This window comes from Verrucomicrobiia bacterium, assembly GCA_035577545.1.
Classification (GTDB): Bacteria; Verrucomicrobiota; Verrucomicrobiia; order Palsa-1439; family Palsa-1439; genus Palsa-1439.
Genome location: DATLVI010000013.1, coordinates 57,672 through 115,342, shown reverse-complemented (window position 1 = coordinate 115,342; position 57,671 = coordinate 57,672). Strand labels below are relative to the sequence as shown.

General features: G+C 58.1%; 44 protein-coding genes and 1 tRNA gene (2 of these 45 cut by a window edge). 22 read left to right on the top strand and 23 right to left on the bottom strand.

Features of this window, described 5'->3' with window-relative positions:
* A protein-coding gene (locus tag VNL17_04710; protein ID HXI83376.1) for a mechanosensitive ion channel family protein crosses the window boundary here: on the top strand, positions 1–891 show its 3' portion. 615 nt of this gene lie to the left of the window's left edge; 891 of the gene's 1,506 nt are visible here — the last part of the coding sequence; the start codon falls outside the window, past its left edge; the stop codon is at positions 889–891.
* A 59-nt stretch (positions 892–950) separates the two neighbouring features.
* The gene (locus tag VNL17_04705; GenBank protein HXI83375.1) at positions 951–1,802 is read left to right on the top strand and encodes a hypothetical protein; all 852 of its coding nucleotides are present in this window, start codon (positions 951–953) and stop codon (positions 1,800–1,802) included.
* A gap of 1,342 nt (positions 1,803–3,144) precedes the next feature.
* Here VNL17_04705 and VNL17_04700 read toward each other — a convergent pair.
* The gene (locus tag VNL17_04700) at positions 3,145–3,588 is read right to left on the bottom strand and encodes a response regulator transcription factor (GenBank protein ID HXI83374.1); all 444 of its coding nucleotides are present in this window, start codon (positions 3,586–3,588) and stop codon (positions 3,145–3,147) included.
* A gap of 111 nt (positions 3,589–3,699) precedes the next feature.
* Entirely contained in the window at positions 3,700–4,554 is an 855-nt protein-coding gene (gene purU, locus VNL17_04695) for a formyltetrahydrofolate deformylase (protein HXI83373.1), read from the bottom strand.
* 98 nt (positions 4,555–4,652) lie between these two features.
* Here purU and VNL17_04690 point away from each other — a divergent pair, with 98 nt between their 5' ends.
* From VNL17_04690 to VNL17_04680, 3 genes are all read left to right on the top strand, one after another.
* On the top strand, positions 4,653–5,630 hold the full coding sequence (locus VNL17_04690; GenBank protein HXI83372.1) for an L-threonylcarbamoyladenylate synthase: 978 nt from the start codon (positions 4,653–4,655) through the stop codon (positions 5,628–5,630).
* Positions 5,627–5,809, top strand: a complete 183-nt coding sequence (locus tag VNL17_04685) for a hypothetical protein (protein HXI83371.1) — start codon at positions 5,627–5,629, stop codon at positions 5,807–5,809. Before VNL17_04690 ends, VNL17_04685 begins: the two co-directional genes overlap by 4 nt.
* 22 nt (positions 5,810–5,831) lie before the next feature.
* Positions 5,832–5,923 (top strand) — tRNA-Ser (locus VNL17_04680).
* Positions 5,924–6,371: 448 nt separating this feature from the next.
* On the opposite strand, the gene VNL17_04675 is transcribed toward VNL17_04680, so the two are convergent.
* From VNL17_04675 to VNL17_04655, 5 genes are all read right to left on the bottom strand, one after another.
* Positions 6,372–7,094: a hypothetical protein gene (locus VNL17_04675; protein ID HXI83370.1), complete on the bottom strand. Its 723-nt coding sequence runs from the start codon at positions 7,092–7,094 to the stop codon at positions 6,372–6,374.
* Positions 7,095–7,099: 5 nt separating this feature from the next.
* Positions 7,100–7,840 (bottom strand): prepilin-type N-terminal cleavage/methylation domain-containing protein, encoded by a 741-nt coding sequence (locus VNL17_04670; GenBank protein ID HXI83369.1) that lies wholly within the window; start codon positions 7,838–7,840, stop codon positions 7,100–7,102.
* 15 nt (positions 7,841–7,855) lie between these two features.
* Positions 7,856–9,571, bottom strand: a complete 1,716-nt coding sequence (locus VNL17_04665; GenBank protein ID HXI83368.1) for a hypothetical protein — start codon at positions 9,569–9,571, stop codon at positions 7,856–7,858.
* 98 nt (positions 9,572–9,669) lie between these two features.
* Positions 9,670–11,493, bottom strand: a complete 1,824-nt coding sequence (locus VNL17_04660; protein HXI83367.1) for an ABC transporter ATP-binding protein — start codon at positions 11,491–11,493, stop codon at positions 9,670–9,672.
* Positions 11,490–13,307, bottom strand: a complete 1,818-nt coding sequence (locus tag VNL17_04655) for an ABC transporter ATP-binding protein (protein ID HXI83366.1) — start codon at positions 13,305–13,307, stop codon at positions 11,490–11,492. The genes VNL17_04660 and VNL17_04655 overlap by 4 nt, the downstream gene beginning before the upstream one ends.
* A gap of 135 nt (positions 13,308–13,442) precedes the next feature.
* On the opposite strand from VNL17_04655, the gene VNL17_04650 reads away from it, so the two are divergent.
* Positions 13,443–14,252 (top strand): BtpA/SgcQ family protein, encoded by an 810-nt coding sequence (locus tag VNL17_04650; protein HXI83365.1) that lies wholly within the window; start codon positions 13,443–13,445, stop codon positions 14,250–14,252.
* A gap of 3 nt (positions 14,253–14,255) precedes the next feature.
* Here the strand turns inward: VNL17_04650 and VNL17_04645 are convergent, their stop codons facing one another.
* Both VNL17_04645 and VNL17_04640 read right to left on the bottom strand, forming a co-directional pair.
* On the bottom strand, positions 14,256–14,558 hold the full coding sequence (locus VNL17_04645) for a hypothetical protein (protein HXI83364.1): 303 nt from the start codon (positions 14,556–14,558) through the stop codon (positions 14,256–14,258).
* Positions 14,559–14,565: 7 nt separating this feature from the next.
* Complete coding sequence (locus VNL17_04640; protein ID HXI83363.1) at positions 14,566–14,793, bottom strand: DUF2934 domain-containing protein; 228 nt, start codon at positions 14,791–14,793, stop codon at positions 14,566–14,568.
* A gap of 192 nt (positions 14,794–14,985) precedes the next feature.
* Between VNL17_04640 and VNL17_04635 the strand changes: the two genes are divergently transcribed.
* Together VNL17_04635 and VNL17_04630 are read left to right on the top strand one after the other, a co-directional pair.
* A complete protein-coding gene (locus VNL17_04635; GenBank protein ID HXI83362.1) occupies positions 14,986–17,094 on the top strand; it encodes a chloride channel protein in 2,109 nt (702 codons plus the stop codon).
* A 17-nt stretch (positions 17,095–17,111) separates the two neighbouring features.
* Positions 17,112–18,674 carry an AAA family ATPase gene (locus VNL17_04630; protein ID HXI83361.1) on the top strand — a complete coding sequence of 521 codons (1,563 nt, stop codon included), beginning with the start codon at positions 17,112–17,114 and terminating at the stop codon, positions 18,672–18,674.
* Positions 18,675–18,678: 4 nt separating this feature from the next.
* Here the strand turns inward: VNL17_04630 and VNL17_04625 are convergent, their stop codons facing one another.
* From VNL17_04625 to VNL17_04610, 4 genes are all read right to left on the bottom strand, one after another.
* Positions 18,679–19,302 (bottom strand): hypothetical protein, encoded by a 624-nt coding sequence (locus VNL17_04625; GenBank protein ID HXI83360.1) that lies wholly within the window; start codon positions 19,300–19,302, stop codon positions 18,679–18,681.
* Between the two features lie 153 nt (positions 19,303–19,455).
* Positions 19,456–19,857, bottom strand: coding sequence for a MarR family transcriptional regulator (locus VNL17_04620; protein ID HXI83359.1), 402 nt, complete (start codon positions 19,855–19,857; stop codon positions 19,456–19,458).
* Between the two features lie 11 nt (positions 19,858–19,868).
* The gene (locus VNL17_04615; protein HXI83358.1) at positions 19,869–21,488 is read right to left on the bottom strand and encodes an SPFH domain-containing protein; all 1,620 of its coding nucleotides are present in this window, start codon (positions 21,486–21,488) and stop codon (positions 19,869–19,871) included.
* The gene (locus tag VNL17_04610) at positions 21,488–23,011 is read right to left on the bottom strand and encodes an SPFH domain-containing protein (protein HXI83357.1); all 1,524 of its coding nucleotides are present in this window, start codon (positions 23,009–23,011) and stop codon (positions 21,488–21,490) included. The genes VNL17_04615 and VNL17_04610 overlap by 1 nt, the downstream gene beginning before the upstream one ends.
* Positions 23,012–23,154: 143 nt before the next feature.
* Between VNL17_04610 and VNL17_04605 the strand changes: the two genes are divergently transcribed.
* The 5 genes from VNL17_04605 to VNL17_04585 all read left to right on the top strand — a co-directional run bounded on the left by VNL17_04605 (position 23,155) and on the right by VNL17_04585 (position 29,680).
* Positions 23,155–24,168: a hypothetical protein gene (locus VNL17_04605; GenBank protein HXI83356.1), complete on the top strand. Its 1,014-nt coding sequence runs from the start codon at positions 23,155–23,157 to the stop codon at positions 24,166–24,168.
* A gap of 74 nt (positions 24,169–24,242) precedes the next feature.
* Positions 24,243–25,016, top strand: a complete 774-nt coding sequence (locus tag VNL17_04600; protein HXI83355.1) for a sigma-70 family RNA polymerase sigma factor — start codon at positions 24,243–24,245, stop codon at positions 25,014–25,016.
* A gap of 62 nt (positions 25,017–25,078) precedes the next feature.
* Positions 25,079–27,463, top strand: coding sequence for a serine/threonine-protein kinase (locus VNL17_04595; protein HXI83354.1), 2,385 nt, complete (start codon positions 25,079–25,081; stop codon positions 27,461–27,463).
* Positions 27,464–27,715: 252 nt separating this feature from the next.
* The gene (locus VNL17_04590) at positions 27,716–28,090 is read left to right on the top strand and encodes a hypothetical protein (GenBank protein HXI83353.1); all 375 of its coding nucleotides are present in this window, start codon (positions 27,716–27,718) and stop codon (positions 28,088–28,090) included.
* Positions 28,091–28,255: 165 nt separating this feature from the next.
* On the top strand, positions 28,256–29,680 hold the full coding sequence (locus tag VNL17_04585; GenBank protein ID HXI83352.1) for a hypothetical protein: 1,425 nt from the start codon (positions 28,256–28,258) through the stop codon (positions 29,678–29,680).
* Between the two features lie 15 nt (positions 29,681–29,695).
* On the opposite strand, the gene VNL17_04580 is transcribed toward VNL17_04585, so the two are convergent.
* On the bottom strand, positions 29,696–30,652 hold the full coding sequence (locus tag VNL17_04580) for a S1/P1 nuclease (protein ID HXI83351.1): 957 nt from the start codon (positions 30,650–30,652) through the stop codon (positions 29,696–29,698).
* 264 nt (positions 30,653–30,916) lie between these two features.
* On the opposite strand from VNL17_04580, the gene VNL17_04575 reads away from it, so the two are divergent.
* Both VNL17_04575 and VNL17_04570 read left to right on the top strand, forming a co-directional pair.
* A complete protein-coding gene (locus VNL17_04575; protein HXI83350.1) occupies positions 30,917–31,462 on the top strand; it encodes a hypothetical protein in 546 nt (181 codons plus the stop codon).
* Positions 31,463–31,550: 88 nt separating this feature from the next.
* Entirely contained in the window at positions 31,551–33,032 is a 1,482-nt protein-coding gene (locus VNL17_04570; GenBank protein ID HXI83349.1) for a radical SAM protein, read from the top strand.
* Here the strand turns inward: VNL17_04570 and VNL17_04565 are convergent, their stop codons facing one another.
* The 4 genes from VNL17_04565 to VNL17_04550 all read right to left on the bottom strand — a co-directional run bounded on the left by VNL17_04565 (position 33,033) and on the right by VNL17_04550 (position 36,201).
* On the bottom strand, positions 33,033–34,382 hold the full coding sequence (locus tag VNL17_04565; GenBank protein ID HXI83348.1) for an NAD-dependent malic enzyme: 1,350 nt from the start codon (positions 34,380–34,382) through the stop codon (positions 33,033–33,035).
* A gap of 99 nt (positions 34,383–34,481) precedes the next feature.
* On the bottom strand, positions 34,482–34,676 hold the full coding sequence (locus tag VNL17_04560; protein HXI83347.1) for a hypothetical protein: 195 nt from the start codon (positions 34,674–34,676) through the stop codon (positions 34,482–34,484).
* An 83-nt stretch (positions 34,677–34,759) separates the two neighbouring features.
* Positions 34,760–35,392, bottom strand: coding sequence for a general secretion pathway protein GspB (locus VNL17_04555; GenBank protein HXI83346.1), 633 nt, complete (start codon positions 35,390–35,392; stop codon positions 34,760–34,762).
* On the bottom strand, positions 35,389–36,201 hold the full coding sequence (locus tag VNL17_04550) for an AAA family ATPase (protein ID HXI83345.1): 813 nt from the start codon (positions 36,199–36,201) through the stop codon (positions 35,389–35,391). Before VNL17_04550 ends, VNL17_04555 begins: the two co-directional genes overlap by 4 nt.
* 160 nt (positions 36,202–36,361) lie before the next feature.
* Between VNL17_04550 and VNL17_04545 the strand changes: the two genes are divergently transcribed.
* Both VNL17_04545 and VNL17_04540 read left to right on the top strand, forming a co-directional pair.
* Positions 36,362–36,973 (top strand): hypothetical protein, encoded by a 612-nt coding sequence (locus VNL17_04545; protein ID HXI83344.1) that lies wholly within the window; start codon positions 36,362–36,364, stop codon positions 36,971–36,973.
* A 17-nt stretch (positions 36,974–36,990) separates the two neighbouring features.
* Positions 36,991–38,112, top strand: coding sequence for an aminopeptidase (locus VNL17_04540; GenBank protein HXI83343.1), 1,122 nt, complete (start codon positions 36,991–36,993; stop codon positions 38,110–38,112).
* 87 nt (positions 38,113–38,199) lie between these two features.
* On the opposite strand, the gene VNL17_04535 is transcribed toward VNL17_04540, so the two are convergent.
* The gene (locus VNL17_04535) at positions 38,200–38,709 is read right to left on the bottom strand and encodes a hypothetical protein (GenBank protein ID HXI83342.1); all 510 of its coding nucleotides are present in this window, start codon (positions 38,707–38,709) and stop codon (positions 38,200–38,202) included.
* 172 nt (positions 38,710–38,881) lie between these two features.
* Between VNL17_04535 and VNL17_04530 the strand changes: the two genes are divergently transcribed.
* A complete protein-coding gene (locus VNL17_04530; GenBank protein HXI83341.1) occupies positions 38,882–40,099 on the top strand; it encodes a glycosyltransferase family 4 protein in 1,218 nt (405 codons plus the stop codon).
* Here VNL17_04530 and VNL17_04525 read toward each other — a convergent pair.
* Positions 40,062–40,736, bottom strand: coding sequence for a hypothetical protein (locus VNL17_04525; protein HXI83340.1), 675 nt, complete (start codon positions 40,734–40,736; stop codon positions 40,062–40,064). The two genes, VNL17_04530 and VNL17_04525, sit on opposite strands and share 38 nt — an antisense overlap.
* A gap of 161 nt (positions 40,737–40,897) precedes the next feature.
* On the opposite strand from VNL17_04525, the gene VNL17_04520 reads away from it, so the two are divergent.
* From VNL17_04520 to VNL17_04505, 4 genes are all read left to right on the top strand, one after another.
* The gene (locus tag VNL17_04520; protein HXI83339.1) at positions 40,898–44,638 is read left to right on the top strand and encodes a hypothetical protein; all 3,741 of its coding nucleotides are present in this window, start codon (positions 40,898–40,900) and stop codon (positions 44,636–44,638) included.
* Positions 44,639–44,645: 7 nt separating this feature from the next.
* Positions 44,646–48,236, top strand: coding sequence for an alpha-amylase family glycosyl hydrolase (locus tag VNL17_04515; GenBank protein HXI83338.1), 3,591 nt, complete (start codon positions 44,646–44,648; stop codon positions 48,234–48,236).
* An 87-nt stretch (positions 48,237–48,323) separates the two neighbouring features.
* Positions 48,324–48,899: a GNAT family N-acetyltransferase gene (locus VNL17_04510; GenBank protein ID HXI83337.1), complete on the top strand. Its 576-nt coding sequence runs from the start codon at positions 48,324–48,326 to the stop codon at positions 48,897–48,899.
* A gap of 107 nt (positions 48,900–49,006) precedes the next feature.
* Entirely contained in the window at positions 49,007–52,789 is a 3,783-nt protein-coding gene (locus VNL17_04505) for a hypothetical protein (protein HXI83336.1), read from the top strand.
* 21 nt (positions 52,790–52,810) lie between these two features.
* Here the strand turns inward: VNL17_04505 and VNL17_04500 are convergent, their stop codons facing one another.
* From VNL17_04500 to VNL17_04490, 3 genes are all read right to left on the bottom strand, one after another.
* Positions 52,811–55,318, bottom strand: coding sequence for an alpha amylase N-terminal ig-like domain-containing protein (locus tag VNL17_04500; protein ID HXI83335.1), 2,508 nt, complete (start codon positions 55,316–55,318; stop codon positions 52,811–52,813).
* Between the two features lie 55 nt (positions 55,319–55,373).
* Positions 55,374–57,119, bottom strand: coding sequence for a glycoside hydrolase family 13 protein (locus tag VNL17_04495; GenBank protein HXI83334.1), 1,746 nt, complete (start codon positions 57,117–57,119; stop codon positions 55,374–55,376).
* A gap of 69 nt (positions 57,120–57,188) precedes the next feature.
* On the bottom strand, positions 57,189–57,671 hold the 3' portion of the coding sequence (locus VNL17_04490) for a glycogen-binding domain-containing protein (protein HXI83333.1). It continues 153 nt past the right edge of the window; only the last 483 of its 636 coding nucleotides appear in the window; the start codon falls outside the window, past its right edge; its stop codon occupies positions 57,189–57,191.

The following is a 57,671-nucleotide window of genomic DNA, read 5'->3' as shown; positions in this document are numbered from 1 at the left end:
GTGCCCAACAGCCAGATTGCCCGTCAGACCATTGCCAATCTCTATTACCCGGTTCGCAAGCACGCCATGCGGTTGGAGTTGGGAATTGACCAGGCAGAGCCTCCCAACCGCGTAAAGGACGTTCTGGCGCATGCAGCCGCTACCGTCGAGCATGTGCTCGCGAATCCTCCTCCGCAGGTCTACCTCAAAAACTTTGGAGATTTTGCCAACGTGTATGAACTCCGGTACTGGATGGACGATCACACCGTGTACAACGAGGTGGAAGATGCCGTGCGCACCAACATCTGGTATGAGTTGCAGCGCCACCACATCAAGATCCCGTATCCCACGCGCACGATCTACATGCAAGCGCCTCCCGCTCTAACGACCGAGCCGCACCTCGAAGCGGTGCGCACCGCGCTCCGACAACATTCGCTGTTCCGCTCCGTGGAAGATCCGCAACTGCAGACGCTACTGGCTGGCGTGCGGATTCACCGATTTGGACGTGGTGAAAAAATGCTCCAACAAGATGCGAACGGAGACTCGATGTTTGTGTTGATGACTGGCACGGCGGATGTGTCGGTCACAAACAACGGCGCCCGCACGCACCTGGCCGCGCTCCATTCCGGCGCCTGTTTTGGCGAGATGTCATTGCTTACCGGCGAGAAACGGTCGGCCACCGTTACGGCCACCGCCGATTGCGAAGTCGCGGAACTCGATCGCGCAATGCTGGCGGAGGTCTTCCGGCAACAACCCCGGGTGTTGCAGGAAATCAGCGAGTTGCTGGCAAAACGCAAATTGGAAACTGAGGGGAAGCTGGCAGCCCGGGGGACCACGCCGCTTGCCATCGAGGAGCAACGGCAATATACGGCTGGTTTCCGCAACCAACTCCAGGCGCTCTTTCGCCTGTGACGATTGCGGGAGATTTTAGAGTTGCATCGGAACACTGGATTGGCGAGCCTGTGATACTCATGTCCGACCAAAAGCCGATTGGCCATTTGCTTGATTTTCGAGGCGCACCGGAGACGTTGCAATTCGTCTGCAGTCTTTTCAGCGAGGATTTCCCTGGTCGCAGCACGGAGTTCCTGGTCGCGGTGTTCAACAAAGTAGGCGAGCTTTTCGCCGGTCGCTTTCCGGGATATCAGGCTTGTGACACGAAATTCCACGACCTGGCACACACTTGCCAGGCGACCGTTACGACGCTGCGAATCCTGGATGGACAAATCAAAAGCGGTCAATTGCCGACGGTCAGCGCCCGGGATTTTGAACTCGCTGTTGCCGCCATCTTATTGCATGACACGGGCTACATTAAGCAGATTGGTGATGTCAAAGGCACTGGGGCCAAGTACACACTGATTCATGTGAAGCGCAGCGCCGAGTTTGCCGCCACGTTTCTGCCGCCACTGGGGGTCACCGCTGACGAAGTGCGCGTCGTGCAGTTGGCCATTAACTGCACTGGCATCGAAGTTGACACTTCAAAGCTTGAGTTTCGGGACCAGCGTGAACGGTTCCTCGGGAGCGCACTCGGCGCCGGCGACATGCTTGGTCAAATGGCTGCTGATGATTACCCCGAACGGTTGCCCGCGTTGTACCGCGAGTTCGCGGAAGCCGGCATCACGACTTACAGCGGCGCCACAGACCTGATGCGCCAGACCCGGGCATTCTATGAAGGTCGTGTAGGGCAGTTGCTCGAGAAACAATGGGGGCAGGTTCACCAGGTTTTACCGCACCACTTCGGCAATGGACGCAATCTTTATCTTGAGGCTGTCGATCGTAATCTGGATCGCATTGATCATTTGGCCGATAAATCTCCGGGGGGATGAAACAAAGATTGGATAATTGTGAGCCCCGATTAGAACCTCGTCGGTCAAGTAGTTCAATAATACACAAGCCGTAAGTCCGACTCAATTGGTAGTCGTTCTGGTGTCTATCGACTGATTACGCAGGGTCTTTGGCCTCGAAATCGCGGTCAATCAACACTTCTGCATTGGCGTTCCAGCACCGATGGTGCCCACGTATGGTACCCAGTGCCTGCTTACGCAATTAGCACCAAGAAGGAACCCCCCCCACAGATCCCTATATTTGCAGGGATTAGAATTGGAGGCAGGTGTGAGAATCGAACTCACGATAGGAGGTTTGCAGGCTCCTATTTGTGTAATGCCCACCGGTCATGCATGTACCTATCGAATTTTTGCATCTTTTCAGGCTCGTAGGTGTCACGGTTAATTCGGAATAGGCAGCCACTTCGCGGCCAACTCGGACATCCCATCATCTGGATGCGCCACAGTTCCAAGGACTAGTGGCTTGGCCCTTCTATGACTTCCCCCATTTTATTCATGCGAGAGAGAAAGCCCAGAAAGAGGAAGGTGGCGTAATCATAAACAACAACGTCTCGCGTCCCCCTGATGATGCCGGAACCGTACCGAACGTGGGGGTTCTTAGGATAACATCACGTCCGAATCCACATCCGTGGACATGCAAACAATGCCAAAGACTTTTCTACCGGTACCTCCGTCCCAAGGATCCCCCACCCCGCTTTTGCACGGTAAAATGCTTCGCAAGCTATCGGCGGGGCCGGCCCTGGGGTAAGCACAAGGGGCACAGCAAAATCTGTCCGAACTGCAATTCCCCTTTTTATGTCTTTCCCAAGGCTCGTCGGAAGTTCTGTCGCCTCCGTTGTTGGCGAAATTACCAGCGCCAGAAGTACGAGAAGCACGAGATCTTCAAGAGGTATCCCATTCACTGGGTGGACAGGGAAAAGCACCTGATTTGCTGCAATGGCTGTGGGAGGACCAGGAAGCGGAAGGCCCATGGGTTGTGCGCCACCTGCCAGAAAATAAGGGAGCATCGGTTGATGCCTAGGAAGAAATCTACCTACATCCACAGCCGAACGATGAAGGCCTGGTACCGGAGGAAAAAATCCAAGGATTACGTCGTGTACTGGGTGGCTGAAGGATAAGCTGGATAGCTCCAACCTTGCTTGGCCATGGTGGGGTTATGCTGTCAACAGTCCCGCCGTGGCTGGGTCTGCTGCGAGCACTTCACGCAGGTTCCAGAGTTCCCGGAGCCAGTCAATTATTGCGTCCAAAGTTCTAACGTTCTCACCCTTGGCGTACCAATTCAGGGATCCGGCTGTTTCCCGAAAGCGCGCAAAGCAGCCAGGCTCTACGCGTTATAGGAGGACGTAAGGAACGGCGTGGGGTAAGCCCGCTCGGAGTTGCGATGCAGTACGGCGTCAATGCGCGCCACCAGTTCCTCGATGCGGAACGGCTTGATCACATAGTCGTCGGCGCCGAGTTCAAACGCCTGCATCTTGTCGCAGTGTTCGGCGCGGCCGGACATCACGATAATCGGCGTCCACTGGACCGCGCGGCTCTTCCGCACCATGCCGCAGATTTCAAAGCCAGTGAGTCGCGGGAGAACAAGATCCAAAACAATGCCATCGGGCCGCGATTCGAGAACGTAATTAAGCGTTTCGATCCCGTCCTTGACCCAATGCGTCTTGAAGCCCGCGCCTTGCAGGGCTTCGCAAACCAGCGCGCCAATCTTCTCGTCGTCTTCGGCCACCAGTAGAAACTTCTTCTTTGAGGACGTAGTTTTAGATCTCATAATCTACGCCAATTCATAGCACTCCACGTGCCACCGCAAAGGGATATAACTCGCGTGATAGCAATGTGCTCGGCCGTCGGTTACGTCCATTAATGTGGCGCGGATGCCCGACTAGTCAAAGACCACCGTCTTTTTCGTGTACACCAGGATGCGGTGCTCAATATGCCACCGCACGGCGCGCGACAGCACGACCTTCTCCAAGTCTCTCCCTCGCTGAATCAAATCCTCGAGTTGATCGCGATGCGAAACACGCACCACATCCTGCTCGATGATGGGCCCCTCATCCAGCACGTCCGTCACGTAATGGCTCGTGGCGCCAATCAGCTTCACGCCCCGCTCGAACGCCCGGTGATAGGGTCGGGCCCCGCTGAACGCGGGCAGAAAGGAATGATGCACATTCACGATTCGTTGCGGATATTGCGCCACGAACCCGGGCGACAGGATCTGCATGTAACGGGCGAGCACCACGAGGTCAACGGAGTGCTCCTTCAACAGCGCGAGTTGCTGCCTCTCCGCCTCTGCCTTGCGTCCATCCTCAATCGGAATAAAATGAAACGGGATTTTATGGAATTCCGCCAACCGTTCGGCTCCGCGATGGTTACTGATGATGATCGGAACCTCGCACGCCAACTCACCGCTCTCATGCCGGTACAATAAATCCGCCAGGCAGTGATCATACTGGGATACAAAGATCGCGACTCGCTGTCGCCGTGATGAAAGCTCCAATCGCCACCGCATCTGGAACCGCTCCGCGATCGAAGCGAACGCCTTTCCGAAATCCGCCGTCGGCAACGTAAAATCGCCCAGGTCCCACTCCACGCGCGTGAGAAAAAGCCCCAGGTCGCCGTCCTGATGTTGATCGGCGTGCAGGATATTGGCGCTGTGATGGTAGAGAAACTCCGAAATGGCCGCCACGATCCCCTTCTGGTCGGGACAATCGACAAGTAAAGTAGCGGTGTTTTTCATCTACCTTGACAGGACTCTTTCACGCCCGGACATTCCTCGCAAGAAAATCCTTCTTCTAACCATTTCAGGCGTATGTCACACTCGCGGTCGGTCGCGAAATGAATAATATTCTTAAAGTCGATCCCAAGTCGCCGGACCGCCGCGCCATCAAGCGCGCCGCAGAGACACTTCGCGCAGGGGGACTCGTCGCCTTTCCGACCGAAACCGTTTATGGACTCGGCGCGCTCGCCCTCGACCCGCAAGCGATCCGCAAGATTTTCACCGCGAAGGATCGCCCCGATTGGGATCCGTTGATCGTCCACGTTCGTGATTTGGCGATGGCGCATACACTCATGAAACGCTTGTTGCCGCAATTCGAACTGCTCGCCAGCCGCTTCTGGCCCGGGCCTTTGACGCTCGTCGTCGAGAAGAACGCGCAAATTCCTAATGAAGTGACCGCGCGCCGCGCCACAGTGGCGCTGCGGATGCCCTGGCATCCCGTGGCCGCCGCGCTGCTGGAAGTCACGGACGCGCCTATCGCCGCCCCGAGTGCCAATCGCTTTGGTCGACCCAGCCCAACCCGCGTCGAGCACGTCGCCGAGGATCTGGGTGATCGCGTGGACCTGATTCTGGATGCCGGCCCAACACCGATGGGCGTGGAATCCACCGTGCTCGACCTGACGCAATCGCCGCCGGCGATCCTGCGGCCTGGTGGCGTGAGCCGTGAGCAACTCGAGAAGGTGCTCGGAGCCGTGCGGCTCGCAACGGGAGTCGCCGACGAAGCGGCGCGAGCGGGCCTCGCCGCCCCCGGCATGACGCTTAAACATTACGCGCCTCGCGCGCTGGTTGAATTATTTGAGAATATGGAAGAACTTCAGACACGAGCGGCCAAATTGCGCGACGAAGGGAAGCGGGTTGGTGTGCTGGACAGCGCCACCACCATCGAACGACTGGCGCAAACTGTCTTCGCCCAGTTGCGTGATTTGGACGCACAGGGTGTGGAGACGATATTGTGTCAGTTGCCGGCACCGCAGGGGCTCGGACTCGCCGTCCGCGACCGATTGCTGCGCGCCGCAGGCAAAGGAAGTCAAACATGAACAAAGGCCAGGCCGAAAAACGCGTCCACGCGCTGGAGTGGTTGAGCAACCTGCTCAAGGAAAACCCCGGCATCACCAAGCTCGACGCCATCGAACAAACCGCACTCCATTTCGACCTCAACCCGCTCGAGGAAGAGTGGTTGTTGCAGCAGTTGACGCTAACGCCACCCTCGGAGTAAAGTTCATCTGCTTTCCACATCGGGAGGGGTGGCAGAGTGGTCTAATGCGCACGCCTGGAAAGCGTGTGGGGTCTGCAAAGGCCCTCGCGAGTTCGAATCTCGCCCCCTCCGCCATTTTTCGCCGAAGCCGAAAAATGCCGCATCGTCTCGTCCGCCGTAGCGGTTTCGCGTAGGCGGAAGCCCAAGCGACGACGGACTGCCGTACAATTCTCCTACATTTGTGTTCATCCAAGACAGAAAGGGCTCAAAAGACACCTATAAAATGGGTTCGTTTTCGAGAACGAACCCATTTGCAAATCGCTCTGCAAACAACACAAGTTCCTGCAAATAGTGCTGATCCATCGAAAACTACGATAAAATGAAATGGGTTCGTTTCGCAGAAACGCATATGGGACTCTTCCCTCCATCGTCGCGCCGTCACAAACAAGGAGACGACCCATGGAAAGTAGTTTGCCGAATAACATGCCGGGAACTATACAATTATCGGTAATCGATGTCCAGAGAAAAGCAGGCTCACTCTTGGAATACTTGTACCGGGGATCGGCAGCCTGTCACGGACACGCTAATCCAAATTAAACCACACGTTCCCGGTCGCGGTGCCACAGCCCACGTCATGGTTTGTAATTGTCGTAGCGGAGACAAACTCCACGTGGAAATCCCCGAACAGGCAATTCACCGCTCCACCACCATGACGAGCAATCGGCGGTACCGGATCGACGGGTCCAGCGGATACGCCTGGGTTTGACATCTTACTTACCAACTGCCCGCAATGCAGCGTGTTATAGCATTCAAACATCAGCAGATATTGAGCTGGCTGCGGCACCGACTTCAGATTGGGCCAATAGGGGGCGTTTGCGTTTCCGTAAAAAGGGCTACCGAACACATCTGCATCCTTATAGACAAGACCCTTATGGTACTGGCCGACCGGCATCTGGTAGCCCGGCAGCAGAGGGTATTGCGCTATGCGTGCTGGACAGGCTCTTATCGTGCGTATTGTTGTCGCGGGGTTGGAAGAATTCCCAAGATACCGTTGCAGCGGAGTACCGACGTCATTAAAAAACGCCCCGTTCACGCTATAGTAAAATGTCCCGTTGTAATCATCCGCGTACATGCTGAAGGCCATTCCCCAGTGCTTCATGTTGGCCGCGCACGCTTGCTGCAAGAGTTTTGTACGGGTCTGGTTCAGATCAGCCACGACCACGCTCGCCAATAGCGCCCCCACCGTCATCAGTACCGACAGTTCTGCCAGCGTGAAACCGTCTCGATGTTTCCGATCGTTATCCACGTCGGCTAATCCAAGTTAAACCATGGGTTCCCGGTCGTGCCGCAGCCGATGTCTTGCTGAGCAATCTTGTTCGACGAAACCAGTTCCACATGAAAATCGCCGAACAGGCAATTCACCGCGTTATTATGCCGGGCAAGTGGCGGTAATGGATCTGAATTAAATCCGGAGGCCGGCGACGAGACACGTACCAATAACGAATTGCATAGCACTGTATTATAGCATTCGGTCATCAGGAGATACTGCGCGGGAACGGGCACGGATTTCAGGTCGGGCCAGTAGTTGCCGCCGCGAAAATATGGACTGCCCGCTATATCCGCATCTTTGTATACAAGGCCGTGGCGAAATTGGCCGACCGGTATCTCGTAGCCTTTCTGCGGACCGAAAGGGGCTATGCCTACGCGCGCTGGACAGGCACGGACCATCTGCAGTGTCGCAAAAGAGTTAGAGCCATTCCCAAAATAGCGCTGAAGAGGAGAATTATTATCACTAAAATGCAGCCCGCCTACATCGTAGAAAATCACGCCGTTGTAGTCGTCCATATACATCCCGATCGCCATCCCCCAGTGTTTCATGTTGGCCGCGCACGCTTGCTGAAGAAGCTTCATCCGGGTCTGGCTCAAATCGGCCACGAGCACGCTCGCCAAAATCGCCCCCACCATCATCAGCACTGACAGTTCCGTCAGGGTGAAACCTTTTCCTGAGTTCAGACTGTGTCGCGGTACTCGCTTTTCAATAGTGTTGCGCATTGTGTTTCTCGCTCCTCAGGGTACCAGGCGCGCGCGGTAATAGCGCGCCGGCGAATTCGTGGCTGCCCCGACGTCGAGGTAGTTCGTCAACGAGCCAATAGTACTGTTATTCGTCACAACGAAGATGTCGGTGAAACCATTGGTGACGTAACCGCCGTTGCTGTCCCCAGTGGAAGCCTGCAAGGTGTTGGTCTGTCCCGGGGCCATCAACCATGTGATGAGGATGTCGTTTCCTTGCGGCGTGACCGAGACAATACGAAAAGCATTGGGGTCGAGGACCACGTTCCCAACGACAAGCGTGCCCCCGGTGTGAAGGAAGCTGCTGCAACTATTCGTCAACACCAGCTTGTCGACCTGCGATGCTCCTCCCGTGAGTATCAATTGGCCATTGCGTACGTCGATAACGGCGTTGTGGGCCGCATTGGTCACATACAAACTCCCGCCCGCAACATCCACCACGCCGACACCGCCGGTACCGCAATTGCCAATCACCAGTTTCGAGTACAACGTCATCGAACCACCATCCAGATTGACGGCGCCATAGCTCGTCTGGCCTGTTGTAGTAATAAAACCATAGTAATTCGTAATGTTTGCGAAGCCATGCACGCCTACCAACATCGTGCTTCCGACCCAGCTACCGTTGGACACCGTGGCGACTCCGTAACCCCACGATGCAATGGAAGTCGTTAAGTTCGTCGCCACAAGTTGCCCGCCGGTCAGCCACACCACACCCGTCGCGCCCTGACTGGAGCCAACGCAAAGCCCGCTCTGCAACGTGTTAACGCCCCCCGCCACGGTCAACGTGCCCTGTGAGCCGGAATCACCGCCGACTTCCATCGCTCCGAAGATATTCGTGCCGGCCAATAAATTAAGCTGCCCGGAGCCATCTCCGCCCACCAGCGTCATCAAGGAATTGGTTATGACTATGCTTCCACCGGTCACCGTCACCACGCCCACCGCCCCGGTTTCCATGCCGATCACCAACCGCGCGTTTGGCGAGCCAATGAAATTCCCTCCCGCCACCGACAGTGTCCCTTGCGAACCTATACCGGAACCCACGAACAGGAAATTCGCCGCGGTTTGCACCTGACCGTTGGAGATAATCATCTGGCCGGTGCCGTTGACCCCGATGGCTGACGGCGGCGTGTTTGTCAAAAGCAACTGTCCGCCCGCGCAGACAACCTGCCCGTTCGCATTAGTGTCCAGCCCCACGTAAATTCCGGTGTTGGCTGCTATGACACCGCTACTGCTAATCAGCAGTGTCCCATCCACGGTCAACACTCCGTTACTCAGGACGGCGGAGGCAGAATTCGTCGCGGCAGCGGCTGCATTGGTTTCCATCAACAAGCCCGAGCCAGCCAGCCGCAACAGCCCACCACTGGAAACGATAAAGTCGTTTAGCACCGACAACGGCGCGCTTGTGCCGGCATTCGACAAATCCAAAGTGTTTGTGGCCCCATTAGGAGCGGAAAGAATCACATCCGTAACGGTCAATGTATTGGAGAAACTGCCAGAAGTGGTGGAATCAATCGTGATGATCTTGGTTAGGTCGTTACTGATGATCAGTGACTGCGTGTTGGTGGGTGCCTGGGCCAGGGACCAATTCGCTGGAGCCTGCCACGCGCCGCTGGACTGAATCCAACTATTGGTCTGCGCCTGACTCGCCGACGAAATTGCAAAGGTGATGAACGAACAAATACCACAAACCAAGGTTATTACACGTGTCCTCATCGGTTCGCAGACTACCGGGCTTCCCAGCGGCCATATTAGCCCACAAAATGCAGGGTTTGTCGAGGAACAACACCTCCTTCCCCCGGATGAATAGTAGCTTAAACCGCCGCCTGTCGCGGGGCCACTCCCGTCGCGCGGATGAACTGCCGGTACAACTCCGCATACGTGCCGTTGGCTTCCAGCAATTGCGTGTGTGTCCCCCGCTCCACGATCTTGCCCTGCCTTAACACGAGAACCAGGTCGGCGTGGCGTATCGTGCTGAGGCGGTGGGCGACGACGAAACTGGTGCGGCCTTGCAACAGCGTCACGAGCGCCTTCTGGATGCGCGCTTCGGTCATGGCGTCCACGGAACTGGTCGCCTCGTCGAGAATCAGGATGCGCGGGTCGGCCAGCATCGCGCGGGCAAAACAAATCAGCTGGCGCTGGCCGAGCGACAGATTCGCGCCGCGTTCACCCACCGCCGTCGCGAACCCTGCCGAGAGCGAACCGATCACGTCGAGGAAATCCAGCTTGCGGACGGCATCCACGACTTCTTCGTCGGTCGCCGCGGGCCGGCCAAAGCGGATGTTATCCATCACCGTGCCGCTAAAGAGGAAGTTCTGCTGGCTGACGATGCCCATCTGGCGATGCAGCGAGTCGCCCTGGATATCCCGCGTGTCGAACCCATCGATCAGCACCGCCCCATGCCCCGGCAGGTAGAACTTTGTAATGAGATTAACGATGGAACTCTTGCCACTACCCGTGTGGCCGACAAGCGCAACGGTCTGGCCGGGTTCGGCCACGAAATTCATATCATTGAGCGCCAGCCGATCGGGCACGTAACCGAAACTGACATCGCGGAACTCGACCCGTCCCCGGATGCGCGGCAGCTCGCGCACCGTTGGCGGTTCCTCCCAATCAGGCTTCGCGTCGAGCAGACGAAAAACGCGTTCCGCCCCCGCCATCGCCGCCAGCGCCTGGTTGTACATATTGCCGAGCGGCTGAATGGAACTGAAAAACAGGTTCGCGAGGAAGAAAAACTGAATCAGGTTGCCGACGTCCATGTGAATGGCCGGGCTCAACACGCGATACCCGCCCACCATCAGCAACACCGCGGTAAACGTCTGGCTGTTCAATTCCAGCATCGGCAGAAACACGCCCGTGGCCCGTGCAACACCGAGATTGTACACCGAGTGGTCCATCAGCAGGTCGGTAAACAGCCCCGCATTCACGTCCTGCCGCACGAACCCCTGCGTCACGCGAATTCCCGTGACTGATTCCGCGATGGTCGCCGTGACGCGGCTCCAACTCTCCTGCACCTTGCGGTTCGCGTTGCTGAGCGTGCGGCGAAATCGGTAATTCATCGCCCCCAAAATCGGCGCCATCGCCAGCACGACCAGAAACAAGACCCGGTCATACCACAACATCAGCAGCGCGGCGCAAATCATCTGCCCGCCCTGCACCGCCGTCACAAAAAACACGTCCTGCCAGCCGACACGCATCGCCTCGGCATCGGACGTGTACCGGCTAATGATGCGCCCGATCTTCGTCCGGTTGTAAAAACTCATCGGCATCTTCAGCAGGTGTTGGAAAATATCGCGGCGCAAATCCTGCAGGACCGATTCGCCCATCTCCAGCGCCAACCGTTGACGAAAGTGGAAGCAGAACTGCGTCACCGCCGCGAACGCCAAGAATCCCACCGCACCCCACACCACGCCGCGCGCGTCATGTCGAGCAATCGGGCCGTTGATGATCACGCCAATCAGCCACGCCAACACGGGCAATTGGATGGACCGGAGAATCACCAGCGCGAACAGCCAATCGCGTTTGCGCTTATGCTTCTGCGTATACCGCAACATCCGCCAGATCAACCGCATCTCCAGCGGACGCAGGTTCAGCTCGTCCAGGTCTTCCTGCCGTACTTGTGTCAGGGCCGCTTTCATGTGGTGGCAAACTGCAATTCCGCCGTGCGTCGGTACGGCCCGTCGGTGCGAACCAGTTCCTCATGCGTGCCGACCTGTACGATCCGCCCATCTTCCAAAACAATGATGCGGTCGGCGCGCCGCAACGAGCTGATCCGGTTGGCCACCATGAACGTCGTGCGCCCGCGCATGGCATTCTCAATCGCCTCCAAAATCTCCTTCTCCGTCTCGGGATCGACTGCCGCCGTCGGGTCGTCGAGCAACAGGATCGCGGGATCAAGCAACAGCGCGCGCGCGATGGCCAGCCGCTGGCGCTGGCCGCCCGACAAATCCTTGCCGCCTTCACCGAGCAGCGTGTCGTACCCTTTGGGCAGGTTCACAATAAACTCGTGCGCCGCGGCGATTTTCGCCGCCTTCTCGACCTCCTCGCGCGTCGCATCCGGATGCCCGAACGCGATGTTGGCCGCGACGGTGTTGCTAAAAAGAAAACTCTCCTGGAACACCAGCCCCACGTTGCGACGGAGATCGTCGAGGTCGAGCTTCCGCACGTCCGTGCCGTCAACCAGCACGCGCCCACGCTGGGGGTCGTAGAAACGCGTGATCAAGCTCAATAACGTCGTCTTGCCTGACCCGGTCGGGCCGAGAATGGCGATGCTCTCCCCGGGTCGCGCCTCGAAGGTGACCTCCTGCAACTCGGGATCGTCCCCGGCGTTGTACCCAAAACTCACTCCTTCGAATCGCACCTCACCCTTGGCACGAGCCAGCCGGGTCGCGTTCGGCGGATTAACAATTTCGATGGGCGCGTCAAGCACCTCGAACACGCGCCGCGCCCCCGTGAGGCTCTGCTGGATGGTGTTGGCAACCTGTGCGACATTTGCGATCTGCGCCGCGAACTGCTGCAAGAGTCCCGCAAACACGACCATGCCGGTGCCCAGCGGCAATTCGCCCGCGATGACCAGGTGCCCGCCGTAGATCAGCAACACAAACAAACTTATCTGCGTCAGCATCCCGATCGATGGTACAAACAGGCTCACGCGCCAGAAGATGGTCTGCTGTTGCGCTCGCACGGCTTCGTTGCTGGCTTCGAAGATGGCGAACCGCTCCCGCTCGCGGGCGAAGCCCTTGATCGTCTGGATTCCCTGCGCGGTTTCGGCAATGTGAAGGACCATCCGATCCACCAACTCGCGATTGCGGACATATTCGGGTTGCACGACGCGCGAGAACACCGCCGCAATCACCCACAACAGTGGGATCACCGCCAGGCACGCCAGCGTCAGCTTCGCATGGATCGTCAGCATGTACGCCAGATACACGAACAGCGATAGCAACATGATGATGCTTTGAATCAATACGTTGTTGACGAAGTTCGCTACCGCACGCGAGTCGCCAGTGACGCGGTTGATGATCGAGCCGGTCTCATTGGCGTCGTAGAACCGAAAGCTGAGCCGTTGGAGTTTCTCGTAAACTTGCGCCCGCATCTCGACGACGATGTACCGCTCCACCAATACCGCGACCGCAATGCTGTAAACGTAATTCAGCGCTGCCCGCAGGATCGCGAAAGTAAACATGATGGCCGCAATGACCATCATAACCTTCATGGGCGCCCAGGACGTCGGCGGCGCCAGCCCGAACGGCCAGTGCGGTGGTGTCGCCGTTGATTGGATGTGCCATCGAACAAAATCAATCCCCAGGCCCGTCAGCCCCAGCCCCGCCAAACCCATCGCGAGCAGGATCAATTGGTAGATGAACACCTTGATGCAACCCGCTCGATAGCGCCAACTCAACCCCAGGAGACGGCGGATCACTGTCCAGTCAGATTGCGTATTCGCTTGCATGGTCGCGGGAGCTGGCATCCCGAAAAGCAAACCACGTTGCAGCGGCGCGAACAAGAGAGAACTCGCTTACAAGTGTTTTGCCTCGTTCATCAACACGCTTGGTTTGGCGGAGCGGGTCGCTATAATCAATGCACTATGCCCGCAAAGAATCAGTTCTTTTCGTCATCCAAACCGGTCATCGGCATGATTCACCTGGAAGCTCTGCCCGGCACGCCTGCCAGTCGGCGAAGCGTCCGCGAAATCGAGTCATTGGCGTTACGCGAGGCCAAACTTTACCGCGAGGAAGGCGTGCACGGCATCATGATCGAGAATATGCACGATACGCCGTATCTGCGCAGCCATGTCGGCCCGGAGATCGTAGCCACCATGGCCATCGTGGCGTCGGCCGTAAAGGGAGCGGTCAAATTGCCCTGCGGCGTCCAGGTCCTGGCCGGCGCAAACACGGAAGCGATGGCCGTTGCGCACGCGGCGGGGCTGGATTTCATCCGCGTCGAAGGATTCGCCTTCGCCCACGTGGCGGACGAAGGCCTCATCCAGGCATCGGCGGCTCCCCTGCTCCGTTACCGCAAGCAGATCGGCGCCGACCACGTGCAGGTCTGGGCGGATGTGAAAAAGAAGCACAGTTCGCACGCCATCACCGCTGACATCGGCATCGGCGAGACGGCGGAAGCGGTGGAGTTCATGCGCGGCGACGCGGTAATCATCACCGGTTCAGTCACCGGCGATCCGCCCCAGCTCACAGATATCCGGGCGGCGAAGAAACACAGCCACTTGCCCATTTATCTCGGCTCCGGCGTGACGGCGCAGAACCTGGCGAAGTACTATGCTCTCGCGGACGGCTTCATTGTCGGGTCACACTTCAAAATCGACGGCCGCTGGTCGAACGCGGTGGATGCGAAGCGTATTGCCCATTTTATGAAAGGGCATGGCCAACTCGAAAGGTAGCGATTACTTCTGATCGCCCGGCGGAACCACGGTGTGGTCAGGGTCACCTGTTCGTCGGTTCTGCTGGATGGCCCGGTGTGCGCTCAAGGTCATGACGACGCAAAACAGAAGTATCGGGAAACTGACGTAGGCCATGAACCGTGAGAACCCGATGTATTCGTAGTGGGGATCGGGATGGAACCAGCCGTCCCGGATACACCAGATTTCCCAGGCCAGCAACAGAAGGGCGCCACTCCCGTATTTGCTCCGGACTTCCTCGGCGGTCAAACGGCGTCGGTGCAGTTCCGTCGGCTGTTTTTCTTCCATCGCGGCGCTAGTACATCGCGGTGCGAACGAGGTCGATAATCGACTTTGACCGGGCCTTGCCCTTCGGAACCACCGGGGGCTCCAATTCGGCGAGTTTGCGGACCGGCAGTTGCATCAACTCGTACTCCGCCTGGAGCCAATCGTCGACATCATGTCCACCGGTGCGTCCCCGTTCGAGATAAAGTTGGTAGGCGCGAGCGGCAATTTGCTCACGCGTCAAGTGTTGTTGCGTCATCTTGCCTGCTGTCCCCCTTTCTTGTTGCTGAACGTCGTGGCCAGCCATCTTTCGGCCATGCGGCGCTTCAGACCTCCTCTTTCATGTCAGACACGCCGCGTTGCATAATCGCTCATTTTTTCCCAATTGCAAGGTTTTCGTGCAGCGCATGGTTTGACCCGCCCCGCCCGATTTGTTAGTACAGTGTCTCAGATGCATTCATGGCTGCCACGGGTTCGGTCAATCGGCAACAAACTCCGGAGACTCATCTGGCCGCAACTGGCCAAACGGTCTCCGGGCGAAAATGCGTTCCTGCTGCTTCTGCCGTTGGTCGGGTTGGCCGTCGGGTTCACCTCCGTGGTGACCGCGCATATCATCTCCTTTCTCCAGAACCAGTTTTGGGGCAGCGGCCAAAATCTGCTTTCCACCGCCGCCGATAATCCCTGGCCGTTCCATATCATCATTCCTCTTGTCGGCGGCCTGCTGGTGGGCGTGATTGGCTGGTTCTTTCGCGTCCAGACCCGCGGCGGGGGCATTACCACCATCATGCAGGCCGTCTCCCTCAAGGGCGGCGTCATCTCATTGCGGCAGACCGTACCGCGCGACTGGGCGGCGATCGTGACGATCTCCACGGGCGGTTCCCTGGGTCGCGAAGGCGCGATGGCGTTGCTGGCCAGCGCCATCGGCTCCTACACGGGACGTCGCTTCAAGCTTTCGTCACAGCAACTTCGCGTTCTGGTCTGCGCCTCGGCGGCAGCGGCATTGGCCGCCGTCTACAACGCGCCGATTGGCGGTTCCCTGTTCGCGCTGGAAATCCTTATGGGCAACTTCGCTCTCGAAGTGCTCGGGCCCGTCGTCGTGGTGTCGGTGATTTCCACGCTGGTCTTTCGCAGTTGCATGGGTAACCTGCCGCGCTTCGTGGTCCCGCATTACGAACTGGTGTCCGCGTGGGAACTGCTGCCCTATCTCATCCTGGGATTGCTCTCGGGTATGATTTCCTTGTTGTTCATGCGCACGCTGTTTGGTTCGCAGGACGCATTTGAGAAGCTGCCCCTGCCGACCTGGTTGAAACCGGCGCTCGGGATGACGCTGGTGGGAGTCATCGGCGTCTGGTTTCCCCACGTGTACGGCAACGGCTTCGAGACAGTCAACTTGACACTCCAGGGGGCGAAAGAGCTGACGCTCGCTCTGCTGCTCATATTGATCCCAATGAAAATCCTGGCCTCATCGCTGACGTTTGGATCAGGCGGCGCGGGCGGGCTGTTCACCCCGTCATTGATGCTGGGGTCGCTGCTTGGCGGCGCGTTCGGCTTCGAAGTCCATCGATTATTTCCCCATGCGACAGCCGAGCAGGGCGCGTACGCGCTGGTGGGCATGGGTGGTGTTCTCGCGGGCATAACGCACGCGCCGCTCACCGCCATCATGATGATTTTTGAACAGACCAACAACTACCAGATTGTGCTGCCCCTGATGTTCGTGTGCATCGTCAGCCATTTTACGACGCGTCTGTTCAAGGGACGCTCCTTGGACGAGGAATCGTTGCGCCGTCGCGGCGTGGTGCTGCCCACGGGACTCGAGGCCGGCGTCATGCAGTCGCTGCGCGTGGAAGACATCATGCACGATGACGTCCCCGCGGTCAGCCAGTCGGTCCCTTTCTCCATGGTCGTCGAGCAATTCTTGAAGGAACCGTATAGCAATCTGTACGTGGTGAACAATGAAGGCAAATTCCTCGGCGCGATTCGGCTCCATTCATTGAAAGAAATGCTTCATCAGGGTGAGTCTCTGTCGTCCGTCATCGCCGATGATCTTGTGGATGACTCGTTCCAGTTTGTGACCCCGCGCCAGAACCTCGCCGATGTCATGGACATTTTCTGGCGCGAAAACGCGGAGCGCCTGCCCGTCATCGACAGCCCCGCGGACCGCAAGCTGATCGGTTGGATTTCCAAGCGCGACCTGCTGGGCGTGTACAGCCAGGAGATCATGCACAAGCGACAACTCCTCGGCCACTTCATTGTCCGGGAAGATGGTGAGAAACGCGACGTATTCGTGGAGCTGCCTGAAGGCTTCGAACTGCGCACCTTCGAGCTGCCTGCGCACTTGAACGGCCGCACGCTGGCCGAGTTGGCGCCGCGCGCCAGTTACGGCATCCACATCCTCGCCATCAAGCGACGCGATCCCACCACGGGTCGCAGTCTCACGGAAATGCCCGAACCCGCTACACGCCTGGCAACGGGCGACGACCTGGTGGTCATCGGCAAGGCCGAAAGCCTCGCGCAATTCATGGCTGCGCTCGTGCCGGCCGTTGAAAACGCCGCAGAGTGAGCTACAGTGTTTCAACCATGAGCTCTGATCAACCATTGCCATCGCCGGAAGAGATCCAGAAGAAACTCTCTGAATTCATGAAACAGGAGTTTGGCGACCGGGTCGTCTTCTCCTCACCCCACACCGAGACGGTGGAGACCACGCCGCCGGTGGAGGAACCGAAGCGCAAGGAGATCGAGTTCAATTTCCATCTCAAGCCGAAGGAAGTCAAAGCGCACCTCGACCGTTTCGTCATCCAGCAGGAGGACGCCAAGAAGGCCCTCGCGATCGCGGTGTGTGACCATTACAACCACGTTAAAGCCGCCGAGCGCGGCGAGGAGCTTCGCGATTACGTGAAGCAAAACGTACTGCTCATCGGCCCCACGGGCGTGGGCAAGACATATCTCATCAAGACGATCGCCGACCTCATCGGCGTGCCGTTCGTGAAGGCCGACGCCACCAAATTCAGCGAAACCGGTTACGTGGGAGGCGACGTGGAGGACCTCGTGCGCGAGTTGATCCACCGCGCGGACGGTGACGTAAGCCTCGCGAGTTACGGCATCGTTTATCTCGACGAGATCGACAAGATTGCCACGCCTGCCCACGTCCTGGGACGCGACGTCAGCGGTCGCGGCGTGCAGACCAATCTCTTGAAGCTCATGGAGGAAACGGAAGTCCCCCTCCGCTCGCCCACGGATATTCAGGCGCAATTACAGGCCGCTTTCGAATACCAGCGGCGCGGCAAGGTCAAGCGCGAGACAATCAACACCAGGCACATCCTTTTCATCGTCAGTGGCGCCTTTGACCAAATGTTGGAAATCATCCGCAAGCGCGTGCGCCAGGCAGACATTGGGTTCGGCGGTCACCTGGCGGAATCCGTGAGCGAAGCGGAACTCCAGCGCCGCGCGCAGACGGAGGACTTCGTGAAGTACGGTTTTGAACCCGAGTTCATCGGTCGCCTGCCCGTCCGCGTCGTCCTCGACAAGCTGACTGTCGCCGACCTGTACCATATCCTCAAACAGAGCGAAGGTTCGGTCATCAAGCAATACGAATCGAGCTTCCACGCGTTCGGCATCGACGTGATGTTTTCGGACGACGGCTTGCACGCCGTCGCGGAGAAAGCAGCGCTCGAAAATACCGGGGCGCGCGGATTGCTCACCGTATGCGAACGGGGACTGCGCGAGTTCAAGTTTGAACTGCCCTCATCGACGGTGCGGCAGTTCGTTGTCACGCGATCGCTCGTGGAGAACCCCGAGGCGGAATTGCAACGCATCCTCAAGGAACCGGCCTACGAGCAGCGCGAACTGATGCGCCAACTTGTCCACGATTTCGAGCGGAGGTTCGAGGAGAAACACAAGCTGCGAATGCGCCTGGAACCCGACGCGGTCGAAGAGATTATCGAGCGCGCCCAGCACGCCAACAAATCCGTCACCGATCTCTGCTGTGAACTCTTCAAGGACTACCAGTTCGGGCTGAATCTCGTGAAGAACAACGCCGGCCAGTCCGAATTCGTCATCCCCAAATCCGCCCTGGCCGACCCCGACAAATTCCTCAGTAACTGGGTCGTCTCCAGTTACCGCAAAGACGAACCGGCGGTCTAGCTTGCTACTGCGGAACGTTGACGCGGTAATAGCAGAACGGAAAGTTGGTGGCCGCACCGACGTCGAGAAAATTGGTGGTATTGCCCGTAGCGCCGACCACGGTGAAAATGTCCGTGAAATTGTTGGTGTAGCTGCCGTCAGCGGCACCCGTTGCCCGCTGCAGGATATTGGTCTGGCAAATCCCGCCGGTTACCCAGGTGACAAGAATGTCACTGCCTTGCATCATAATCCCTGTCACCTGGTACGGTGGCGAGCCGGTGAGCACCACGGTGACAATTCCTGACATCGCACCAACACCCCGACAGCCCGCACTGAAACCGTGAACCGTGCAGTAATAATTGAAAGTACCCAGTTGGCCAAATGTATGGCTGAAGGAAAACGGCGGACTGTGGACGCCGGAATCCCAACTATCGAGCTGGCCCGGCGCCGCCGTGGTGCTGTGAAACCCATTCGTCCAGACCCAGGTAACCGTGTCGCCGAGCGTGATGATTGGATTGATGTGGGTTGACGGAAGTGCACCGAAATCGAAGTTGAAAATCTGGATCGTGTTCGTCGCGGCCAGAGCGGCCGCCAAATGGCTGGACAGTAAACATGCCAAAACAAGTAGTGATTTCGCCGCGGTCTTCATTCTCTTGATCCCCCATGGCAACAGATTTATTGGTGAACACACGCCTACTATAACCCGGAGATAAGATACGCGAACTGGGGTTTTGTTCCAGAAGGGTCATACTTTTCTACCGGACGGTGACAGTCACGGCCCGGCGGCAGCCACCGAGGCTGCCTATCTCACGGGCTCGAAGACTTCCTCGGTATGGCTGGGTTGCTCGGTGGCGCGGCGGAGGAAACCCTTGGCAATCAAGGCACGGAGGATGCGACCGGCGGTGGGCTGGTCCACGCGCATGGCGTGGACGATTTCGGACTCGGTGACGCCGCGGCCGCGTTCGTGGATGAGTTCCAGGGCTTCTTCGAGCGGGAGCTTGTAGCCCTGATACAGGAAAAGAATCCCGAACAGGATCAACACGGTCCCCCCGAAGATCGCACCGGTGCCTTTGAGCGGTTCCTCGGGCAATTCGCCCATCATATTCAGGAGCACGAACGCTCCCGCCAGCACCAGCGCGAGGCCGATCACCTTGAACAATTTGCGGCGCCGGTGGAAGATGCGGTGGTCGAAGTTCGCGGACATAAGCGCTGGCCTCATTTGTTCGCGGGCGCCGGACCTTGTTGCAGCTCCTGCAGCACGCCGAGCGGCGCGATCTTCATGGCCTTATCCAGGTCCGTCCACAGTGTGCCGGCACCGGCATAGATCAACATGAGCTTCATCTGGTCGGGCAATTGTTGCGCGAATTGATAGAATGCGTAGTCCGCTGGTGTGCCGACCGCTTTCACCTGTAACGCGTAACCGTCGCCTTCCGCCCTGCCCTTCAACTCCACCACTTTCGCCTCCGCGCCGCCGAGTTTGCGTTTGATGTCCGCGCGAATCGCTGCGGTTTGCCGCGCCAACTCGGCGACGAGCAACCGCGTCTGCGCGGCGGTCTCGTTCACCTGTTTCTCCTGTTCCGCGTGAATGTTCCCTTCCAACCGCTGGGTCTCGTACTCGACAACCTGTTCGATCTGGCGAATCTTGCCGACGTTCTCGTCGAGCTGAGCCTTGTTGGCTTCCGTCTTCGTCTTCTCCACGTTCGTGATGTTCCATTCGGCGGCGATCCGCGCATCCTGGATCGGCCCCGAAATGTTGTCGGGCACCAGCGTGTCTTGCACAAGCGCAAGGTCCACCTGCAGCTTCTTCTCCTGGAGCGTGGTCTCGATGGTTTCCTGGAACGCCCGCTGGAACTCCTCGCGTTTGTCGCCGACGATGAAGTCCACCGCACCGAATGTGGATCCCTTGATGCGGGCCGTGGAGTTGATCTGGGGGATCAGGATGTTCTCCTCGATCTTCTTGATGTTGCCGTACCGTGCTACGACCGACGGGGCGTCCTCCGGCAGCAATTGCCAGAGCAATGTCACGTCGATAGTGATCTCAAACCCATCGCTCGACGGAAACGTGACCGCGGGCAGGACAGGAATACCGTATTGACCTGAGGGGACCCGGGCCCGTTCCGCCGCCTCACCAATCGCTTGCGCCTGTTTCTCCTTACCGGCAAACTGGCCCGAAGTATTTGACAGCGGGAGCTTGCCCGCGTGGGCCATCGTGATCTGGTTGTAGCCGATCTCAATGCGCTCGACCGAAAACGCCTCGGGGTTGAGCGGGTACAGGCCGGGCTGCAGGACAACTTTTTGCACGCCGCGTTCACCCGGACCGGCGAGTTGCGTCTGCGCGGGTTTGCCCGAACGCGCCGTGACGACGCCCACGTAACCGGGATCGATCTCGATCATTTTTACCACGCGAATCTCGTAGGCGTACGGATTGAGGCGATAGGTGCCGGGCAAGAGGACCTCGCGCTGGATGCCACGCTCGCCGGGGCCGGCCAGGAATTCGCCCGCGGGAAGTTCCTTGCCAAACTTGGTGATCACCACGCCGACTTCGCCGCCGGACACGATCACCTGATCTTTCAGTTGTCGCTCGTACAGGAACGGATTGACGAAGTGACGGCCCGGGCCGAGCGGTTCGAGGAGCACGCCTTTTTGTCCGGGCTCGGCGATGATCTGGCCAGCCGGCATTTCCTTGCCCGTCTTGGCAATCAACACCAGCATCCTGTTGGATGGCACGACCGTATTCTCCACCACCCAAACCCAGAAACCTTCATAGACGAACACGAACGCAAGCAGCAGCACCAGCGCCGCGCCAAGTGCCATGGTGAGAGTGCGGTTCTTCATCACTTGGCACCCCCTTTCGACGATCTGGAAAGGTCTCGAAACGGTTCCGCAAGCGGCCCGTCCGAATTGGCGAGAATCGAATCAATGTTCGGCGCGATCTTCTTCAAATACAGATACCGCGCGTACGCCTCCCCACTGCCGAATGGCAGAATGATCGATCGCAGCGCGTTCGCCTCGGCCGTCCGCGTGTAGGTAATCACGTCCGCATCGCCCTGTCCCGTGGAAATGATCGCCTGCGATTGGTTCTCCGCTGTTTCCAGGTCCTTCCGGGTGACATCGAGGTCGCGCTGCGCGGCGATGACCTGCACCTGTTGTTCCTTGGTGGCTTTTTGAATTTCGTTGGTGCGCGTGGTCTCCGCCGTCACGAACCGGACCCGTTGGTCTTGCATCTTCCGTTGAGCGGCAACATTCGCATCCGACTTGGCGCGCTCGATTTCGCTTTGGTACTTCGCGCGGGTCTGGATGGCAATCTCCCGCTCGCGAATCGGCTCGGCGATTTTTTGCGACGGCTCAATTTCACTAATCAACGCTGCCTTCACCAAAATGTTCTTCTTCGCTGACTCGGTGGTGATGTGCTTGTTAAATTCGTCCTGAAACGCCTTGCGCACCGTGCCACTGATGACATCGGCGGAACTGTATTTCGATCCCTGGATACGGCTCATCGAGAGCGCCGAGCGCAGGATCACTTTATTGACGATGTCCTCTTCATCGCCGATCTTCACGAACACCTCGGGCGCTTTCGCCTCCTCCACCGCCCACTCGACCGCGCCCTTGACCGGGAAGCGGAACCCGTCCTTCGAGAGGAAATTGATCTCGAATTCCGTCTTATGGCTCTGCACGCCGACCACGTCCACGCGACAGATGTACGGGTTGAGGTAGTACGTGCCCGGCCGCAACGGCGTCTCCTGCACACCACGCTCGCCTTCTTTCACAAGAATTGTGTTCGCCTCGGCCGGGTCGCGTCCGTAACGGAGCGTGACCACACCGACCTCGCCGGGCTCGATCTTCACCGCGGGCCGTTTCTCGACGTGATAGGCGTTGGGATTGATCCGGTATGTGCCCGGCCGCAACGGTTCGTCAATCACGCCCCGGTACTGCGTGCCGTCCGCCTCCTTGTTCTTCACAATGAACTGGCTCGGCGGCGCGGCCTTGCCAAACTGTCGTACCAGCACGCCGACTTCGCTCTGCTGGATCTGCACCAACGGCATAATTTCCCAGTGCCAATAAACCGGGTTGCGAAAATAGCGGCCCTCGCTCAGTGGATCCAACTGGATGCCCTTTTGCTCCGGTGAGGTGGCGATAATTTCGTTGGCGGGAATGTCCTTGCCATCCAGCCGGGTCAGGATCGCGCAGGTTCCGGTGGGTGGTTCGATGCGGCAGAAAAACCAGGCAAACACGAACCCGCAGACAATCGCGACGGCGAGAATCACCGCGCCAATAAGACCAAACCGCATCGGGTCAAACCCATAGCGCGCCCCGCCGGTGTCCTCATGCCGGGGCGGAACTGCATTGAAAGTAGCCACGTACCATCACCTCCCAGACTGGGCCTCTCCATCTCCAAGCTTGGCCCGCTAAATACTCCCGCGCATCTCAAAGTGCAAGGTTGAAATCATCCTGTCATCACCTCCCGGTAACGTTGCTTCTGGTAGAATCCAGGTAAATTGAAATGGGCCATTTAACTTTCAAGGAGGAATTCATGAAGCAGCACCCGAAGCTTGTGAAGACATCGTCACAAAGAGCATCTGGCAGAATCGGCTCGAGAAGTTTGTCCATCGCGGCTGTCCTGGCGGCGGGGACTGTTCTCAGTCTCGGTATCGGCAGCACCACCGCGACTGCCGGCGGTGATCCCTGTAAGACGACCTCGCTGGCGGCGGCGAAGGCCTGCGTGGAGGGGGCCAAGAGCGATTACAACCTGGCCTTGGGCAAGTGCGCCAATATCGCCGATCCCGTCGCCCAGAAGGCGTGTCAGGCCCAAGCCAAATCCGATCTGAAAGATGCCCTGGACACGTGTAAGGCCCAGACGGCTGCCCGGCTTGCGGGCTGCGCCCGCCTGGGCAAAGCTACTTACGAACCGTCGATTGTTGCGTCGAACTTTGTCGGCACGATCACCAATTCATTCATGCCTCTCATCCCCGGCACGACGTTCACGTACGTCAGCCCGATCGAAAGTAACGTCGTTTCCGTGACCCATAACACGAAAGTGATCTTCGGTGTCACCTGCGTCGAAGTTCACGACGTCGTGTATGCGGATGGTGTGTTGACAGAGGACACGCTCGATTGGTTCGCGCAGGACAAGGACGGTAACGTCTGGTACTTCGGCGAAAACACCCATGAACTGGACGGTAACGAAATCACCAGCATCGACGGCTCGTTCAAGGGCGGCACCAACGGCGCCCAACCCGGCATCATCATGAAAGCCAATCCCACAGTCGGCGATTTCTACCGGCAGGAGTTCGATCTCGGCAACGCCGAGGACTTCGCGGAAGTCATCAGCTTGACCAACACTGTCATCGTCGCCTCCGGCACGTTCACGAACTGCTTGAAGACCCTGGAGACCTCGCCCCTCGAACCCGATGCCATGGAGAATAAGTACTACGCCTCGGGTGTCGGCAACGTGTTGGTCATCGATCTGGCCACCGCTGAAAGGCTGGAGTTGATATCCGTCACGGTCGGACCGTGAGTGTGCAGCGATCCGCTGGAAACCGGGTGGCAAGGGCTTGCTTTGACGTTCGTCCCTCTTTACTCTGAAACACCGTGAGCACGTCGACCAACGGCGCACCCGGGTTGAACAAATCTGCGGCGGGTGCATATCAAGATCCTGTTTTCACCACGACGCATTGGTCGGTGGTCTTGAAAGCCGGACAGAGTGACACAACCCAGGCGCGGGATGCCCTGGCGAAGCTTTGCCAGACTTACTGGTATCCCTTGTACGCTTACGTGCGCCGGCGAGGTCATTCGGTGCACGATGCCCAGGATCTTACCCAGGCTTTCTTTGCGCGATTGCTCGAACGTCACTGGGTAGGTGACGCAAAACAAGAGCGCGGACGCTTCCGGACATTTCTCCTCACGGCCATGAGCCGATTTTTGTCTGACGAATGGGACAAGCTGCGCGCCCAAAAACGTGGAGGCGGGATTCCGCCGCTGCCGTTGCAACTCGATACCGGAGAAACCCGGTATGGGAATGAGCCAGCGGACAACAGCACCCCGGAGCAATACTTCGAGCGACGCTGGGCCTTGACCTTGCTCGACACGGTACTGCACCGCCTGCGAAATGAATACGAACGCGAGGGAAAGCGTGTCTTATTTGCCGCGTTGCACCCAACCTTGGTCGGCGATCGCGAACTACAGCCCTATGCGAAACTGGCCGCCGGCTTGGACATGCAGGAAGGTGCCGTCAAGGTGGCGGTGCATCGTCTGCGTAAACGCTACCGGCAATTACTCCGCGAGGAGATTGGCGGGACGATGGCCGAGTCGGAGGACATTGATGAGGAATTGCGCCACCTCTTTGCTGTGCTGGCCGGAAATTAATTTGCATCGGCCTGTAACCTTTCTCCCGCAATTCCTAAGAACTGGGTAGAAGCGACGATCATATGGATACCGAACGCATTTGCCCAAGTTGCCAGAAACCGCTCGCCCCGGATGTGCCATTGGGCTTGTGCCCGGAATGTCTCATCAAATCCGGTTTTCCCACCGGCGTGGAATCGGCCGGAGCCAAGCAACCCCCCTTCATTCCGCCCCCGGTGGAGGAGTTGGCCAAACTCTTTCCGCAACTGGAAATCCTCGAACTCATCGGCAAGGGTGGCATGGGCGCCGTTTATAAAGCCCGGCAACCACGACTGAATCGCTTCGTGGCGCTCAAGATCCTTCCGCCCAGCATCGGCAGCGACCCAGCCTTTGCCGAACGTTTTGCTCGCGAAGCCCAGGCGCTCGCGCGACTCAACCACCCCGGCATCGTCATCCTCTACGAGTTCGGCCAGGCGGGCGGCCTGCACTTCTTCATGATGGAATATGTGGACGGCGTAAATCTGCGGCAGTTGCTCGTCAATGGCCGCATCGCCCCACGCGAAGCGTTGGCCATTGTGCCGCAGATCTGCGATGCGCTCCAGTTTGCCCACGACCAGGGCATCGTTCATCGCGACATCAAGCCGGAAAATATCCTCCTCGATCGTCGCGGGCGCGTGAAGGTTGCGGACTTCGGGCTGGCCAAAATCATCGGTGGTGCAAATGAACCGGTTCCCCATGCCTACGGAACTGGCGCGCCTTTGCTGACCGAGACGGGCAAAATCATCGGCACGCCGCAATACATGTCCCCCGAGCAGATCGCGCATCCCGCCGAAGTAGATCATCGCGCGGACATTTACGCGCTGGGCGTCGTGTTCTACCAGATGCTCACCGGCGAACTTCCCGAGAAGAAAATTGAAGCACCGTCCAAGAAAGTTCACATCGATGTACGTCTCGACGAAGTGGTGCTGCGTGCTTTGGAAAAGAAACCAGAACTGCGGTACCAGCAAGCCAGTGCAATGAAGACGCAGCTAGAGACAATTGCCGGTACGGAACCGGTCCAACCTGACTCCCAACCGACCGCTCTTAATGAAAGGCGGGCTCCATCCGCGTGTTGGAATTGGGCAACGTGGTCGCCCTTCGCTTCGCCCGAGGTGCGGGAAATTGTCGCGCACATGACCAAGACAGAAAAGCGAGACGTGGCGACTCGCGGCGCATTGTTCGGTATCTGGAACGCCGCAACGTGTTTTGCCCCGGTCTTCATCCTGTTCTTTGCCCCGGCACCATTTAATAACTGGAAGCTGGCGTTGGCGGTGTGCGGTGTAGGCTTCGCGTTCTATCCGGTCTGGTACAAGATGCTGTGGGAACTGCACTGTTCCACCGAATGGGCCAGGGCGCGTGGAATCAAACCTGAATCCTTGCGGAAATTCTCATTCACCAGGCAGAATATCGGGAAGGCGCTCGTATTTTACGCTACCATCATGCTCATGGCTCTCGGCCCGCGGTTGCTGAGCCGCCGTGAGCCTGTCGGCGTCTGGTTTCCAGACCGCATTAACAACTCGATTAGAGAGCCATATGGCGAAGCCGCGATTCGCGTGACCGACGTTACCAATCGCGGACAAGTCGTCCTAGTGAAACTCGCTTGTGAAACCGGGCGCTCCGCCGACAACCACGAACTGCTTGTGCGATTCACCGGCCCGGTTTTCGATTACCGCGCTGACATTGCCGCAGAAGTGACGAATCTTGACTGCCTGATATCACCCGCGCTTATGACCGTCGGCGGCAAGGTATTGGCGGGCTCAAGTCACTTGCAAGACGCATCGGCCCACCTGATTGGCTTCGTGTTGCCGGATGAGGCGACCGCAGCCAAGGTCGTCGAACAAGTGCGCCAGACGCATCTCGGCAAGCCCAGAGGACTGACCGAACAATGGAGCCAGTTCCTCTTATTCTTGCTGCACCGTCGCGTAGGCGAAGATGCCAAGGGGAAACCAGTCGACGAAGGATTGACGGGCGAACTAAGCTGGATGTTGAAAGACGCTACCACGACACAGACGAAAACCAATCCATTCAGGGACACGGCGAAATACCTTTCTCCATTTACCATGGTGCATTTCGATACAAACGACATCAATAAAGTTGTTGTTGCTTACAACGACTCCGAATACGAATTGGCGGCAATAGATGATTTGTCGGTCACCGAGATACTTGATTTTTGTCGCCATCAATACGGACAACCGCCGTTTGGAGAAGGCTGGGCCCAAAAACGATTTGCCGAAGATTTGGTGATTGTCTTGTCCGAGATGAAGCATCCGGTCGGTTCAGACAATACCGTGAGCTTGACCCTTGTTGACCCGCAGACCGGCCAGCAAAAGATTATCGCCCATGCGCCGATGACTGGAAAAAATCGTGCGGCAATCTTCCAGGATCGCACTTTGGATAATTCCAATCTCTTGCAATCGCTTCCACAGAAATGAAGCCATCGAAGTCCCTAACCATTCCGGTTCTGTGTTTTACAATTGTTGCATTAGTTTTCGTGCTCTGGCCGGTTTGGTATGAGATACCAGTTAAAATCTTTTGGAATCCCAATGGCCAGAGTTCTGTGGGGCATCTTGCTTGGGGCACTAGTCCATGCCATCTGCTGGCTCCTCAGGCGAACACCAAATTAGGACACTACCAACGCCCTTGCCATATTGACAATTTGGATTACGTTTTGGTGGAGGTAAGCCATGAGAATTGTACGGCTCGGTTATTTGCTGTTCGTGATGGTGCTGGCTTGCGCGCACCTGTTCGTGACGTTATCGCCCTGGACCGCTCCGGCTTTCGCAGCGGCGGGCAGTGGAGGAATCGCGGCGTCCTGGTTCGTGGCGATGTTCGCCGCGTGGATTGTGGCGGTGATGATCGACCTGGTGCTGAGCGTGCTGGGAATCCTACCGCTATCGTTCGCGGGTGAAGCTGTCTTCTGTAATGTGTCGCTGGCAGTGCTCTCGGCGCTCGATGGCGGAATCATGTACATCCTGTGCGCCCTTGCTCCAGCGGTCATCGTCCTTGTCAAGGCGCTGGAGGAGATCACCGGGCACGGTCAGCGGTTGAAGACAGTGTGACGCAGCCGGGTTGCGCTTCGCCGATCAGCCCATTTTCAGGAACAAAGACGCGCCTCGGACAAACGGGGCGCGTCTTCGTCATTCCATCTTGAGAAGCGTGGAAACCACGTTGACACGCTGCCAACTGTCAATTTAATGTCACGAGCGCTTAATCAAGGAGGACTTATGAAGAGATTATCGGGGCGGCTCAGGTATTTCGTTTTAGGAATTGCATGGGGATGGACCTCGTTGGTCATTGCCCAGAATCAAACCGCTTCCGTCAGTCCAATCCTTTCCAGCAATGCCGTGCCGTTTCGCATCCAGATCGATCAGGCCGGTTTCTCTTTGCCAAGCGCCTTGCAATCCTATGTCCTGGGAACGCACGGCGGTAAGTGGCTCCTGCTGGCGGGACGAATCAATGGCTTGCACGATTTCAGTAATAATTCGAGCAACTTTCCGGCAAACACCCAGAACACGACCATCTTTGTCGTCGATCCCAATCTCCAAACGGTTTCGACTCGTTCACTCACCAACTCTGGTTCCGGGCTGACGCAGGCGCAAATCGATCTCTTGTCCGTGACCGCCGCACAGTCGTACCAGTCGGGAAACACCCTTTATATGTCGGGCGGTTTTGGCATTGAAAGTTCCACGAGCAACTTCACCACCAAGGCGGCCCTGACAGCCATTGACGTTCCCGGGCTGATGCACTGGGTAACGGGTCCTTCCACCAACGAAACGGCCGCGCAACATATCCGGCAAATCTTCGACCCGATCTTTCAGGTCACCGGCGGGGTCATGATCGAGGCCCGCCCGCACCATGCGCTTCTCGTGTTTGGGCAGGACTTCGAAGGGGCCAACATCACCTCCGACGGCACCTACACCATGCAGGTCCGCCGTTTCCGCATCCTCGACAATGGGACGAGCCTTTCCTTTGTCGCCCAGAAGCCAGTGCCCCGACCCCCGGATTCGAACTATCGCCGCGCAAACCTCAATGTCGTCCCGATCATTGAACGTGGTCGCAAGGGTTTTGTGGCCTTTTCCGGCGCGTTTACCGAGAGCTTTGGGATTTGGACGGTTCCGGTTGAAATCAAGCGGAATGGTACTGCAACGATGGCCAATCCATCGGCTGCCGACACGTTCAAGCAAGGAATGAACAATTGGACCTGTCCCACACTGGAACTCTATTCGCGCAAAGAGCACAACTCGTACACGGTGTTGATGGGCGGTATCAGCTTCGGCTTTTTCGTTGGCAGCGCATTTCAGACGGACCCCGAATTGCCATTCATCAACCAGGTAACGGCCATCAAAGGCGATCGAGACGGGGTGTTCTCGCAGTGCTTGATAAACTCCGAGTATCCCGTAATTCCGTCCACCGGGTCCAATCCGGGCAACCCGCTTCTCTTTGGGGCCGAGGCCACACTGATTCCCGCGGATGGGTTGCCCACATACAGTAACGGCGTATTGCGATACGATACGCTGGGAAGCGACCCCATCGTGGTCGGCTACATCGTCGGGGGAATCCAAAGCACGGTGCCCAATACCAACACCAGTGCGGACAGCGCCGCGTCACCGTACATCTTCACGGTGACTCTGATCCCCACGCATCCCTAGACGTTCTCGTTCGGCCTATTTCCCGTAGAGATCGTTGAGCAGGGCAGCCAGACGGTAGCCCGCGACAACGATCCGTTGGCGGGCGGTCTTCGTGGCTTGCTTGACGTATTCTTCCTTCAAGTTGATATTCTTGGCGCCGTACGGTTCGCCAAGCGTGCCATAGACCTGTGTGCAGGCGATTTCGTGCGATTCCATGATCCACTTCTTCACGTCATAGCTCGTATCCGGCTTCTCGGGCATGTCGAGGGGGAGCTTCTTGAGCCATTCCTTCATTGGCGGACTGTCCGGGGCCAGCGCATGGTCCAGCGGATCCTGGGTCTTGACCTCGCCGTTCTCGTAGTAACGCCGATAGGCTTCGTCCCAGAACGAGTGCAGATTCTTCCCATAAGCCTCGTCGCCGAGGTTGGCCACCGTTACGCCGTTGCCGCCGGCATCATCCTTGAATCTATCGCCGGGTTTCGCGTCCGGATTGTAGCGCGCGGTCGTGTGCAGTGGCTGGTGAATGTCGCCCACGAAGTGGATGACCATCGCGAGTGCGACGGACTCGTTCGTCACCAGCACATCGGCCTGCTTGTTGCGGATGAGATCGACGCAATGCGTTAGCGCCACGAGGACGTCACCGTTGGTCGGGGTCAAGGCGGGAGGATGCGAGAGCACATCGGGATCATTTGTCGAACAGCCGATGTCGATGTAGTGCCATGGCTTGTACAGGCCGCGGAACTGCGGGTCGCCCGCCGGCCCTTTGATGTCGTCCGCCCAGCAGGCAATGTTGACGGCGTTGTACGGCGCGTCCCCTTTGTGAAGCTTGGCGGCCAATTCGTCCACGCGGGCGCGGGCCTTGTCATTGAGACGGTCGTAGGCGACCTGGGCGACGAGCATATGCCCCATGCCGTCCCAGGCGCTGGCGTTGAACGCCGTGGCGATCGCCATCAGTGAAGCGACCGCAATACATTTCAAATTCTTGACTTTCATGAGCCTATCCTCCGATTCGTGAATTCCGGATGTGCATGTGTAATCAGTGTGCCAGAAGTATTAGACGTATGCAGCGAAATGCGCAAGCTCATATCCGTCAATTCTCGTGCAGCACTACCGACAATGTTTCGTGTCCATTCGTCCTTCATGCGCAACTCGGCAACCAGAAGGTCAATCGGAATCTTTGATTTCCGACGGCCCTTTATGCTACACTCCCAATCATTGGTCGCCATCAACGGCGGCCAACACAATGGAGGGGGAACCATGAGAAAGTTACGATTGACTGGTCTGATTGCAGTGGTTGTACTCGCGGGCGCCATGGCGGCGTCGGCAGATGATCAACAACAACCCACGCTGGATACTGAAGTCAAGGATGCCATCCAACTCTTCAAGAAAACCGACTCGACGATCGGGAAGCTCTTCGATACGGCGTATGGCTACGTGGTATTTCCAGGCATCGGCAAGGGTGCGGTCGGCATCGGGGGCGCCGCCGGCAACGGCCAGGTTTTCGAGAAAGGAACGCTGGTCGGGACCGCGCGGATGACGCAAATTACCATCGGCGCGCAATTGGGCGGCCAGAAATTCGCCGAGGTGATCTTCTTTGAAGACAAGCCCTCGCTGGACAGCTTCAAGGGCAGCGAATGGGCTATGAGCGCCGGGGTCAGCGCTGTGGCCGCCGCCGAGAGCGCGTCCGCCGATGCGAAGTACAAGCAGGGCGTGGTGGTGTTCACCGTCGCCAAGGGCGGGTTGATGTTTGAGGCCAGCGTGGGCGGACAGAAATTCAAATTCACGCCCCTCGAGAAGAAATAGCGCAAGGGCTCGCGCGGGTTTCTCTGCCGTGAGAGAATGATTCGGGCGTTGCTCCGAGGGCTTGGTGTGTACATAATTCGCCGCCAGCATGCCGGACATCATTCTCACCACGCTGAACGCGAAGTACGCGCATTGCTCGTTCGGGTTGCGGTATTTGATGGCGAACCTGGGCGAACTGCAAGCGCAGGCGCAGATTCTTGAGTTCGACATCAATCAGCGACCCATCGACGTCGTTGAGGCGATTCTCCAGAATAAGCCGAAGATCGTCGGCGTCGGTGTGTACATCTGGAACGCAACCCAGTCGCTGCAGGTGGTGGCGGATCTGAAGCGGTTGCGGCCGGAGTTAATAATCATTCTCGGCGGGCCTGAGGTCAGCTACGAATGCGACCGGCAGGAAATCGTCCGGCTGGCCGATCACGTCATCACCGGTGAGGCCGATCTGGCGTTCGCCGAACTGTGCGGGCAAACACTGGCCGGGAACGCACCGCAGTCGAAAATCCGTCCCGCTCCCCTGCCCGATTTCGATCGGCTGGCGTTGCCGTATGAATTGTACACGGACACCGACATCGCTCACCGCGTCATTTATGTGGAAGCGTCGCGTGGCTGCCCGTTTGAGTGCGAGTTTTGCCTGTCGTCGCTCGACATCCCGGTGCGCAATGCGGCGCTCGACAGTTTTTTGGCGGCGATGCAGCGCCTGCTCGACCGCGGTGTGCGACAGTTCAAATTCGTGGATCGCACCTTCAACCTCAACCTGAAGATCAGTTCGGCCATCCTGGAGTTCTTTCTCGAACGCTATCAGCCGGGATTGTTCGTGCACTTCGAGATGATTCCCGACCGATTGCCGGAGGCGTTGCGCGAGCCCATCCGAAAGTTTCGGCCCGGAGCGCTGCAGTTCGAGGTTGGCATCCAGACATTCAATGAACAAGTCGCCAAGCTCATCAGTCGACGTCAGGACAACGCGAAAGTCGAAGAGAATTTACGCTGGCTTCGGGACGAGACCGGCGTACACGTCCATGCGGACCTGATCGTCGGCCTGCCCGGCGAGGATGTAAATAGTTTTACCGCGGGATTTGACCGGCTGGTTGCGCTCGGCCCGCAGGAGATTCAAGTCGGGCTACTGAAACGACTGCGCGGTACGCCGATCGTGCGCCACGACCGCGAATGGGGCATGGTGTACAGTCCCGAACCACCCTACGAGATTCTACAAACCAAGCTGATCGATTTTTTCACGATGCAACGCCTGCGCCGCTTCGCCCGCTACTGGGATCTCATTGGCAACAGCGGCAATTTCGTGGAAACGACTCCCCTGCTCTGGCGTGAAGGCTCACCGTTTCAAGGGTTCATCCGTTTCTCAGATTGGCTTTATGCGCAGACCAGGCAGACACACAGCATCGCGTTGCAACGGCTTCGCGACCTGGTCGCACGCTATCTCATAGAAAAAATCGACCTACCGCAGGAGGATATCCAGAGCACACTGCAACGTGACAGCGACCGCACACGCGGCGTCGCGGTACCCCATGCGCCGCCGCGACAAGCGCGCCATCTGGCGAAGTCCCAACAGCCGGACTGACTAGGCCCTCGGCCTCTTCCCGACGTTGCTGGCGTAGGCGGCCTGCTCAACGGCGCGGGCGACGCGTCGCACGACCTGTTTGTTGAACACGCTGGGGATGATGTATTCCTCGCTGAGTTCGTCCGAAGTAATGCACCCGGCGATGGCCTTGGCTGCGGCAAGCTTCATCGGTTCGGTGATGGCGGTTGCGCGGGCATCAAGCGCGCCGCGGAAGATGCCGGGGAACGCGAGAACATTGTTGATCTGGTTTGAGTAGTCACTACGGCCCGTAGCGATGATTCGCGCGTACGGCTCGGCATCCTCGGGCATGATTTCGGGCGTTGGGTTGGCGAGCGCGAACACAATGGCGTCCTTCGCCATCTTCTTAAGCGCCTTGACGGTGAAAACGCCGGGACCGCTGACGCCGATGAACATATGCGCCCCGCGCGCCGCATCCTCAACGGAACCGCTGACATTGCGCGCGTTGGTGTGCTCCGCGAGCCACGTCTTGCTGAAATCAAGGTCGGGAAGCCGTTTGCGGCAGATGATGCCTTTGCGGTCACAACAGATAATATGACGAGCGCCGGCGGCCTGGAGCATTTTGGTGACGGCGACGCCCGCGGCACCCGCGCCAACGATGAGGATTTTGATCTCGCTCATCTTCTTCTTGATCACCTTCAGCGCGTTCAGCGCGGCGGCGAGAACAACCACGGCGGTACCGTGCTGGTCGTCGTGGAACACGGGGATATCGAGTTCTTCCTTGAGGCGGTCCTCGATCTCGAAACAGCGCGGCGCGCTGATGTCTTCGAGGTTGATCCCGCCGAACCCAGTGGAAATCCATTTCACGGCGCTGATGATTTCCTCCGTGTCCTGCGTTTGAAGACAGATCGGATAGGCATCGATATCGCCGAATTCCTTGAAGAGCATCGCCTTGCCCTCCATGACGGGCATGGCGCCTTCCGGCCCGATGTTGCCGAGGCCGAGGACGGCGGAACCATCGCTGACGACGGCGACGGAATTATGTTTAATCGTGAGTGTGCTGGCTTTGCGTTTATCTTCGGCGATGGCCAGGCACACGCGCGCAACGCCGGGCGTGTAGGCCATCGAGAGCGCGTCACGCGTGGTCAGCGGGATTTTGTTCTGGATGCGGATCTTGCCGCCAAGATGCATCAGGAACACGCGGTCGGAGACGTTGATGACCGTGATGCCCTTGATGCGTTTGACCGCCTCGATGATGGCCTGGGCGTGTTCGTCATCGCGGGCGTTGACCGTGAGATCGCGCACCTTGAATTTGCGGTCCGCGCGCACCACGTCCACTGCGCCGGGATCGCCTTGCAGCCGCGCGATCACGTGCAAGAGCTTCGCGAACATCCCCAGGTTATTCACGATGCGCAGGCGCATCGTAAAACTGTAGCTGACACTCGTAGCAATCCGGGCCATGGGTCCCTGTCCTTTCACCGCAACCTACTTTTACCTTCGATGACGAAAATGCTGCCAGCCAAGCCAGCCAACGGCGACGAACGGCAGCGCCAGCGCCAGCACTACGAAAAAATATCCCGCCGCGCCTTCGCCGACCCGCCGCTCCACGAAAATGAAGCCGATGACGAGGGGCAAGACGCCATACACCATATAGCGTAGCAACAAGCCCCATTGGAAAAGTTTCATCTTCGCAGCGAATATAGGGAGGCGGTGCGGCGTTTGCCAGAGAAACCGCGAGAGAGATACTTGGGAGACGGCCGGAAGAGTGACTACGGCAGGCGTAGCGTGATTTCGCGTCCGTTGAGGTCGAGTTTCACGCGGCGGTTTTCAATCGTGACCACGCGGGCGCCCTCGATGTCGTCGCCTTCACGAACGGTCTGGTTGTTGATCATCGCCTCGCTGCCATCTTTCGCGTAGGTGATTCCCTGAAGAACAAGCTTCGGCAGATCAGCAGGCCCGCTCTTGGAGGCCACCACTTGCTCAGCCTTGATCCGCTCCATGAGCTTGTTGACGATTTGGTCCTCAGCAGTCTTCGTGTCGGTCGTCGTTGCGAGCGCGGACGGCGGAGTCATCTCAGCTCTTGGTGATACTTCCGGCATGGGCGCGGGCTCTGTCGCCGGCTTGATCGCGCGCAGGGTCGGTTTCCTTTCCACCACGGGAGCATCCGAATTCGAAGCGAAACCATCCTGTACATTTTGTACGTGTTCGGCAATGCGGGACCCCAGTACAATGACAGTCACAAGGATCACGCCAGAGACCAGGATCGTAACCAGAAAATTGCCTTTCGCGCCGCTCGACTCAACTTTACTCTCGATGCGATAACTCGCGGGGACAGGGGACAGCGCAGCCGCGGTGGACGCCGCGTCGCGGGTTCGCTTCAGGGCTTCGTTGATCAAGCTCACGCCGCTACTCCTTGAAGTTCATCGATCGCCAGGTCCACGAGTTTCCGGGTCATCAAGCCAGTCTGCATCACAAAGCCCGCCAGCAGGGTCTTGTCACAGACGGCATTGATCAGCCGCGGGATGCCTTCCGAATACTTGAAGACCAATCGGGCTGCGCCTTCATCGAAACGCGGTGTGCCGTTGGCGCCGGCGAGTGTGAGGCGATGATTGATGTAACTGGCTGTCTCCGTCGCGTCGAGCGGTCGGAGGTGATAGCGCACGGTGATGCGCTGGCGGAGTTGCCGCAGTTTTGGCTGCTGCAATTTCTCGCGAAGCTCGGGTTGCCCCATCAGGACGATTTGCATCAGCTTTTGGCGATCGGTCTCGAGGTTGGAGAGGAGCCGGACCTGTTCGAGTAATTCATCCGTCAGATTCTGTGCTTCGTCGATGATCAGGACCACATCGTGGCCCTGGTTGACCTCGACGAGCACAAAGTCATTGATTGCCTGCAGATAAGCCACGCGGTCGATCCCCCGCGCCTTGAGGCCGAACTCCATTGCGACGGTCTTGATCAACTGATGACTGCTCAGGCACGGATTGAGGATGAGCGCGGTTTTGTAGGTCGGGCCGAGTTCTTCGAGCAGCTTCCGGCAAATCGTTGTCTTGCCCGCGCCGACTTCGCCGGTCAGCTCGATGAAGCCTTTCCGCTCGCGAATGCCGAACAGGAGGTGGTTGAACGCCTCCTGGTGCTTCGCGCTGAAGAAAAGAAAACGCGGGTCCGGAGTGATATTAAACGGCGCTTCCCGCAGATTGTAGTACTCCAAATACACAGTCGTCGGCCTCCATTTCGCTGCTCGTTCTCATTAACAACAAGCATTCCCTATGCCGCCACGACATGCCTAACAACTTGCAGCCACGCGTCTTTTGTGTTGCGATAACACCGCGGCGTGCCTAAGTTGAAGGGGAATCAACGAAGGAGGTTGAACAGTCATGAAACGAGCGCTTCCAGTTCTTCTCGTCTTCCTATCCGGCTGCCTCGTGCAATCTTTCCATCCGTTCTACACAGACAAATCCAAAGTCGCGCTACCCGGGCTAAACGGAGAGTGGGATGCGGTCACGATCTGGGGTGACAAGGCGGCCACTAATCTCCCACCTTGGCGCATCTCAGGCAACGAGCTTGTGGCCTACGATTCCGCGACCCCGTCCTCCAAGATCCGGGTAACTTTCTTCAAGGTCGGAGAACGCCTGTTCTGCGACTCGGCCGCCGATGATGTGGGCGATGGCCCAAAATTGCCTTCGTACCTGGCGCAGCACCTGCGCGGCGTCCATGTGATCACCAAAATCGAGACAAACGAAGATACACTTGCGTTCCTGCCCCTTGATTATGACTGGCTTACCGTTTGCCTCGGCGAGGGAAAGGCATTGCTGCCGTACTTGACCCGGGCCGAGGAAAAGAACTGGATGCTCTTCACCGCAACGCCGGCGGATTGGGAGAATTTCCTCACTACTTACGGAAGCGACGCCAAAGCGTTTCCCATCAATCATCTTTATCTTCTCAAACGCCATGTGTCCGCTCCCGGCAAAGAACCGTCGAGTCACTAACTAATCGAAATGACACCATGAAAGATCCACGTCACGAAAAACTTGCCCGCTTGCTGACGGAATACTCCGTCGCGTTGAAACCCGGCGACGTCGTCGCCATCCAGGGCGATGCGTCCACTGCCCCGCTCATGCGCGAATGCTACCGGGCAGCACTGCGCCGTGGCGCGTTTGTGACGACCGATGTGCGCATTGACGGCATGGCCGAGATCTTCTACGCCGAAGCGAACCGGGATCAGCTCAAGTGGGTGTCGCCCTTCGCGAAGTTCAAGTTTCAGAAGATCGACGCCCTCATCAGCTTCTGGGCCGAGGAGAACACGAAGGCGCTCACCAATGTTGACCCGAAGTTGCTAGCGGCGGCGTCTTCCGCGCGCAAACCGATCAATAAGATATACATGGACCGCAGCGCGAGCGGCGCGTTGCGCTGGGTCGGCACGCAGTGGCCGTGCAACGCCAGCGCGCAGGACGCGGAGATGTCGTTGACGGAATACGAGGAGTTCGTGTTCGGCGCGGGTCATCTCGACGACCGCGATCCGATCGCCGCATGGAAGCGCATCTCGAAGGACCAGCAAGCCCTCACCAATTTTCTCAACAAATCGCATGAGGTCCGCATCGTCGCGGAAGACACGGACATCCGTTACTCCTGCAAAGGCCGCAAGTGGATCAACTGTGACGGTCACTACAATTTCCCCGACGGCGAGGTCTTTACCGGGCCGGTCGAGAACAGCGTCGAAGGCCACGTGAAGTTCAGTTTCCCGGCGGTCCACGGTGGACGCGAAGTGCACGGCGCGCGACTGACCTTTGAGCGCGGCAAGGTCGTGAAAGCCGAGGCCGAAAAAGGGCAGGATTTCTTGCGAGCGATGATCAATATGGACAGCGGCTCATGTTACCTCGGCGAGGGCGCCATCGGGACGAATTACAACGTGACGCGCTACACCAAGAACACATTATTCGACGAAAAGATCGGCGGCACGATCCACCTCGCACTCGGCGCGGGTTACACCGAGACCGGCAACAAGAACCGCAGCGGCCTGCACTGGGACATGGTCTGTGACCTCCGAAAAGGCGGCGAGCTCTACGTCGATGGTGAATTGATTCAGAAGAACGGCCGGTTTCTCAACAAGAAGTTCCCGCAGCCGTAACGTCCAGAGTTCAGGCACGCGGGACCAACCAGCCTGAACCGTGAAGCGGAACTGAGAGCGCTATCCCGCGTCGCCTGCACCGATTTGTTAGCTATCAAGCTGTTGTGAAATGAAATCCCATCTATCATGATATGATGCGACATTCCAAAAGTAGGCATAACGCTTCGATCCGACGCCAACGGCGCGCACCGCACTGTCTCGGCGCACCTGACCGTTTTTTCCGACACCGCTGAGCCATCGTGCGTGAAACTCACTAACATTGCGCGCCATATCTGACGCCGGAATGATGAAATACTCAAAAGCCCCGCTGGAACTGGGCAATGGAATACCTCCGAGAATCCAAAAAAAGTGTGGGCCAAAATCTCGCTCGGCCTTGCGGCCGACGCTGCACGTCATAGAGCCGGGAACGAATGTCTTGACCTGGATGTGGACGAATTTTGTCCCCGCGCGATTGCTACACAAGACGTCGGTATTTGGCGTGTTCCCCATCGTAACCACGGCAGCATAGCCACGACGACAAAGCTCTCCGGCAACGAAGAACTGACTGGCGTTCCCTCGGTGCGACTTATCGTGCTCGGCGCTCATGATGGTGAACATGCTAGCGTGTGGTCTGCGCTGCAACAAGGTCAAACGTCCGAACGTGTCACCCTGAGTCCCGTTCTCGGGATCCCGCCCGTGCGGGACTTGTCGAAGGGTCTCTGTCGTTCCGTTCCGAGAAAAAGGCAGAGATTCCTCGACAAGCTCGGAATGACCGGAGAAAACATTCTTTGTGAATGTTGAGATTCTCTACTCCGCCGCCCATGCGCAATTTCCAGATTCGGAACCGCTCGGTGGTGGGAAAGCGGTTGCGGATTATTTGATTCGTGAGTGGCACAAACTGAGTTCGTTTCCGCTTGCGGTGCTGAGTCCGAAGTCGGTGGGCCTCGGTCACCGGGAAGCAGCGCGCCCGGCGGTCGCGCCCTACCGTCTCGCGGAGATGAGCGAATTCCAATATGCGCGGTTCTGTCGGGAGTTCGAGCGGGCGACGACGAGCGAGATCCTAAAGCGTGACCCGCAGCAATGCGTGGTCCTTTGCAATGACATTAGCGAAGGGCCGGACTTCACGGTGCTGGGCGAGCACGGGTATCGCCTCGTGACGATCTTTCATGTGGATGTGGTTGAATACTTCACGCGGTTCTATTTGCGGGGGTTGATCCGACCGGAAACGGCGGCGCGGTTTCGTTGGTTTGGCGTTATGCCGGACGTGTTGAAGTTGGTGTTTGAGAAGCAGTATCAGTGCGTGCGGTACAGCGCACGGATCGTCGTGCCCTCGGCGCCGATGCGAGATGTGATCTTGCGGTGTTACCCGTGGTGCGCGCCGGAGAAGATTGCGGTGTTGCCATGGGGGAATATTGCGGCGCAGGATTCGGCGCGCCCGGCGGTCGCGCCCTACCAACTCGATGTTTCGGACGACGAGATCGTCATCATCACGCTCAGTCGATTGTCACCGGAGAAAGGAATCGAGCGTTTGCTGGCCGCCCTGCCCTATCTCGGTTCCACGGACAAGAAGGCGCGGGTGTTCATCTGTGGCGGGCCGGCATACATGAAAGGGCGCGCGTATGAACAGAAGCTGCGACGGCTCGCGGCGCGGGTCACGACCGCGCGCGTGGAGTTTACCGGGCACGTGACCGGTGCGCAGAAGGCGGCGCTGCTACAACGCGCGGACATCTTTGTTTCACCTTCCAAGCATGAAAGTTACGGGCTGACAATTGCGGAGGCGTTGGGAGCGGAATGTCGGGTGATCTCGCACCACCATTACGGCGCCGAGGGAGAAGTCGTGGATTGCGCCAATTCCAGAGCGTTGGCAAATGCTCTTGGCAAGTTGATCACGCAGGGGCGGACGGCGAAGACCGGCGCGGCCGTGCGCGAATCCTCATCGGCAGCTGAGAAATTGGCGGCGCTGCTGACCGCTATTGCGGAACTTCCGGCGGCACAATCGCCTTCGTGACGGCCTCTAGCACCGCCTTCACCTTTTCCGGCGGTGCGTCCTTGCCAGGTTCGATGTGTCCCCAACGCAGTTTGGGCAATGAGCGCGACAGCGTGCTCTTGCCCGAAGCCCAAAGCTCGACCCACGCCCGCGCCTGCTTGGCATTCTCGGTTGTGGCGATATCCACCCAGCGCGCCCCCATCATCGTGGCCGCCATATCGTCGAGGTCGAAATAGTTATTGGGGTCCTGGCGATCAACTTCTTCTTTGATGATTGCCGCCGAGCGACCGACGTCAAAGTAACCTTCGAACGCGCCGCCACCGATAAAGTGCATGGCTTTGTCGTTCTGTCCTTGGAATTCCGGCGTGCCGCCGTTGCGGCACCACAACCATAGTCCGCCAAACATCGCTCGGACCTGATCATCCAATCGTGTCTTGGCGTTGGCATTAACATTGGTAATGACCATCTGGCAGAGATCCTGAAAGATGTGATCGAAATCCACGCTTTTTGTCTGCAATTTTGTGGCAAGCGCGGCGAATTTGGTGTCTTCCGTGATGATCGGCTTGGGGGTGGAATTCGTTTGCGCGCTGGCCGTGAATGCGGTGAGGCAGACGAATGCCAAACTCCAAAAACTAGGGGCGTGCTTTCGAAATATCATTGTAGGTCAACCTATCAAACGAACCCAGTATCAGCAATGGCGCTGGCAATAGGTGTTAAGACCGTCTTCGGCGATTCAGCTTGCAATTTGGACGTCAAAAATGTATTAATTACTCCTAGTAAAGCGGTTTTCTGCGGCCTGAACCTCACGACGGGATATTGATGAAGATCTTAAAGTGTCGCGCCCTAATCTGGTTCGGTGTCGCCTTACAACTCACCTGCCTGTTGGCTTCGGCAAATACCAGCGTTCACACCAGCTGGCTGTGGCATCTGCATCAGCCAATCTACTGGCCCGACCAGTCACCCGGCGACCACTCAACCGACCATTACCAAAACGCCTATGACACCTTGCAGTTTGGCAATGGACACCCCAGCGACACCGACTTGACGGGCGTATTCAGTCTTTCAGATCGGCTCCATGCGTATCAGGAACAGCCCGGTGTCACGATTGGCGATATCAGCAATCTCGGGAAAGCGGGAGTTCAGGTGAATTACTCGGGCGCGTTGATGGAAAACGTGCAGAGCCTGGCGGCGCACAACATGTGGTACGCGTCGAACTGGAACTCGTACAACTCGACCGCGCGTACCTCGACGACCACGGGGGGCAAGACCCGCTTGGATCTGACCAACTTCACCTACCACCATTGCATCGCGCCGTTCGTGAGCGACGAAACGCTGGAGATGGATATCCGAATCCATCAACGCCATCAGCAGATTATCTGGAACTCGCCCAACAGTCAGGTTTCACGGGGATTCTTCCCCGCGGAAACATGCTTCAGCGAACGCATCATTCCGGTGCTGAACAAGCTGGGCATCGCCTGGAGCGTGGTTGCCAACAGCCATCTCTCGCGTTCCTGCGCCGATTTTCCATACGTGGCCGGTTCCGGCGGCGAGAATTGCGATGTTCCCAACAAAGCGGACCAACTGAACCCGGCCGCGGGCGGTAGTAACTACCAACGCCTCTCGATTGACCGCGGCGTCTCGCCGGCGGCGGCGATGCCGTTTGCGTACCAGGTGCATTATGCGCGCTACGTAGACCCCAACACCGGCGCGGCCTCGACCATCATGGTCATCCCGGCCGACCAGGCGCTCAGCTGGAAGGACAGTTACAGCACGTGGGACGTGGGTCTTATCAGCCCCATTGCGGCCCGCAACAATCCCAGCCAACCCTGCTTCTTCCTCTTCTCTCATGACGGCGACAACGCCTGGAGCGGCGGCTACTCGTATTACAATGAGTGGGTTCCCCAATACGCCAATCAGGCAGCAGCGGATGGGTACGAGCCCACCACGGTCGAACAATTCCTCTCGGAGTTCCCACCAAGCGCGACCGACGTTGTTCACGTTGAGGATGGCGGGTGGGAGTTTGCCGACAGTGATTTTGGTTCACCGATCATGATCAACTGGCACTGGCCGCCCAGTTATACGGCGAACAGCATCAACGTCGTTGACCCCAGCATTGGTGTCAGCGACAAGGCGGATGTCTGGCGCGTCCACACCGCAACTGAAAACCGCGTGAAGACGGCGCAACAGATCCAGAACGCGCTCACGGGTTACACCAATCGTATCGATCAAATTCGCGATCCGGGTAGTTTCGGCCAGACGCCCGCAGCCGTGGAACTTGGCTGGCACTACTATCTCGGCGGGCTCGATAGCGGGTTCGTGTACTACGGCTGCCACGCGGACGAATGCTGGCGACCGGTGATCGCCCAGTCGAACGCCTGCCGAAACGTCGATTCCATCCTTGCGGCGAACCCGGCACTGGACACAACGCCGCCGACAGTTTTCATCCCCCAGCGGCATCCTTGGAACCCCGGCACGGTCAATTTTGGGGTCCAGTATTCCTACAAGCAATTTACTCCGACCAACACGGATTTTTGGGTCTGGACGTACGCCTATGACGTCTCGGGAATCACCAATGTGACGCTGCTCTACCGCTCGAATGGCAGCAACAGTCCGCCAGTGCAGGACGAGTTCAAGACGTACGCGGGCGGTGCGGACACAGCCGCGTGGGTCCCGCTTCCCATGACGATGCGTTCGGTGGCGCCGCAGAATACCCTTTTGCCGCCGAAATACATCGCCGACTACTATTACGCCAAGGTCACCGGGTTGGCCGACACGTACGTCGATTACTACGTGAGTGCGACGGACAGCCAGGGGAACTCGTACAACTCGCCGATTCAACACGTCTACGTTTCCCCGACGCCAACGAATAGTGCGGGCGGCGGTGGCGGAGGCGGATCCGGCTGTATCGGCCGTTTCTGCGTTTCGCCGACAACTCCCGTGGCGGGCAGCCCGGTCACGATCACCTACAGTGCCGTTGGCGGGCCGATTGCCAGCGCGAGCCAGGTTTACATCCATCTCGGCTGGAACAACTGGGCCACAGTGGTCTCGCCGGATGCGGCTTTGACATTTAATGCTGCCTCCAACAATTGGGTTTACACCACGACCGTTCCGAGCACCGCGACCCAACTCGATTGCGATGCCAATAATGGGGCCGGTACCTGGGACAACAACGGTGGCCAGGATTATAAGTTCACGGTCACGAGCGGTCCGCCACCACCGCCTCCTCCCACGCCAACGAATGTTACGGCGACCGCTGTCAGTTCGTCTGAAATCGATCTCACCTGGCCAGCGACCTCCAACACCGTCGGTTATGTGGTGTACCGGAGCGGCACGCAGATCGGAACAACAGTCATCACCGCGTTCAACGATCTCGGACTGTCGGCAAACACGCTGTACTGCTACACCGTCGCGTCCTCGAATTCAGCGGGCCTCTCGGCGCAAAGTTTTCCCGTGTGCGCAACAACCTCCACCAATTCGCTGCCCAACCCGCCGCCTACCCCAATCAACGTAACGACCACTGCCCTGGCCACGAACCAGATCAGCGTGGCTTGGTCCTCATCGGCGGGTGCTACGTCCTACATCGTTGCCCGGGGAGGCAATCCAATTGCGACTGTTTCGGGAACCTCCTACGTGAGCAGCGGTCTGGCGCCGAACACAACCTACTGCTACACGATCGCCGCGACCAACAGCGCGGGTGGATCAACTTTTTCATCTTCCAGTTGCGCGACGACGTTGGCCGGGCCCCTACCGGCCTTTGTCCTGAACGGTAGCGCGAGCAATTATCCTGGATACTTGCTGACTGCGCCGGGTATGACCCTCTATGCCGCCATCCGTGGCACGGTTTTGTATGTCGCGACGTGGTCACCGGGGAATTCTTCCGGCAGCAACAGCAACAACGATCATTTCGTTTTGGTATCCGATCAAATCCTGGGTTCACCCACGACTGCCGCGCAGTGGGCGAAAGCGGGACTCATTGCCATTCCATCAACCAAGGTCATGCTGGCCGGGGAAAGCCAGGGCACTTTCGTCGGTTGGCAAACGATCACCGGGTCATCCGTGTCCATATCGAACCAAGCGGTCAAAGCGTCGACAAGCGCCGGCCAAATGCAGGGGACGATCGATCTAGTCCAGGCGTTCGGCTCGATGCCGTCGACGCTCTACTTGTGCGCGGCCGCCTATACCACGACCAACGGCGGCGCGCTCGCGGCGCAAGCCCCATCCGGTAATGGAAACGGCAATATCGAATCCAACGAATTCCTGGCCGTTCCCGTCGCTTCCATTCGCGACAGCACCGGCGACGGCGTCCTGGATAATCTCGACCCGAACATTGGATTTCGCGTCCAGAACGCTCAACCATCCGGCGGCGGGCTCACGATCGCGTGGGTGGCCGTCCCCGGGAAATCGTATCAAGTGATGTACAGCGACTCGCCCTCTGGTACGTGGAGTAATTTGCCAAATGCACAGGTCACCACCGCCAGCGGCCAGACGTCGCTGTCCTTCACGGACACGTCGGCAACGAACGGGATTCAGCGCTTTTATAAGATCCACGCCAGCTATTAATCCGAGCATGAATCGAAAGAAAATCACAATCGTGCTTCTCTTTGGCCTGATGTGGACGGCCCACACCCGCGCGGAGGTCATTCTCCAGTACTTCAACACCAGCTGGAACGAGATCGCCACGCGCATGCCGGAACTGGCGGAGGCTGGGTACACAGCGCTGTGGCTGCCGCCACCCTTCCAAGCGGGCAGCCAGAACTCTGTCGGCTATGACATCTTCGACCGATTCAATTATGGCAGCGGAAACGTTGTCACTCGCTACGGCACGTCAGATGATGTGCTCAATCTGGTGCTCACAGCGCACCGTTTCGGCATCCGCGTCTATTTCGACAACGTCATGGCCCACAATGGGGGGCCGCTTCCTGACACTCCGGTCAGTACGCTGTCCACCACGCAACCCTACTTCGTGCCGGAAGACTTCCATCTGATCCAGCAAACCAATGGCACCTATGCTACGCCGCCAAATTCCATCGATTACAATGGCAACGAGTGGCAGGTATTGAATCGCAGTGATTTTGGACTCGATATCGCCCAGGAAGACCCGAATACCAGCTTTGGCCCCCAGGAAGGCGACACGTATCCCAAGTTTCACGGCATCCGCCAGCCTACCCATCCGGAATTCTATCCCGATACGAACATCACCGCCGCCGTCAATGGCATCGGCCAGCCCGTCCATCCGTTCACCGGCGCGGGGCAGCCCGTCTCCGAAGATGTTAATGCGATGCTCATCCGCGCCGCGCGGTGGTTCCTGGACCAATCCAAATGTGACGGGTTTCGTCTCGACGATGTGAAAGGCGTGCCGAGTTATTTCTTTGGCGAACAATACGCCACCAACAAGGACGTTCTGAATAACGGTTACTGCGGCGGCATCCAGGAACAATTCAATATCACGCATGGCTACAGCGATTGGAGCAACCACCGGGACTCGTTGTTTAACACAGAGACGCCGCGCGACGACGCTATGATTTTCGGCGAAGACCTTGGCCAGCCAAATCCCTGCACGTTTACGTGTCAGCAGGGATATGTCGATGCCGGGATGCGCGTTGACGACAACGAATTTTACAGCCAGATGTTCCAGTCCGTCTGCGGCGGGTGCAACGGACTCTGGGGTCTCGACCAGCCCGGTGCGTACTCGTTCGGCGGCGTGGGCACCAGCCTCATTCACGTCGGGACACACGACTACAATGATATCTCCCTTTTCGACCGTACCTCGGCGCACGCGACGTTGCTGACCCGCGCTGGCCTGCCGAGTGTTTACACGGACGGCTATAACGAAGAACAGACCATTCAGTCGAATGGGAAGTACTTCCCGGCGATTGGCAACAACGCGTTCCTTGGGCAATTCGGTGATAAACATCTGCCCAATCTGCTGTACATCAATCAACTGTTTGCTCGTGGCGACCAGATAGGCAAATGGAGCGACCAAACGTACTGTGCCTACGAGCGCCGCGATAAACGCGAGAATACCGGCATGTCCGACGCGGACGGCACCGTACTGCTTTTCATGATGGCCCAGAACGGGTCGGGCGGCGCCTCGCGCAGTTACACGACGACGTTCCCCGTGGGCGCGCGGCTTGTAAACTATTCGACTTTCAACAATGCCCAAGGATTTGGGGCCACCGTCGCAACCAACGGCATCTTGCGCGACGACAGCAACAACCTGATTATCGCTCCCGCCGGCGGTTACTGGGCGTTCTCGTGGCGCAACCCCGAAATGCCGGCGGTGTGGGATGACGGGATGTTCGGCCAGGTGACGCCGATCACCATCCTGCAGAACGGGCAACAGGTTGGCACGGTGAGTTACCCGCGCAAGGACGGCCGAAACGGCGATCCGAACTTCAACCCGTACGGTATCCCCAACCAACCCACCAACGATTACCAGTACACGATGACCGTGCCGCTCGTTACCAACCCGTCGAACCTCACGTTCATCGCACACACGGACGGTTCCTGCGCGAACATCCTGATGAAACTCGATGGCGGCATCGACATCAATTCGCAAATGGGCCTCGGCCCGCAAACCGGTGGGAAGCGGGACAACGCGCCAGCCGTGGCTACCGACGTGTTTCTCGGTTATGAACAGATGGGTTTTGTGCAGCGTGTCGCCGAGAAGTTCGCCGCCCGCGACATATCACGCAACATTATTGGTTCGCCCGGTTGCGAAACGTATCAGGCAACGATTGGCACCAACGGATTCATCGTCAATAACGGGAGCGGCCCGAATACCTCCGTGGGCACGGTCACCTGGGTCTACCATGATCCCGCGGCCAACAATCAATTAGGGTCACCGACGCTCCAGTTTTTCCCTGCCCCACAGAGCGCCGCCAACCAACCGATTACCGTTTGGGTGAAGATCGGCTACACCAACCAACCGCAGCATGCGGTTCTCTATTACACGATAAGCTCCACGACCAATGGAATGCCCTATCCCGAGGGCAGCGCCGGCGTTGGCAAGGGTACAACACAGGTCGCGACGCTGGCCTTTGATAGCAACGGGCCCGCCGATGGCGCGGGCACCCCGGTGTGGTGGAAGACCACGTTGCCGGCGATGCCATCGGGCACGGTAATTCGATACAAGGTCGGTGTGTATCGCACGGATGCGGGCCCTTGGTTCCCCTTCAGCGCGTCAGATATCACGCTGAAGAAGCGGATGGAATCGATCTATCAGATCACGAATTTCAATGCGCAAACCGTCTTCTTCTATCCGCACGATGACTATGGTGTCACACAAACGGGGCTTGATCAGGGTTTCCACGTCCTGCGCACCAAGACATTCCTGCAGCGGACCGGGCGAGCGTCGATCTACAACCTCAACGTCCAGACATTCTACTACGACACGGCGACACCCCAGGGTGAAATCCTGTTCCCCGGCAGCAACGAAACGATCACCAGTTCCAACTACACGGTTGTTGTGCGCGGGGACCGCACGGTCACGGAAACCTGGTATCGTATTACCGACAGCAACGGCACCGGGGTGTGGGCGCAGGCGACCCAGATCTCACCGTCGACCCCGGGCCTCAATACGATCTATCCGCTGGAATGGCGATTCAACTATATCAATATCCCCATCAACGGCACCGCCTTGATTCAGGTTCGACTGCGAAAACTTACCTCGTCGACCGATATGAGCCTGACCAATGACATAACCGGTCACTTCACAACGCTTTCGCGCACCGTGCCCGTCAGTCAGGTCATCGACAGCGTGGGTGATGGGATCCCCGATTCATGGCGCGCCCAGTACTTCTCCAACCAACCAACGAACAACGTCAACGGCACAACCACCAACAACCAGTCGTGCGCCTCCTGTGACCCCGATGGGGACGGCTTCACCAATCTCCAGGAGTTCCTGGCGGGTACCGACCCGACGAATAGCACCTCGGCCCTACAGGTTATCGGCATTACGCGACAACCGAACGGTGATAACGTCATCATCTGGACCAGCGCACCAAGCAAGAACTATCAGGTCTATACCACGACGGATCCAGCCGGTGCCTACGCACCCTTGGGCAGCACTGTGCCATCGGCAGGCGCAACCACGAGCTACACGGACCCCGGAGTTACCGACACAACGAAATATTACAAGGTCAAGGTGGTCCCGTGATCGCTGGCAAGATTGAATCAATTTCGCATCTTGATGTTGGTAAGTGAATCTGGTAACGTAAACGAGTTAGGAGCAAAAGCGCAACAAGTGGACGATCTGCTGGAGCGTTATCCGAAGACGGTGACCCTGAAGGGCAACCTGCAGGCAACCCTGCGTCCGCTGGTGGCTGCGGATGAGAAAGTCTTCCACGAGTTCTTCTGCGCCGTTCCCGAGACCGAGCGGCTTCTTTTCAAGCACCGCGTCACGGAGCCCGAGGTCATTCGAGATTGGTGTCAGCGCATCGACTACGGCAAGATCCTGCCGCTGCTTGCCATCGCGGACGACAAAGTGGTTGCGGACGCCTCTCTCCATCAGCAGCTAGGCGGCTGGAAGCGTCACATCGGCCGGATCAGCGTCGTGGTCCATCCCGGCTATCGTGGTCGCGGCTTGGCACGGACGCTCGTGCAGGAGCTGATCGACCTCGCCAGTGATGCTGGCCTGGAGAAGCTGGAAGCCGAATTTCTAGGGGACCAACAGGCTGCGCGGCTGGCTTTCGCGGAGTTGGGATTTAGCGACCTGCTGGTTCTGCCCGATTACGTCAAGGATATGCAAGCCATCGCGCACGACTACGTGCTGATGGGGCGGCACATCATTACCGACGAAGAATACGCCGGCATGGGCTGATTCATCCGGGCTTACAGGGATACGCACACATGCAACGGGAAACTCGAATCACGCGCTTTGGTTGTTCAAGCGGTTTAGCAGGTCGGTCCGAAAGATTTATTGTCGTCTTGTTAGTCGCGCTGCTGGTCACCGCGTTTTCAGTGCCGACCGCCACGGCGTGGACCACGATGAATATTCCCGGCACCTGGGACAGCTTCAACGCCACGAATACAACTCCTCCGTTCCGCATGAACAAGGTCTCCCCGCCCGGCACGCCTGCGGGAGCGGATTGGTTCACCAATGTCATGTTCGTGGCGGCATCGGGCGGTGATGTTACCAGCGGCACATATCAGCTGAAGTTGGCCGCCGACGGTTCATTCGGAAGCAACTGGGGTGGATCGACTGTTACGATCGACGGAACGACCACGTTCAGTTGGATTTCTGGCAACAACGGGACTATTACGGTCCAAAACGGCTTCTACTATTCCTTCCGCACGCTGAATCCACCGAGCGGCAACACTGCCACGCTTGCTGTCATGAAAACCAGCAACCGACCCGTGACCGTAGCGCGTTCTGGTCAGTCCCCCGCGACCCCCTCGAGTGCTCAGAACGTAGCCGTCAACATCACCTTGGGCGCCGCGAAATCGACGGAAGAGCATATCTACGTGCGTTGGACCACAAACAACTTCACAACGTCAACAGTCACGGAAGCAGCCGGTTCCGGCACGAGTTATTCAGTCACGATCCCCGCCCTGCCGACGGCGTCGGTCGTGAAGTATTACGTGTTCAGTTCCACGGCAACAACGGGTGGCGCGCTGAACGCGGGCACAGCCGATGCCCTGACGCTGAATCTCGACGCCAATAACGGCAGTAATTTCACCTACACCGTGGCATCATTCGCCATTCTCTGGCCCGGGGTTGGCTATCCGAGCGATCCCGCGAGCAACATTCATCACTGGAAGGAAGAAGCGATCGTCGGCAACCAGTACATGACGGTCCAACTCGACCAGAACGGTTCGCTTTATGACATCTATTATCCCAGCGTTGGGAACCGGCACGGTGTCAGTACCGCCAACGAAGGCTACCGCGGACCGGAAGAGTTCCCGAGTTGCGGCGGCCTTGATCAGGAGGCCAACGGTCAGATGAACGTCATCGCCGGCATGGGCGGCATCGGAATCCCTGTGGCCGGCACGAACAACATCTACTGGCTGCAAAACGCAAACGGTTCCGACTATGTTAACATCGGCCAGCGCTACGAGACGGACAACAACGTCGTGTACACGACGAATCTTTTCACGGCTGGCGGTAAAAACATCCTTGTCGAACAGTACGACTTTTGTCCCACGACCAACGCGTTGCCTGTGATCACCGACGGCGTGCGCACGAATTACGGCGTTTACGTCAAACGCTTCCTCCTGACGAATCTCCAGGCGACGACGAACATCATCAACTTCTATTACGACGTCAATTTCAACATCAATGGTGGGAACACAAATGACTCGATGTACTGGGAGACCACCGTCAATGGGACAAATTACAATGCGATGGTTGCCTTCGACAACACCAGCCGCACCGTTCCTGTGCAAGGGAGTTCCTGCGATCCCAACGGGTACACAACCGAGTACTCACCGGCGTTCGCCTTCCCTTGGGACAAGAACAGCTCCATCTATTTCGGTACTGTGATGAAGCTCGTGACCAATTCTACGGTGGGAACTGGCATGCCCGCGGATGGAAGCTGGCGCGACTTCACAGCCACCGACAACCAAGAGGGCTGGATCGGCAAGGTCGTCACGCTTCCCCCGGGCCAGAAGGTCGAAGTGGACGTGATGATCGTCGGTTCCTGGGACGATTTCGCAGGTGCCACAGGCACTCACAACTTCTGGGGCCGGCCGATGATCGACTGGTTCTACACCAACAACATTTCCAACGTGCAAGCCTCAACCGAAGCGTACTGGTCCAACTGGCTTGGTTCCGGCGTTACTGTCAACCTGCCGGGCGCTCAGTACAATTCGCTGTTCAATCGATCGCTGCTCGTGTCGGCCCTGCACATCGACGCCAAGACGGGTGCGATCATCGCCGGCATCCACAACGGCGCGTACCCGTTCGTCTGGCCCCGTGATGGCGTGTATGCCGCCGTAACGTTGGATCGCACGGGCCACACTAATGAAGCGGCCGCCTTCTACAAGTGGTGCCGGGACGTCGCCTTCCGCGACGATGATTGCGTGGACGGCGGCAAGGGTGTCTTCTACCAAAAATACACAACCGATGGATACAAGGTGTGGACCTCCCCGCAATTGGACGAGACTGCCAGCGTCCCGTGGGGCCTGTATTATCATTACCTGGCGACCGGCGACGGCGGATTCCTCACGAATTACTGGAACCTCGCATACCAATGCGCCAATGCCAGCAGCGAAAACAGCTGCAGCAATGCGAACGTGTTCAGCGCCTTTGGGTTGATGAACGGTAACAATGTCTGGGAGGATTCCTTCGGCCTGTTCATCTATTCCAACGGCAGCATCGTCCGCGGTTTGAATGACGCCGCCAACATCGCAACCTACGTCGGCAGCAACAGTTGGGCGACCACATTCCACTCTCGCGCCACCGGCATCAAGACCGGTATCGACGCGCGGATTGATAATCGGGTTGAACCCGCCGACATCAGTCATCTCGGCTTGGTGGTTCCTTACGAGGTCTATGCGCCGAATGATCCGCGCATGACCAATGTGGTCGAGTGGGTCAACGGCCGCCAGGCCGTTGGTACGTGCGCCACGTGCACCGGCGGACCGTACACCGACAACCTCATCGAGAACGATACCGTGAACTATCCCGGCGTCGTTGGTTTGGCGGATCGCTACGCACACAACGTCAACGGCAACACCGATAATTACTGGAATACCGCTGCGGGTGCGTACCTGCACAGCCCGTGGTTCCTCGCATCCTCCTGGTACGGCGAATACTACACACGCTGGCAGGATTATGTCGGCGGGAAGACATTGGTAACGACGAACCTGGCCATGCTCGACAAGCTCATTGCGAAACTCGGCCCGGTCGGGTTGGGCTCCGAGCAGATTGCGCCGACGACCGGCCTCCAGAAATATCCAGGCTTCTGGCTCCAGACTGCCTGGCCCAATGTTTGGGAGTCACACTCGACGCTTGTCGACCAGATGATGATGTTTCTCGATTACAAGCCGCAAGCGACCAACCACGCCTGCTATTTCGCGCCGAAATTACCGAGCGGCTGGAGCACAATGACGTTCAACAACATGCTGCTGGAGAAACAACGGTTCGACATTACGATCACCGAGAACGCCTCGAACACACGAGCAGACATCAACAAACACACGGCGGGCACTTTAAACTACGACGCGTATCTGCGCATCCCCGCTGGCGGTCCGCCGGTCATGGTCGTCACCAACGGCGCCTACTATGTGCCGCCCGGGGCGGATTATGATACGTTCACGGGACGCGTCCACGTGCATGGCGCCTTTAATAACGCCGCCGGGGCCAATTCGATCGTCGTCACATATGGCACGAACAGTTATGCCGGCGATGGGATCCCTGATTACTGGTCGCTGCAATACGGATTCAATCCCTTGGACCCGAGCGTGGCAAATGCCGATTCCGACGGTGACGGCCTCTCGAACTCGCAGGAATTCATGGCCGGCACGGATCCCACGAATAGCGCTTCGATCATGCGAATCACCAGCATCACCCGCGTTGGCAACGTCAATACGATCACGTGGGACAGTGTCAATGGCAAGACCTACCACCTGCAGTCAACAGACACACTGACGGGAGCGTTCACCGACGTGGCCGGCCCCGACATCACCGCCAGCGGGCCGTCAACGTCCACGACGGACACAACCGCAGTGGTGGGACGATTCTATCGCGTGCATCTGGTGTCGCCGTAGCGAGGAATCTCCCGGTCGCGTCTACTGTTTCACCAGGATCGCCGCACTTTTCCCTGCCAAATCCAGGTGGAGCTTTCCGTCGCGCACAATGTACGCTGGGCCGGCGTTCGGTCCGAGCCGCAACGCCCTAACCGTGGCGCCCTTCTCAAAATTCGGAAAGCCCAGGCTCTGGGCCGAAGCCTGGTAGAAGTCAACCGGCGCGGCTGTCATCACGTCGATGACGCGGGTGCCAGTGGGAAAAGGGACGGTTAGATCGACCGACTGGTCCTTGTCGCTGTTATTCATGATCACAGCCACAACACTCCCATTGCAAGCGCGCGTGAAGCCATACAGATCATTCTTGTCATCCGTCAACAGTGTTTCGAAATCGCCGATGCGCAGCGCGGGGTAGGTATTGCGAATCGCAATCACGCGGCGGTAATGCTCAAACACATCCGGCATCACGACATCTTGCGGGTTATCGTACGGATCGAGATCGCTCCAGAGCATCGGTTTCCGGTCCGTCGGATCTCCCGCGCCGAACATACCCTCTTCATCCCCGTACCAGATCATCGGCGCGCCGAGGAATGTCATCTGAAACGTCGCCATGAGTTTCAGGATGTGATAGGCGGAGGCGCCCGGCTTCGACCCATTGTAGGTTGCGCCGTCTTGCGCGCGATTGCCCTGGTTATAATCGCGGTCCGGGTTGGCGATCATGCTCACGAGCCGATCGGTATCATGTGAGTCATAAAGGTTCTGCATGACGTAGTCGGCCTGCCGGGGATACGCCGCCAACAATTCCTTGAGTTGGCGGTCAAACTCACTGGCGGAAACTTTACGCCTCTGGTCGATGAAATAATGGATCGCGCGCATTGCGAACTGGTAGTTCATCACCGCGTCCCACTCATCGCCCTGCAAATACTTCGACGCCACACCCCAGATTTCGCCGGTGATGTACGCATTGGAATTGATACCTTTCACGTGCTTCCGCCAGTCGATCCAGAACGGGGCCGGGACATCCTGGGCGACGTCAAGCCGCCAGCCGTCCACGCCATCGTTCGGATCGCCGTCGCCATTTGGGTCCATCCAACGACGCGTGATGTTAAAGATGTATTGTTTCGCGGAGTCAGACGCGTAACCCTTTTGGGAATCCTTGTGAAAGACCGGCATCGCCCCGCCGTTGTCCCAGGAGTGGTACTTCACGGGTGGCCCCCAATCCGTCACCTCGAACCAATCCGCATACGGTGATTTCTTGCCGTTGGCGAGCACATCGCGCAGGGCGAAACTGTTTCGGCCCATGTGATTGAACACGCCATCGAGGATGACCTTTAGTCCTTGCGCGTGCGCGGCTTTGATGAATTGCAGGAACAACTTGTCCGCTGGCGTCCACTTCCATGTCTTGGGATCGAGCGTTTCGTGGGCGATGATCTCCTCGTTGTCACCTTTGAAGCCAAAATACTGCGAAATGTGGCGGTAATCCGTCGTGTCGTAGCCGTGGTTTGAACTCGACTCGAAGACGGGACAAAAGTACAACGCCGTCACACCCAACTCGCGAAAGTAGGGCAGCTCGCTCATCACTCCTTGAAAATCACCGCCAAAACGGCGCCCGTACCAATCATTCGAAAATGGAAGGCCCTCCCGTGGCCTTTCCCATGCCGCCAGTTTGTACCAATCCCAGCGCCATGGAAGCGTGTGCGGCGGATCATTTTCAGCCGTGCCATTACGAAACCGTTCGGGGAAAATCTGGTACCAGACCACATTCCGCGCCCAAGCCGGGGTCGGGAACCTGTCCGTTAGATCAGCGGTAAACCACTGCGCGCCCTTCCCCACGCCGTTGTCCCCAGCCCCGTACATCCTTGTCGTCGGACCATCCGTAAGCGTGAAGTAGTACGATGCCGTTCTGTTCGCGCCTTCGATGAGCACCGACGCACTCCAATAATCAAAACCGGATAGCGTCTCGCCACGCCGCATGGGCACATCCCGATCGCCCCGGTCACGCCAATGCAGCACCACGCGCTGGACGTCGTTATGCAAAGTCCGAAGCTTTACATCCGCCTGGTCACCTGAAACGACGTTGAAATAGCGGATTTGTCCCGGGTAGTGACGCACGGCGGCCAGGTTGATGTCGTTGGGCGCCGCGGCCCCGAAATCCTTGCCCTGCTCGCCGACAAATACGCCGGAATTGAAACCGTTGTGCCCGTCGTCCTCGCGCAACGAAAGATCGCTCTTCGGATCCTGCACCCAGGTAGTTCCGTTGATCACGAATTTATAATGGTACAATCCCTCATCGAGATTGAGTTCCTTGACGTAGGTGCCGTCACCGCGATCGGTCATTGGCATGGCCGAGGCGCTCCAGTCGTTGAACGATCCCGCGAGATTCACCGAATGGATTTCCATGTCCTTGCGCAGCGAGGCGTCGTCCCTGGGACGATAGGAGAATTCAAACTTCCTCTGACCCGGTTGTTCATTGGCAGCCAGAAGCCAGTGCGAATCCAAGACCATCACGATCGAGAACAGAACTGTCAGGTGAATTATTCGTAATGACTGCATGTCAGTTGCGCCCTCCGGTTCACACTACTAAACGCCGTTGAAGAAAGCCACCGAGCTAGGCCTCGACTCGCAGTATCGCCGCCTGACGAGCGGGGACAACCAACTCGTCGCCTTTCACGGCACTGCCCGTGAGAAGTTCGGCCGCTACGAGTCTTGTCGGCAATGCCACCGTGTGCTTCAACCCGCTACGGTTAAGCACGACGATACAGCGGTTGCCCTCCGCGCGACGCTCGTACGCGTACAATTCGCGCTCGTTATCCACCAGAAACGGCTCGAAGGTCCCGGTCCGCAAGGCGGGGTTCGCCTTCCGAATTGCGATCAGCTTCTGGTAATAGTCGAAGAGAGGGCGGTTTTGTAGATCGGGTTTGTGCCATGGGTAACAGCGGCGGCAGTCGGGATCCTTTCCACCTTCCATGCCGATCTCGTCACCGTAGTAAATACACGGCGCGCCTTCAAAGGTGAACTGCATCGCCGCCATCAGCTTCAACGCGGCCACGTCACCTTTCGCGGCGGTCATGGGCCGTGCCGTGTCATGACTGCCCAGCAGGTTGAGCATTACCGCCGTGGCCTGCTCCGGGTAATCGAGCATGATTTGACGCATGGTGTGGTCGAGCGCCTTCGTGTCGAGTGTTTTCTCGGCGAAGTAGCCGAGCAGGGCTTTCTGGAACCGGTAGTTCATGACCGCGTCGAACTGGTCACCCATCAGCCACGCCGTGGCATCGTCCCAAATCTCCCCGACGATATACGCCTCGGGGTTGGCTTCCTTCACCGCGTGGCGGAACTTGGGCCAGAACGTCTGAATTACCTCGTTCGGTACGTCGAGCCGCCAACCGTCGGTGTGCCCCTCGCGCAGCCAGAACTGGGCGACTTTGAGAAAGTACTCTTCCACTTCCGGATTCGAGTAATTGAGTTTCGGCAGCGTATGGTAACCCCACCAACATTCATACCACTCGAGCGCGTCCTTGTGGTGCGCGAAGCGGTCAGGGATCGGCCACTTCTTGACGAAGAACCAGTTCCAATAACGCGAGCGACGCCCATTCTTTTTCACGTCGACGAAGAAGGGGTGGAGATTGGAACAGTGGTTGAAGACTGCGTCGAGGATCACACGGATGCCGCGCGTGTGGCACGCATCGACAAGTTTGCGCAGCAGCCCCATGTCGCCAAAATGCTCGTCCACCGTGAAGTAGTCGATAATGTCGTACTTATGGCTACTGGCGCTCTGGAAGATTGGCGTGAGATAAAGCGCGGTGATGCCGAGGCCGCTGAGGTAGTCCAACTTGTCGAAAATGCCCTGCAGATCGCCTCCCATGAAGTTGCGGATCGTTGGCGGCGAGCCCCACGGCTCGGTGTTGAGCGGGTCATTCGATGGGTCGCCGTTGCAGAAACGCTCTGGAAAGATCTGGTAGAAAACCGCATCACGAACCCACGCGGGCGTCGCGAATGGCGCATGACCACGCGCTTCGTATCGGAACCACGTCTTCGGCCTGGCGGAGTTTGGCTCCAGACCCTGCGGTGTTAGCCACCGCGGCTGGCCACAGGCGTGTACATGAAAAACGTATTTACCCGACTTGAGCGCCGGCACGTTCGCGGAGAAGAATTCGGTTCCGTTGACACTCCCCAACCGTTTCAGTTCGTGCTTGCGCTCCTTGTTGCCGGTCCGCCAAACGAGGTGGGCATCCTGAATCATATCGCAAGTGCTTTGCAACTTGACGATGACCCGGCCATCACCCAGCGCGTTAATGAAGCGGCGCGACTGTGGCTCATGCCGCATGCAGGCGTTGGCGGGTTCGTGTGTGGACATGCTCGGTTCGTTAGAGGCGGTGATTACGCTTTGACTGCATGGATATGTTAGAAGGCAAGTCCCGCAACCTCAAGGGCCAACGGTCTTCACCGAGTTCTTCCCGCCGAAACCATCATCGGCCCCATCGGGACTCAACGGATCAGCCTTCCAAGTCCCATCGACCACGAACTTGTACGGGTATTTGCCCGGCTTGAGCGGGATGGTGGCTGTCCAGAAGCCCTGCGGGTCCTTCTGCATCGGGTTTGCCGTGGCGCTCCACTGGTTGAACTCGCCGGCGATGGAGACGCTCCTGGCATTGGCATCGGTGTAAGAGAACGTGGTCGGCGTGTCGCGGGGAGCGCCCGGATCGGGTGTTGCCACCGCCGGCAGGACACCGCCCACGGAAACGGCGGAATCCTCGATGTCATTGACTACTTTATGCGTGGAAGAAACGGGATCAAGGATCCACTCCCCGTCGACGATAAGCTTGTACCCGTAGTAGCCGGGCTTGAGATGAAGCGTCCGTGACCAAACGCCGGAACCATCCCTCGCCATGGGAAGTTCGCTCCAGTT

Excerpts from the sequence above, each read along its gene's own strand:
- VNL17_04580 (HXI83351.1), bottom strand. The coding sequence starts at position 30,652 with ATGAAAGTCAAGAATTTGAAATGTATTGCGGTCGCTTCACTGATGGCG.
- VNL17_04595 (HXI83354.1), top strand. The coding sequence starts at position 25,079 with ATGGATACCGAACGCATTTGCCCAAGTTGCCAGAAACCGCTCGCCCCG.
- VNL17_04615 (HXI83358.1), bottom strand. The coding sequence starts at position 21,488 with ATGAAGAACCGCACTCTCACCATGGCACTTGGCGCGGCGCTGGTGCTG.
- VNL17_04540 (HXI83343.1), top strand. The coding sequence starts at position 36,991 with ATGAAAGATCCACGTCACGAAAAACTTGCCCGCTTGCTGACGGAATAC.
- VNL17_04705 (HXI83375.1), top strand. The coding sequence starts at position 951 with ATGTCCGACCAAAAGCCGATTGGCCATTTGCTTGATTTTCGAGGCGCA.
- VNL17_04650 (HXI83365.1), top strand. The coding sequence starts at position 13,443 with ATGCCCGCAAAGAATCAGTTCTTTTCGTCATCCAAACCGGTCATCGGC.
- VNL17_04545 (HXI83344.1), top strand. The coding sequence starts at position 36,362 with ATGAAACGAGCGCTTCCAGTTCTTCTCGTCTTCCTATCCGGCTGCCTC.
- VNL17_04620 (HXI83359.1), bottom strand. The coding sequence starts at position 19,857 with ATGTCCGCGAACTTCGACCACCGCATCTTCCACCGGCGCCGCAAATTG.
- VNL17_04655 (HXI83366.1), bottom strand. The coding sequence starts at position 13,307 with ATGCAAGCGAATACGCAATCTGACTGGACAGTGATCCGCCGTCTCCTG.
- purU (HXI83373.1), bottom strand. The coding sequence starts at position 4,554 with ATGAAAAACACCGCTACTTTACTTGTCGATTGTCCCGACCAGAAGGGG.
- VNL17_04690 (HXI83372.1), top strand. The coding sequence starts at position 4,653 with ATGAATAATATTCTTAAAGTCGATCCCAAGTCGCCGGACCGCCGCGCC.
- VNL17_04685 (HXI83371.1), top strand. The coding sequence starts at position 5,627 with ATGAACAAAGGCCAGGCCGAAAAACGCGTCCACGCGCTGGAGTGGTTG.
- VNL17_04700 (HXI83374.1), bottom strand. The coding sequence starts at position 3,588 with ATGAGATCTAAAACTACGTCCTCAAAGAAGAAGTTTCTACTGGTGGCC.
- VNL17_04605 (HXI83356.1), top strand. The coding sequence starts at position 23,155 with ATGGGCCATTTAACTTTCAAGGAGGAATTCATGAAGCAGCACCCGAAG.
- VNL17_04590 (HXI83353.1), top strand. The coding sequence starts at position 27,716 with ATGAGAATTGTACGGCTCGGTTATTTGCTGTTCGTGATGGTGCTGGCT.
- VNL17_04520 (HXI83339.1), top strand. The coding sequence starts at position 40,898 with ATGAAGATCTTAAAGTGTCGCGCCCTAATCTGGTTCGGTGTCGCCTTA.
- VNL17_04660 (HXI83367.1), bottom strand. The coding sequence starts at position 11,493 with ATGAAAGCGGCCCTGACACAAGTACGGCAGGAAGACCTGGACGAGCTG.
- VNL17_04640 (HXI83363.1), bottom strand. The coding sequence starts at position 14,793 with ATGACGCAACAACACTTGACGCGTGAGCAAATTGCCGCTCGCGCCTAC.
- VNL17_04585 (HXI83352.1), top strand. The coding sequence starts at position 28,256 with ATGAAGAGATTATCGGGGCGGCTCAGGTATTTCGTTTTAGGAATTGCA.
- VNL17_04525 (HXI83340.1), bottom strand. The coding sequence starts at position 40,736 with ATGATATTTCGAAAGCACGCCCCTAGTTTTTGGAGTTTGGCATTCGTC.
- VNL17_04635 (HXI83362.1), top strand. The coding sequence starts at position 14,986 with ATGCATTCATGGCTGCCACGGGTTCGGTCAATCGGCAACAAACTCCGG.
- VNL17_04570 (HXI83349.1), top strand. The coding sequence starts at position 31,551 with ATGCCGGACATCATTCTCACCACGCTGAACGCGAAGTACGCGCATTGC.
- VNL17_04645 (HXI83364.1), bottom strand. The coding sequence starts at position 14,558 with ATGGAAGAAAAACAGCCGACGGAACTGCACCGACGCCGTTTGACCGCC.
- VNL17_04665 (HXI83368.1), bottom strand. The coding sequence starts at position 9,571 with ATGAGGACACGTGTAATAACCTTGGTTTGTGGTATTTGTTCGTTCATC.
- VNL17_04670 (HXI83369.1), bottom strand. The coding sequence starts at position 7,840 with ATGCGCAACACTATTGAAAAGCGAGTACCGCGACACAGTCTGAACTCA.
- VNL17_04575 (HXI83350.1), top strand. The coding sequence starts at position 30,917 with ATGAGAAAGTTACGATTGACTGGTCTGATTGCAGTGGTTGTACTCGCG.
- VNL17_04515 (HXI83338.1), top strand. The coding sequence starts at position 44,646 with ATGAATCGAAAGAAAATCACAATCGTGCTTCTCTTTGGCCTGATGTGG.
- VNL17_04500 (HXI83335.1), bottom strand. The coding sequence starts at position 55,318 with ATGCAGTCATTACGAATAATTCACCTGACAGTTCTGTTCTCGATCGTG.
- VNL17_04535 (HXI83342.1), bottom strand. The coding sequence starts at position 38,709 with ATGTTCACCATCATGAGCGCCGAGCACGATAAGTCGCACCGAGGGAAC.
- VNL17_04565 (HXI83348.1), bottom strand. The coding sequence starts at position 34,382 with ATGTTCGCGAAGCTCTTGCACGTGATCGCGCGGCTGCAAGGCGATCCC.
- VNL17_04495 (HXI83334.1), bottom strand. The coding sequence starts at position 57,119 with ATGTCCACACACGAACCCGCCAACGCCTGCATGCGGCATGAGCCACAG.
- VNL17_04560 (HXI83347.1), bottom strand. The coding sequence starts at position 34,676 with ATGAAACTTTTCCAATGGGGCTTGTTGCTACGCTATATGGTGTATGGC.
- VNL17_04630 (HXI83361.1), top strand. The coding sequence starts at position 17,112 with ATGAGCTCTGATCAACCATTGCCATCGCCGGAAGAGATCCAGAAGAAA.
- VNL17_04625 (HXI83360.1), bottom strand. The coding sequence starts at position 19,302 with ATGAAGACCGCGGCGAAATCACTACTTGTTTTGGCATGTTTACTGTCC.